Source organism: Exiguobacterium sp. s35, from assembly GCF_018617535.1.
GTDB classification, from domain to species: Bacteria; Bacillota; Bacilli; order Exiguobacteriales; family Exiguobacteriaceae; genus Exiguobacterium; species Exiguobacterium aestuarii.
In genome coordinates, this window is sequence record NZ_JACSKI010000007.1 from 1 (window position 1) to 43,828 (window position 43,828).

Genomic DNA, 43,828 nt, shown 5'->3' on the forward strand with positions numbered 1-43,828 from the left:
ACGAAGCTTGCGCTTCATTCAAAAATTGTAAAACTTATTTTTGCCTCATCGTTCAGTTTTCAAAGTTCGTCTGCCGCTCTTAGCGACTCTTAAAATAATACAAGTCATCGACACAGTTGTCAACCACTTTTTTTATTTCTTTCCGCTGCCATCAGCGGCAACGTTTATTACTTTACCGCACACCTTTCATTAACGCAAGGGTTTTTTATAAAGTTTTTTCAAAAAAGTTTTTAAGCGAGATGGTCCTTTTTTTTTAATGCCTATTCTCTAAGGCTTCATATGCAAAAAATAAAAGAGAAGCCAGTTTGCACATACGTACAAACTGGCTCCTCAACCATCATTTATTGTTGGTGACGCATCGTAGGGAAAAGAAGAACGTCGCGAATCGATGGTGCATTCGTTAATAACATGACAAGGCGGTCGATCCCGATTCCAAGTCCACCTGTTGGCGGCATCCCGTACTCAAGCGCCTCAAGGAAATCGTTATCGAGTTCATGGGCCTCGTCGTTACCTGCTTCTTTTTCAAGCAATTGCGCTTCGAAGCGTTCACGTTGGTCGATTGGATCGTTCAACTCCGTGAATGCATTCGCGTGCTCGCGACGAACGATGAACAATTCAAAACGATCTGTGAAACGCGGATCGGTTTCATTCTTCTTCGCTAACGGCGATACTTCAACCGGGTGTCCCGTCACAAATGTTGGTTGAAGCAATGTTTCTTCAACTTTTTGCTCAAAGAACTCATTGACGATATGACCGAATGTCATATGGTCCTGAACTTCTACGCCATGCTCTTTTGCAAGGGTACGTGCTTCTTCGTCGGACATTTGCTGCCAGAAGTCGACACCTGTTTCTTCTTTAACAAGGTCCACCATGTGTGCACGTTTCCATCCGATCCCGAGATGGATTGTATCTTCACCGTATTGGACATCCGTCGTACCGAGTACTTGTTGTGCGACATGAGCCACTAATTCTTCCGTCAAATCCATGATGTCGTTGTAATCTGCATACGCTTCATACAATTCAATCATTGTGAATTCAGGGTTGTGACGTGTCGAGATCCCTTCATTACGGAAGACGCGTCCGATTTCGTATACACGTTCAAGTCCACCAACGATCAAACGTTTTAAGTGAAGTTCAATCGCGATTCGCATGTAGAGTTCCATATCCAACGCATTATGATGCGTCAAGAACGGACGTGCCGCTGCTCCACCCGCAATCGTGTGCAACATCGGTGTTTCCACTTCTAAATATCCTTTTTGGTTCAAGAAGTTACGGATTTCAGAAATGATACGACTACGCAAAATGAACGTCTGACGTGAATCCTGGTTTGTAATCAAATCAAGATAACGTTGGCGATAGCGCTGTTCCACATCTTTCAATCCATGATATTTATCCGGAAGCGGGCGAAGCGCCTTCGTCAAGAGTTCAAACTCTTCCACATGAATCGAGAGTTCACCCACATTTGTTTTAAAGAGTTTCCCTTTGACACCGACGATATCACCGAGGTCTGATGATTTGAACAAGTCAAACGGCTCATCCCCGACATCATTTTTCCGAACGTAAATTTGAATCTGACCCGTCACATCTTGAATGTGGGCAAAGAATACTTTCCCTTTCCCACGCTTCGTCATGATCCGACCGGCTAACGTGACTTCTACGTCCTGTTCTGCCAAAGCCTCTTTTTCAATTGATTCATACTGTTCATGTAATTCACCTGCGTGCGCAGAACGATCAAAGCGGTGACCGAATGGGTCAAGACCGCGCTCGCGCATATCGGTCATCTTCTCAAAACGAACCTGCATTTGATCATTCATTTCTAACTCGTGGCTCACTATTCCATTCACTCCTCTATCCATATTGGGTTTATCCCTAACAAAAAACTGTCGACCCGATGGCCAACAGCACAGCCGAAGCCGTTCATTCGTTGTGGTGCACTTTTTCGCCAAACAAGCTTACCATAAATTAGTTCTTTTCTCTAGTTCACACTTCTGACAGTTGTCGTTCGAGTTGATCAACAAATCCATACAGGACCGCTGCGAAAGCCTCGCGTGATTCCGTTTCATTGATTTGTTTACGAATCGGACCACTGCCTTTCAGTCCTTTCAAATACCACGCCGCATGTTGACGCATTTCACGAACAGCCGTCAGCTCACCTTTAATTGCGCTCAATCGGTCGAGGTGCAACATGCAAATATCAATTTTTTCACGAGCTGCTGGTTCCGGTGGAAGTTCTCCTGTTTCGAGGTACTGAACCGTCTGATAGAGCATCCACGGGTTCCCAAGTGCAGCGCGCCCAATCATAACGGCATCCACACCGTATTGGTCAATGACACGCTTCGCGTCTTGTGGTGTGGCGATATCACCGTTCCCGATAATCGGTACGGTTGCTACTTTCTTCGCTTCACCAATCCAGTCCCAGTTCGCAGTTCCTTCATATTGTTGAGCTCGCGTACGTCCATGAATGGCAATGGCTGCCGCCCCACCTGTCTGAGCCGCTTTGACATTGTCCAAAATAAAGATGTGATCATCGTCCCAACCAAGGCGCATTTTCACCGTGACCGGTTTTTCGACTACATTCGTGACGGCATTGACCATCTCATACACTTTATCCGGATCAAGTAACCACTTCGCACCTGCATCACATTTCGTTACTTTTGGCACAGGACAACCCATGTTGATATCGATAATGTCCGCATTCGTATTTTGATCGACGTATTGTGCCGCTTTGACGAGTGTGTCTTTAGAGCCACCAAAAATTTGCAAGCTGAGCGGTTTTTCTCGTTCATCGACATAGAGCATGCGCATCGTCCAAGCATTCTCTAGTAAAATCCCTTTATCACTAACCATTTCGGCACACACAAGCCCCGCACCAAATTCTTTTGCAATCAATCGGAATGCCGGATTGGTCACTCCAGCCATCGGTGCCAGGACCGCACGGTTTTTAATATCTATATTTCCAATCTTAAAGCCTGTCAAGACAACACATCCTTCATTTCACCAAATTCGTGAGCAACTGTAACCGAACGACATCTTGGCGGTCTGCCATCGGTAAATCTGCAAGCCACGCTGCAACCGTCTGTCCTCGTACGACGAGTTCTGGCGCAATCTCAGCTAACGGAGCGAGTACAAACGCACGTTCCTGCATCCGTGGATGTGGAACCGTCAAGTGTTCTGATTGTATATCTTCCCCATTATAAAAGAGGATGTCAAGGTCGATGGTGCGAGGTCCGTTTTTAAAGAGACGCTCTCGACCTAGTCGTCGTTCAATTTGTTGAAGCGTATCTAACAAGTCGGTTGCGGACTGATGAGTCTCTACTTCAACCACCATATTGTAAAAAGACGGTTGATCGGTATAACCGACAGGGGCCGTCTCATACACCGAAGATTGCTTTGTGACCGCAACTCCCATTTTCCCCATTTCATCAATCGCGGCAGACAACTGCGAAGCCCGCTCACCAATATTCGCTCCTAGCGCGATATAAATCATGACGTTCGTCTCCTTGTCATCTCGATTGCCACCGAGTCGTAATGTCCTGGAATTGGTGGGTCCGGCTTAATTACTTTTACCGTAACACTTTGAATCAAATCATGATGTGCCAACACAGCCGTCGTGATTCGTTCTCCAAGTGTTTCGAGTAAATTGACCGGTTCCCCCGTCACGATTTCTTCTGTGACTTGATATAACCCCGCATAGCTGACCCCATCCTGTAAATTATCTGACTTCCCAGCAGGGGCAAGGTCCAATTCACACATTAAATCCACGTGAAACCGTTGACCGAGACGGTTCTCCTCTTCAAATACACCATGGTATCCATAAAATCGCATGCCGTTCACAAAAATCTTATCCATGTCCGTTCCCCCTCATCATCGCATCCATCATCTTCGCTGCACGCATATTCTCTTTCACGTCATGGACGCGTATCCACTCGCACCCTTTCATGATGCCTAGACATGTCGTCGCAATCGTCCCTTCAACGCGTTCTTCGGTTGGTAAATCGAGCGTTTGGCCGATAAACGATTTACGAGACGTGCCCAGTAACACCGGATAGCCAAGACGCGTAATCACATCGAGGTGATTCATGAGTTCTAGATTTTGCGCCACGTCTTTTGCAAATCCGATTCCTGGGTCTAGCCAAATATCCTCGTCTTTCACGCCCGCTGCGTGAGCAATCGCAATCGATTCCTTCAAATCATTAACCACGTCTTCCATAAAATGATGATAGTCCCGATTTTCTCGGTTATGCATCAAAATAATCGGAGCATGATATTCAGATGCGACACGCGCCATCGACCGATCTCCCCATTTTGAGCCCCACACATCATTAATGATTGCCGCGCCTGCTTGTAATGCCGCTTTCGCCACTGCCGGCTTATATGTGTCAATCGAGATAGGCACATCAATTTCTTTTACTAGTCGTTTGATGATTGGGACGACACGCTCAATTTCTTCTTCCGCAGAAACGAGCACCGCGCCGGGTCGCGTCGATTCACCACCGACATCGATCGCATCCGCACCTTCTCTTACGAGTTGTTTTGCATGGCGCACAGCTTCTTCGATTGCCGTATACCGCCCTCCATCTGAAAAAGAGTCCGGTGTCACGTTTAAAATACCCATGATTTTCGTCATGCTTCAGCCTCCTATCCAATTGAACGAACAAGTTCCGCCCACACTTCTTTAAATCGTTCCCCATCTTTACCAGGGTATCGGAGATTTCTGTAATGCGTCACCGGTGCGACTTGTTGAATCGAATTGGTCATCCAAATCTCTTTCGCATCGTTTAATTCATCAAATGTCACCGACCGCTCCACTACAGAGAAACAATCGATCAGCCATTGTCGCGTCACCCCAGCGAGGGCCCCGCTCGAAAGGGGTGTCGTATACAACACATTATCAGACCCGATCCAAAAGATATTCGACACGAGCCCTTCCACAACGCAGCCTTGTTCATCCGCAAATAACCCTTCCGCATCCGGGTCTTGTAAAGCCCGCTTCCCGAGGATATTGTTCATGTAGTGATGCGACTTTAAGCGAAATGCTGCTTCAGGACGACTTCTTGGGAAAGGGATTGGTTCGACTCGCTTCTCCTGTGGCACAACTTCTGAGGAGAGCGGTTTGGCAATCAACGTGACGTTCGGGGTTTCATAACGCCCGGCATACAGACCGAGCGGCGCGACTCCTGCCGATACATTCAATCGGATATACAAGTCAGGAGATTCATTTTGACGGCACAAGTGCTGAATCGCCATTTCGATTTCCTTTTTCGTATAGGGGAAATCAATCCACAACTCGTCTAGACTTCTCATCAATCGTTCCCAATGTGCATCGAACAAGAACGGGATGGCATGATACGTTCGAAACGTCTCGAACAAACCCATCCCATATAAGAATCCGTGATCCTCGACCGAAATGTTCACGTTATCCCGTTCCGTCAGCTGCCCGTTATGCCAATACCACATGACGGTACTCCTCGATAAAGTTTCGAATCATCTCTTTTCCATGCTCGGTCAAAATCGCCTCAGGATGATACTGCACCCCTTCAATCGGGAGCGTCTTATGTCGAAGCGCCATGATTTCCTTCGTTTCTGTCTCCGCCGTGACCACCAAACACTCAGGTAATGTAGAACGTTCCACGGACAACGAATGATAACGGGTCACGATTGTCTGTTGAGGAATATCTTTGAAAATCGATTTCCCGTCGTGTTGAATCTTCGATGTTTTTCCATGCATAAGCCGCTCCGCATGGACGACTTCTCCTCCGAACGCTTGTGCAATCGCTTGATGACCGAGGCAAACACCTAAAATCGGAATACGACCTGCGAACGCTTGAATCGCTTCGACGCTAATGCCCGCCTCGTTCGGTGTACAAGGTCCTGGCGAAATGACAAGGTAACTCGGCGACAATTCCTCAATGTCTTGAATCGTCACTTCATCGTTTCGATAAACGACTAGTTCTTCGCCGAGCTCCCCAAAATACTGCACTAAGTTGTATGTGAATGAGTCATAGTTGTCGATGAGTACAATCATGTTGTTTCCTCCGTCATTTGCTTCGCCGCCCATAGCGCCTTCGCTTTGGACAGGGATTCTTCATATTCCGAGACTGGGTCCGAATCGATGACGATACCAGCTCCCGCTTGGACGTATGCAACGCCATCTTTCACGACCATCGTTCGAATGGTGATGTTGAAGACGAGATCATCGTCCCAACTTAACCAGCCATATGAACCGGTGTATAATCCTCGGCGAACCGGTTCAAGTTCTTCGATGATTTCCATCGTTCGAATTTTCGGTGCACCAGTGATTGTACCACCAGGGAACATCGCCGCGAGCGCATCCGCTCCTGACACATCATCACGAATGGTTCCTCGCACATTCGAAACGATATGTTGTACGTGTGAATACTTTTCAATCACCATCAATTCATCCACATGAACACTACCGTACGCCGCGACTTTACCGAGATCGTTGCGTTCCAAATCGACGAGCATGACGTGTTCTGCTCGCTCCTTTTCATTTTCAAGGAGTGTGTTCGCCAATTGTAAGTCTTCGACATCGTCTTTTCCACGTGGACGCGTACCCGCGATCGGGCGCGTTGAAATGTCAGATCCATGTTTCTCAAGCAATAGTTCCGGTGAAGCGGAGACCATTGTCAATGCATCGTCTACAAAATACCCCATGTACGGAGAGGGATTCATTTGACGGAGCGTATCGTATACACGACGTGGGTCGGCGCGTAACGGTTCGGATTGGCGAACGCTCAGGTTCACTTGGAACACGTCACCTTCCACGATATAAGACTGAATTCGTTTGACCGCCTCGACAAATTCGTCCTGAGACATCGAGCGCGATCGCTCGACAGAGAATTGTTCCGTCGGTTTGAATGCGTAGTGTGATTCGACATTCCACATGGCTGCCAATCGATCGGCCTTACGTTCGGCATCGCCTTCTGCTGTGACCATCAAGTAAAGAGTCGAACTTTCTTCGTCGAACACAGCCACTTCGTCAAACAAAAGGAAAGAAACGTCCGGCGTCGATAAATCATCTTCTGCCTGTTCAGGGAGCCGCTCAATCGTCCGGGCTACATCATAACTGACATAGCCGATCATGCCACCGAAAAACGGGGGCGCTCCTTCCGGTCGTTCGGCCTCGAACCGTTGCCGCACTTCACTGACCAAATCGAGCGGCTTTCCATACAACGTTTCAGTCGTTTCTCCTACCTGTAGGAGACCGACACCATCTTTTACATGGAAGCGACCGAACGGTTCGATTCCCGCAATCGTATATCGTCCCGCCCTCCCACTTTCTAGCCATGCATGGTACGGCTGGTCTGCTGTCAACGTCATGTATGCCTCATACATCTTTTCTTTTGTCATCCGCTTCGTTCTGAACGCTGTCGATCTCACTTGTCATTCCTCCGTCTATTCATTCATGCCTTTTATTGTACACAAGAAAAGGCAGCAACCGAAAGAGAATGTCTCTCGATTACTGCCTGAAATGTTATACGCGACTCTCGTTTGATTCTTCATCAAATTGATAGAGTGGTGTGCTCAAATAGCGTTCGCCATTTGACGGGATAATCGCTAAAACGTTTTTCCCTTTGCCGAGGCGCTTCGCCGTATCAAGCGCCGCTGCAATCGCAGCCCCTGAAGAAATCCCACCGAGGACACCGTTCGTGCGCGCCGCTTGGCGAGCGTATTCAAACGCCTGATCTGTCGTGATTTGAAGGACACCCTCATAGATTTCAGTATCAAGAATAGATGGGACGAATCCAGCACCGATGCCTTGAATCTTATGAGGTCCTGGTTTCCCACCAGACAAAACTGGTGAATCAACCGGTTCAACCGCCAAAATTTTCACGTCTGGATATTTTGCCTTCACAACTTTACCGGCACCAGTGATTGTACCACCTGTACCAACGCCCGCGATGAGAGCATCCACTGAAAGTCCTGATTCCTCAAACGCCTCTACAATCTCAGGTCCCGTCGTCATTTCATGCACGTTCGGGTTCGCTGCGTTGTTGAATTGTTGTGGAAGGAAGTAACCATTTTGTTCGGCTTCTTCAGTAGCACGACGAATGGCTCCACCCATGCCTTCAGATCCCGGTGTCAAGATCAGCTCGGCGCCATATCCACGAAGAAGGTTGCGACGCTCCATGCTCATCGTCTCAGGCATAACGAGAATGGCTTTATACCCTTTCGCGGCACTGACCATAGCTAAACCAATTCCTGTGTTTCCGCTTGTTGGCTCGATGAGTGTATCACCAGGCTTTAAGATTCCGTCTTTTTCAGCGGCTTCGATCATCGCGAGGGCGATCCGGTCTTTGACGCTTGACCCTGGGTTCATATATTCAAGCTTTAGATACACATCGGCATCTTCTGGTCCAGTCATTCCGTTCAACTTCACAATCGGGGTCTTTCCAATCAAGTCTGTCACTGAGTTTACGATTCGCATTACATTTCCTCCTTCATAATTCCGACTATTCCGATATTGTTATCATACCCTATCGAATTGAAAATATGCAATTTGGAACGTTGCTTACGATTGTGCCTGTTCTTTCATTGTTTCTAACTGCTCAGCTGAGAAATGATACTTTTCACCACAGAAGTGGCAAACCGCTTCAGCTCCGCCGTCTTCTTCGATCATTTGGCGAATCTCTTCTTTGCCGAGACCGACGATGGCGCTTTCCATTCGTTCACGGCTGCATGTGCAGTTGAACTGAATCGGATTCGTGTCGAGCACATCAAGGCTATCGCCGAGGAGTAATTGAAGCATTTCTTCTGGTGTTTTTTCTTCACCAATTAATACAGATACCGGTGGGAACGTTTGAAGTGCTTTTTCGAGCGCTTGTACCGTTTCTTCAGAAGCGTTCGGCAGCAATTGAACGATGACTCCACCTGCCGCAAGAATCGATTCATCTTCTGGTAAGACGAGAACACCTGCTCCAACGACTGATGGTACTTGTTCAGACGTTGCGAAGTAGTACGTGAAGTCTTCACTGATTTCACCTGTTTGAATCTCTGAAGAACCGCCGACGTAGTCTTTTAACCCTAAGTCTTTAATGACCGAGACCGTTCCTTTACCGACCGCATCGCCGACTTTCAGCTTCGTCAGTCCTTGCTCGTTGACGAACGTCCCGCCATCGACACGAGGATAAGATACGTATCCACGGACATCTCCTGCTGTATCTGCGTCTACGATGATTTTCCCGATTGGACCATCACCTTCAACTTTAAGCGTGACGCGCGCTGCACCTTTTTGCATCGCTCCGATCATCGAACCGATTGTCATCGTCCGTCCAAGAGCTGCTGAGGCAACCGGTGTCGTCTGATGACGAAGTTGTGTTTCGTACACTGTCTTTGTCGTACGTGCTGCAAATGCGCGCACTTCTCCATTAAAGCCGAGGGCTCGAACGAGATAATCGTCTTTCATTTGATCGAGTAATACTTGTTGTTCTGAATGAATCATATGTGTTAACTCCTTTAGTTTACTTTTGATTGCGCTCGTAAATGAGACGGAGACCTTCGAGTGTCAGGAACGAATCTACATGGTCAATCGTTTCTGCATGTTCACTGATCAATCGTGCCAATCCTCCAGTCGCAATGACGGTCGCTTCACCAACTTCACGCTTCATGCGATTCACGATGCCATCTACTTGGGCCACATATCCATAATATGTTCCCGACTGCATCGCTTGAATCGTATTTTTCCCGATAACCGTTGGCGGGGTTGCCAGTTCAATCCGTGGTAATTTCGCAGCACGCTGATAGAGGGCTTCCACTGAAATCATGATACCCGGTGAGATGATGCCGCCGTGGTAGCGACGCTTCTCATCGATGTAACAATACGTCGTTGCCGTTCCAAAATCAACAATTATGAGCGGACCGTCATACTTGGCGATTCCGGCAACCGCGTTGACAATGCGGTCGGCCCCGACTTCACGTGGGTTCTCGACGTGAATGTCTAACCCCGTCTTCACACCTGGACCCACAACGATTGGACGTACATTGAAGTATCGTTGTGACATTTGTTCAAGTGGGAAAATAACAGGAGGCACGACAGAAGACAAGATGACACCTTCGACTTGATCGAATGAGACGTTCGAATGATCAAACAGCGACTTCACTAGCATGCCATATTCATCAGTCGTTTTCGTCCGATCCGTAGAGATTCGCCAATGGTGCACGAGGTTGTCACCATCGTACATCCCGAGAACAATATTTGTATTTCCAACATCAATCACTAAAATCATGATATAGTTCCTCACTTTGTTGTCAATTGCAGTTCGCTCGAATTATAACACGAAAAAAGACGAATGCCTCGTCAAGGGCATTCGTCTCATTCATTAACGTGATTCGTTATTCGGACGTTCCGTTGGAGTCGCCTCTGGCTTATCGCCTTCAGGTACGACATCCGGTTGGCTGTCTTGAACAACTTCAGGTTGATCGACGACTTGTCCGTGTTGAACGGCCGCGTCATCTTTCTTCGCCGCGTCATCCGAGTCCGTTGATGCATCCACGTCTTCTTCCGGCTCATGCGGGAGATATTCGCGTGTCTTAATCAAGTGACGAATCTGTTTCGAGTCAAGCGTTTCGACATCAAGTAATGTCTTCGCAACGAGCTCGAGGTCTTCGCGACGTTCCGTCAAGATCTGCTTCGCTTTCGCATAGCAGCGGTTGATGATTTCGCGAATCTCTAAATCAATCTCTTGGGCGATCGCATCCGAGTAGTTTTGCTCCGTCTGGAAATCGCGACCAAGGAATACTTGTCCACCATGGTTTGAACCGAGCTGGAGTGGTCCGAGCTTATCGCTCATCCCGTAATCCATGACCATCTTACGCGCAATACCTGTCGCACGCTGGAAGTCGTTGCTCGCTCCTGTCGACACTTCACCAAAGATGACATCTTCGGCGACACGTCCACCAAGAAGGCCGACAATCTTGTCTTCGAGTTCAGGTTTTGTCATGAAGTAACGATCTTCTTTTGGAAGCATGACGACGTATCCTCCTGCGTTACCGCGTGGGACAATCGTCACTTTGTGTACTTCATCCGCATTCTCGAGCTCGAGACCGATGATCGTGTGACCCGCTTCGTGATAAGCGACAATGTTACGTTCTTTTTCAGAAATGATTCGGCTCTTCTTCGAAGGTCCTGCAATGACACGGTCAATTGCTTCTTCGACATCGACAACCGAGACTGCCGTACGGTTTGAACGTGCCGCAACGAGTGCCGCTTCGTTCAAGAGGTTTTCCAAGTCAGCCCCAGAGAAACCTGGTGTACGTTGTGCGATCGACTTCAAGTCTACAGTTGAATCAAGTGGTTTGTTGCGTGCATGAACTTTCAACACTTCTTCGCGTCCTTTTACATCCGGACGGTCGACCGTGATTTGACGGTCAAAACGACCTGGGCGAAGGAGGGCTGGGTCAAGGATATCCGGACGGTTTGTCGCCGCAACCATGATAATCCCTTCGTTGTCACTGAATCCATCCATCTCAACGAGCAATTGGTTCAATGTTTGCTCACGTTCATCATGACCACCGCCGAGACCGGCACCACGTTGGCGTCCGACCGCATCGATTTCATCGATGAAGATGATACATGGAGCATTCTTTTTCGCGTTTTCGAACAAGTCACGGACACGTGACGCCCCGACCCCGACGAACATCTCAACGAAGTCCGAACCTGAGATCGAGAAGAATGGTACTCCGGCTTCCCCGGCTACTGCACGGGCCAAAAGTGTTTTACCTGTCCCTGGAGGACCAACGAGCAAGACCCCTTTTGGAATACGCGCACCGAGTTTCGAGAACTTACGAGGATCTTTCAAGAATTCAACGACTTCGATGAGTTCTTGTTTCTCTTCGTCTGCTCCGGCCACATCTTGGAATGTGACACGACGTTTTTCTTGGTCGTATAGTTTCGCCTTCGATTTCCCGAAGTTCATCACACGACCACCGCCACCGCCACCTTGCGCCTGGTTCAACAAGAAGAAGAACAAGATGAAGATGATAATGAACGGTAGAATCGCGAAGACGATGCTGAACCAGCTACTGTTCGATTCAGCCTCTTCGATTTGAATATCCGTATTCGCTCGAAGCTGCGTCAATACATCCGCATATTCAGCTTCATTCGCTGGAATGTTTGTTTCGTAACGCTGGTCGTCATCTCCTGTAAGATCGCCTGTAATCGAGATAGCCCCCGGGATTTCTTGTACGGTTGCCGTCTCAATCCGATCATCTTCCACATATTCTAGGAATTTCGAATACGAGAGCGTTTCACTCTGACTATTCGGATTCTGCAAATATTGAAGGAACAAGATCAAGGCTAGGAAAATCACACCAAAAACCAATGTGTTTTTCACTGCACGATTCATTCTCTGCCTCCTATTCCGAGAAACGATGTTCTCGCCCATTCAGTATATGCCTATACTTTGGGGATTTCTTTTATCTTACCACGACACATTTTCAAAAGAAAAACGTTAGCCCCCGTAAACGCTCGGTTTGAGCACACCGACGTAAGGAAGGTTACGATATTTCTCTTCATAATCTAAACCGTAGCCGACAACGAATTCGTGTGGAATCACGAAACCGCTATAGTCTGCTGATAAACCATTTTTACGTCCTGTCGGTTTGTCGAGAAGCGTGACAATCTTCACAGATTTCGCTTTACGGTATTTGAGAAGATCGACGAGATAGCCAAGCGTCAATCCACTATCAATAATATCTTCTACAATCAAGATGTCGCGTCCTTCTACAGATGTATTTAAATCTTTTTCGATTTTCACTTCACCTGTTGAAGAAGTACCTCCGTGATACGTCGATACGTCCATGAAATCCATTTCGAGATGGATATCCATTTCTTTGACGAGATCAGACATGAACGGCATTGCGCCTTTCAATACACATACGAGAAGCGGAAACTCTTCTTTATAGTCTTCGCTAAGTGTTCCAGCGAGTTCTTTCACCTTTTCTTGAATCTCTTCACGCGAGATTAAAATTTTCTCCATATCGTTCATTAATGACATCTTGAAATCCTCCTCTTTCTGTTTCGACACAATCATCATTTTACCATTAATCGTAGGCAAATCGCATCCGACTTGTCTAGAAATTCTGAAACTCTTACCCCGACAATCGCGAGAATTCGTCCTGACGCGTCTTCAAGTAGGGGCAACGCCGGGCGAACCATCCGCTCAATCTTTTCGTCGATTAAGATGCGGGCTACTTTTTTTGTCCCTACGGCCAATCGCATCCGATCACCTGGTGCGATCGACCGAATCCTGAGGGGATAGGTGATCTCGTGTAACGGAATGCCTTCCCTTCCCTCTTCGATGGATAAAGAGATTGTCCGTCCTCCAAATTGAACCACGGTCGGCAACGAATCAATCTGAACGGGATGAAGTGAGTCTGGCGCAGAACGCTGTACAAGGTTAAGTACCCCATTCCGCTTCGTCATGAACCACTCTCCTGTCAGGTGATAGGTTCCGGTATCCTTCTGACTCTGAAGTAGCTTCTCCATCGCCTCACTGACATTCAACTCGTAACGAGAGGATAATAATCGACCGACCGTATATCGTTCCAGACATGGTAAACGCCCAAAATCCTCGAGTTTCACATGAAACGCTTTCATTTCGAGGGCCACGTATGCTTCAATCCATTGCTCACACGACTCATAACGCGCATCCCAATCGGCACGGGCCAGTTTCGCCACTTCGCTGACCTCTTCCACAATCGACGGCCATATCTGTTTCAGGCGCGGCACGATCTCATGACGGATCCGATTCCTTAAGTAGGTACGCTCTTGATTCGTAGCGTCTTCTCGCCAATCCAGTCCATTTTGTTGTGCATACTCAATCAATTGAGCTTTCGACTCTTGTAACAATGGGCGGATGAGTGTGCCGTTACCAAATTGTCGAGTCTCGGGAATACCTTTCACTTCGATCATGTTTCGATGTAGTTGAATGAGCACCGTTTCCAACTCGTCATCTGCATGGTGTGCTGTGGCTAACGTATCATATCCGTATTTGTTCATGATATCTTCGAAAAATTGATAGCGAGCTTCCCGATACCGTGCTTGCGACCCGCCCTCTTGAAAATGGAGACGCGTCCCATGAAACGGAACATGGTAGGTTTCCGCGACACGGGTGACAAATGTGTACTCTTCGTCCGACGCTTCACGTAAGCCGTGATGTACATGTGCCACCGCGACATCCCATCCCCGCTTGACGAGACGATCTAGCAAGACGATGGAATCCACCCCACCAGACACTGCGACGAGCACTTTTTTCATGAATTCCCTCCTTAATATAACAAAAGAAGCCATCTCGTTTGAGATGGCTTCTTTTCGCTTAGGCTAAGTGACCCGTACGGGATTCGAACCCGTGTTACCGCCGTGAAAGGGCGGTGTCTTAACCGCTTGACCAACGGGCCTAAATAAAATGGTAGCGGCGGAGGGAGTCGAACCCACGACCTCACGGGTATGAACCGTACGCTCTAGCCAGCTGAGCTACACCGCCATGTTATTGTTGTGTCCTAAGCACATTTTCTATAATAACCAGTCACCATTCGAGTGTCAATTCTTTTTTGAAATTTTTTTAATAAAAAAATCGTGCATAGTGTCGTCTTCATCACTATACACGATTTCATTACGTTTTTACATCATGCTTCTGATGCAACTTGGCGATATTTTTTCTTCCATGCGATTCGGAAGTACGCCCACAGTAACGCGAAGCATCCAGCAGCCACAAACGCTAAATACATTGTCGCTGTCTGCAAGTATTGCGCACCGTCTGCCGACAAGATTTCTTTATATCCAGCAACTGTGTACGTCATTGGAAGAAGCGCATTGAACGGTTGTAACGCGCGTGGAATCAATTCGAGCGGGAACGTTCCAGCAGAAGTCGTCAATTGCAAAATCAACAAGACGATTGCGACGAAACGTCCTGGGTTCCCGAGTGTCGTCACGAGTAACTGTACGATAAAGAGGAAAGTGATACTCGTCAACCAACTGAATCCGAAGAATTTCAATGGTTCGTTCACTTCGAGCCCTAATAGTTGTACCATCGCCACATCCAAAATTAACGCTTGAAGGAATCCGACAACCATGAGCACACCAGACTTCGATAATACCCATGATAGACTACGTTTCGGACGGCCCGCCGGATCGTACAATGGATAGACAATTGATAAGAGGAGCGCCCCTACGAAAAGTCCGAGTGACATGAAGTATGGAGCGAATCCAGTACCGTAGTTCGGCACCTCATGAATCGAGTTGTCGACGAGCGACACCGGACCAGCCATCATCTCGACATTGTCATCTGTCAATCCGATGTCTGCATCTTTCGCACCTTTTACTAAAGCGTCACGAAGTTCATCGCTACCTGATGCGAGATCTTTCATTCCGTCCGCAAGCTCTCCACTACCATCTGAAAGCTCTTGTCCACCGTCCGCGAGCTGATTTGCACCATCCGTCAACTTGCTTGTTCCGGCTCCGGCACTCTTCGCACCATCGGCAAGTTCACGACTCCCGGTTTGAAGTTTCTGTCCACCGTCCGCTAATTGAGTAGCACCACTCACCAACTCACTTGTTCCAGAGCTCGCACTCTTCGCACCATCAGCAAGTTTCACACTTCCTTCAGAAAGCTGTCCGGTAGCAGCTACAAGTTTGTCACTCCCTGTTGCAAGTTCGGTTGTCCCCGCTTGAAGCTGTGTCGCACCTTGATTGAGTTGCGAACTAGCTGAGACGAGTTCCTGTGAGCGGTCGGCTGCCGTTTGCGTCCCTTGCTCGATTTGACTAGAGCCACTCGCTAACGCTCGAGCCCCTTCCGCCAACTTCGTCTGCCCCGTATTCAATTCAGAAAGTCCTGACGAAAGCTTTCCTGCACCTGCTTCTGCTTGCGAAAGACCTGCAGCTAAAGAAGTTTGTCCATCTTTCACTTGTGTCGCACCAGCAGCTAATTGATCAAATCCAGCCGCTGTCGCTTGTTTACCTTCGCTTAATTGCGCAACGATGGCCTGAAGCATCTCAGGTGACGCGGATTGACCAGATTCGGCGAGCGCCGTCAATTGTCCAATCAACTCATCTTGTTTCGTCGTCAACTCGGATTTCATTTGTCCGATTCCGTTGATCACTTCGGTTTGACCTGCGACAAGTGCCGCATTCCCGTCTTTTGCTTTCGTCAAGGCACCCGCCAGTTGGTTTGCACCGTCAGTTAAGGCAGACGCCCCTTCACTTGAGCGCTCGATGCCTGCAGCGAGGTCTTGAACACCTTGATTCAATGTTTTCGCACCTGTGTGCAATTCATCCAATTTGGACGCGAACGTTCCTGTCCCTTCGACAAGTTGGCTCGTTCCGTCTTGTAAGGCAGATGCGCCGTCATTCACGCGATGCACCCCATCCGACAGCTCGGATGACCCGTTATATACTTGCTGACTCCCATCCGCAAGTGCTGATGAACCTTCTGCCAACTGAGTCACACCGTCATTCAACTGAGCTGCCCCGTTCGCGAGTTCACGCTGTTTCGAGGCGAGGAGTCTTGTTCCGTCCGCAAGCTCAGATGAGCCATCCGCCAACTGGGTTATCCCCTCATTTAACTGGACTGCTCCATCTGCGAGTTCGCGTTGCTTCGAGGCGAGAAGTTCTGTTCCATCTGCCAATTTGACGGCACCGTCTTTCGCTGAAGTTGAGCCGTCTGCAAGTTTCGTCGCACCGTCTGCAGCCTCACCGAGTCCATCTGCCACGTCGTTCAGCCCATCTTTTAACGCGCTGACATACTGTTTCGACACCTCGGTCGACAGTTCGGCTTTCACTTGTTCCATTGCGGAACCACCGATTTGTGCGGCTAAGAAGTTATACGATTCATTTGCGATATACTTCAATTCAAGCTGCTCTGGATTTTCATCTAGCGCAGTCGTCGCCTTCTCTGAGAAGTCTTTCGGAATCTCAATTGCCATGTAGTAGTCATGATCTTTCAATCCGGACTCCGCTTCTTTCTTTGTCGTCTCGACAAATTCGAATGCCTCCGAATCTAGTAACTTGTCAATCAAATCTTCCCCGATTGCAAGTGACTCCCCTTCAAAGGTTGCCCCTTTGTCTTCATTGACGATGGCGACCGGTAAGTCTTTCATCTGTCCGTACGGATCCCAGAAAGCCCACAAGAACATACCGGCATACATTAACGGTACGAGTGCGACTGCGAGAATCGGAACCAACACACGTGGGTTCTTAAAGATACTTCGCCACTCCGCCGTCCATAGTTTCCATCCATTCATTTTTTCTCTCCACCTTCACTTATAAAACATAACTATTTTTTCATGTTCCCTATTTTGCTCTCTTCCTTTAAAAAAATCAACTATATTTAGTTATTTTTTATAAATTTTTTAAAACAAAAAAAAGCCGTGAACAAAAATGTTCACGACTTGTCTTGTTACAAGACCTATATGGTTACGAGTAGAAGCTAATTGGTATCGAAGGATTACCCGCGTTTGGCTCCACGTCCACCGCGTTTCGAATCTGTTTGACGTTTCAACGTCGAAAGACGCTCATCACTATCTTTCAAGAATTTGCTCATCAACGTATCGAATGTTTCTGGTTCACGACGTTGTTCACCACGACGAGCGCCGCCACGTGGGCCGCCACCGCGTGGACCGCCACCACCGCGCGGACCGCCTTGACCCGGGCCACCTGGACGTGGGCCACGAGAGAAACGCTCACCGGTTGGACGCTCTGGACGTTCAGGGCGTTCACTTACAGGACGATCGACTGCTTTCTTGATGGATAACCCGATTTTCCCATCATTTTCGACGTTCAACACTTTTACCGTGACTTCTTGACCGACTGTCAACACTTCGTTAATGTCTTTGACGTAAGAGTCTGCCACTTCACTGATGTGTACTAATCCTGTCTTGCCGTTTGGGAGCTCGACGAACGCTCCGAAATGCGTAATCCCTGTAACCTTACCTTGTACCTTGCTTCCTACTTCAATTGACATAAAATAATGTACTCCTTTTTTGATTGATTCTTTTCAATTATACGAGTCGTTTCCTCAACGGTCAACGAACCGACTTATTCCTCAGGGGAGAAGTAGAAAATAATCTCGCCATCTTTGGAGAAGAGGAGCTCGTTTCGCGCTAAGTTCGCGATATAATCCTCATCCTGCAAACGTTCCACTTGTTCCTTCAACTCATCTTGCTCAGCTTTCTGTTCGCTTAACTCCACTTTCGCTTGCGCATAAGCTTGTTGTTGGTCCGATACATAGCCTACCTTTGAAAAGTAACTTTGTCCAATCAATACCATGACAAATAAAAATAGGAGTGAGGCTGCCGCCAAACGACGTCGAAGATGAACTCTTCGGCGATGTGTGTCTTTTTCCAGCTGTTCTCTACGCTCATCTAGCGCTCGAATGCGCCGTTGTCGATCCATCGGGTTACGTCCGTTCATCGCCTCATCCCCCTCCTCTTAATACATTAAGTATACTTTTTTTTACGAGTCGATACTACCGTCCATCTTCTCTTCTTTAAGTAAACGATACATTTCTTTCGCATCTTCTTTGCGTGCATGTTCCGCAATGGAATCAATAACGATTGTGACTAGTTTGTTTCCGAATCGAATTTGCAACTCATCTCCGACTTTGACATCGGTGCTCGCCTTCGCAACTTGTCCATTGAGCTGAATCCGCCCTTGATCCGCTACTTCCTTTGCCAGTGTACGTCGCTTGATCAAGCGAGATACTTTCAAAAATTTATCTAATCTCATAAACCTTTCTCCTTTGCCTCGTTCCAAAGAGCATCCATCTGTTCGAGTGTCATCTGCTGAAGCTCACCATTCGCTTCCATGTACTCGAATCGACGTTTGAACTTTCGGTTCGTCTGTTCTAACGCCTGTTCGGCATTTAGCCCAACATATCGCGCGATATTGACGATGGAGAACAATACATCGCCAAGTTCTGATTCGTCACCAAGTTCCTCATGCCATTCGTTCAGCTCTTCTTCCAATTTTTCGAAGGCGCCCGATACGTCATCCCATTCGAATCCGATTTGGGCAGCTTTCTTTTGAAGTTGTTCAGCCCGCATTAATGAGGGTTGGTCGACGAGCACACCATCGAGATGCGATTGTTTCTTTTCCCCTTTTTCGGCTTGTTTAATCGTATTCCAATTTTTCACCACGTCGGAGGCATCTTCGACCGTGACATCTCCGAAGACGTGAGGGTGACGGCGTACCATCTTCTCACTGATTGCCCCGATCACATCACGAATATCAAAATAACCTTCGTCCGCACCGATTTGGGCATGTAACATGACCTGAAGTAACACGTCACCAAGTTCTTCGATGATTGCATCATCATCTTCTGCATTGATCGCTTCGATGAGTTCATACGCTTCTTCTAGTAAGTACTTGCGAAGCGACTCATGCGTTTGCTTGCGGTCCCACGGGCAACCTTCTGGTCCACGTAGTGTAGCGATGATTTGTTTGAGCGTCGCAAAATCTTTTGCCAAATAAGCTTCGTCCGTGAGTGGCGGAACATAGAGCGTCGTCAAGTTGTTCACTTCTGCCATACGGTCCATCTCGAACAAGGGGATATGTTCGATTCGCTCTTGAGTTGTCCCGGCAGCTGTCACGAGGGTAACGGGATGCTCATCCGGATAACGTTCCATCAGTTGCACTTTTACATCTCCCGCTACAAATCCATCGTACACTTGTCCAATCAAGACATGCTGTGTCACTTGAAGACGTTCAAGGTCAAGCGCAGTCGCATCCAACAACTGAAATCCATTGATTGGATCGATTTGAAGTGCCTGAAACATCGCGTCTAGAAAACTTTGCCCGCCCAGCACATGAAGATCCGCCCCGCGTTCCACCAAAAGTTCGACAGTCCGTTCGGCGACGAACGGATGACCTGGTACGGCGTACGTGATAGCCATCTCTTCACTTTTGTTCATCAACGTCTCGACAATTCGATCGTACACGTCTTCAAACGTATCACTCGATTCATAAATCGAATCAAATGACTCGAATGCGAGCCCTTCTGACTCCAATTCACTTACGACTGGATGTTCTTTCGTTCGCAACCAAACGAGCGGCTGCTGTTTCAAATGGCGGTACACACCGAGCGGCAATTGATTCAGCTCACCAGACCCAAGACCAACCACTGTGATTGTATAACCCATACTAGTTCTCCTTTTTTTCGAGCACATCGAGTAGGCGTCCTCCGAACGGGATCAATTCCCATTCCGTGAGGGACAGCATTCGAGTGCTCCATAATCTCCATATATAAAGGACGGCTCCGCTACACACCATTCCGATTAACCATCCGAAGGCTGCGATTCGTGAATCGACCCACATCTGTCCCATCCAGTTTAACACGGCAATGAGGAAGAACATGGGGACCAGCGCTTTCGAAAGCGATTTGTAATGCTTCGACCGAAACGAGCCGAGCGGAATCGAACGGTCGAGCGCTCGAAAGTTATAAAACGCCATCGCCAAAAAGCCGAGTGAGGTACCGATGGCCGCCCCTTCAATCCCATAAATGGGAACAAGCCCTACGTTTACGACACCTTTTGCTAAAATCGCGACAATCATACTGCGAGCCGCAATCCATTCTCGGTCGATTGCTTGAAGGCAGGTCATGCTTGCAATCGCTAACGATGCCGCAAATGTACTAGTCGCCAAGAGCACGAGCGCCCGCGTGCCTGATCCATCTTCAAATAAGGCCACATTTAAGAAAAACATGACTCCCATCAACCCGACGGTCGCCGCACCCGCAATGGCAGTTGTGACCCGAATCATCGAACGGAGCCCTTGCGTCGTCTTCTGTAGATGTCCTGCCCGATAATGACGGACGAGTGTCGGCACGTTAGCCATGCCGATGGTCGTTGTAAATAAGATGGCAAATTGGACAAGTGGGTACCCTCGATCGAATACACCTTTGCTCACCTTCGCCTCGTACGTCCCCCCCATTAAATTAACAATGGTAAAGGAATCCACTAGCTGCATCCATAAAATCCCGAGCGAGGCAAACCCGACCGCAAATCCCGTCGTCAACAATAGGCGCAACCCATTTTGAAAAGTGGTGCGCCGTACCTTTACAGTTCGTAAGCCACGCGCCTGATAGATTAAAAAGGCAATCGCCACAACTCCACCGACGAGCGTCGCGCCATATGCGTATTGACTGAGGACGTAGGCATCTTTCCCAAGACGTACCCCGACCCATAATAGCGATAGCATGACCGTCACGCGTACGAAATTTTCTAACACTTGCGACCATGCGCTTGGCCTTAAATCATCTCTCGATTGAAAAGCACCGCGTAACACAGCAGACGCCGGCATGAGTAAATAACTCAAGCTAATCACACGAAGCGCCGGGGCCAACTGTTCATCCCCAAGCCACTTAGCGATTGTCGGTGCAAACAGCCACACGGTTACAACAAGTGTTATCGATAGAAGAAGCAACGCATAAAAACTGCCCCATAACACTTCTAATTTCTGGTTCGACCCCTTCGCGCCCACACCGATTTTCGCAATGACGACCGGCATCGCATAAATTCCGAGTGATGCTACGATCGCAGCGAACGGATAGACGGTTTGATACGCATAGAGTCCGAAGTCACCCGCCAAGTTTTGATACGGGACACGATAAGCGAAACTGATCAGCTTCGATACGTAACCGGCAAGAGCGAACAGGACGACACCTTGCGCAAACTTACTTGGCGACCGCATCGCCCACCAACCGCTTCATCAGTTCTTCTAATACAGTATCGGCATCATTCAAGAGCTCTGTTAATGGCATTCGACCACTGAGGGACAATTTCAGGGCACCGTCTTCTTGACCAATTCCTAGTTTACGACCGAGCGGCATCGTCCATTCCATAAAGGATGGTACATCAAGGGAAGTCGTCGAGTCTTTCGATAAGACAATTTCAATGCGCCCAGATGTTTGCTTGATTCGACTCACTTTCGCCAGTTCTCCGTAAATCCGTAGACGCGTCAGTTGAATGAGAAGCGCGACCGGCTCTGGGAATTCGCCGAACCGCTCAATCAATTCGTCTTGTAAGGCGAACAGCGCATTTGGTGTATCTACATATTTGAAACGCTTGTACATCTCAATCTTCAATTCGCTATCCGACAAATAGTCATCCGGGATATAGGCATCCGCTTGGAAGGAGATTTCTGGCTTGAAGACAACTTGTTTCGCTTGTCCACGCATCCGATCTTTCCGTTCTTCAATCGCTTCGGAGAGCATTTGTGAGTAGAGATCGAAACCGACCGAATCGATGAATCCAGATTGTTGCGCACCTAGCAAGTTACCAGCACCTCGAATTGACAAGTCACGCATCGCGATCTTGAAGCCGCTCCCGAGTTCCGTGAACTCTTTAATGGCTTGAAGACGACTTTCTGCCACTTCGGTCAAGCGCTTATCTTTCCGATATGTGAAGTAAGCATAAGCGATGCGATTCGAACGTCCGACGCGACCCCGGAGTTGATACAGTTGGGATAGCCCCATCTTGTCAGCATCATGAACGATGAGCGTGTTGACGTTTGGAATATCAATCCCTGTCTCGATAATCGTGGTCGACACTAAAATATCTGCCTCCCCTTCTAGGAAGCTGATCAACTGGCTCTCGAGTTCACTCTCGGTCATACGTCCGTGTGCTGTCGCGATACGTGCTTCCGGTAACAAGGCCCGAATCTCCTCCGCTTTCCGTTCGATACCTTCGACACGGTTGTAAAGGAAGAAAGCCTGTCCTCCACGAGCGAGTTCGCGCTCTAATGCTTCACGTAGGACAATGCCGTCATATTCCATGACATACGTCTGGACCGGGTATCGGTTCTCTGGCGGGGTTTCCAACACAGACAAATCGCGGATTCCAATCATCGACATATGAAGTGTTCGCGGAATCGGTGTGGCCGTCAACGTGAGCACGTCGATATTCGTCTTCAGCTGTTTTAGACGTTCTTTATGTTTGACGCCAAATCGTTGCTCTTCATCGATGATGACGAGGCCGAGATTTGCGAATGCCACGTCTTTTGACAACACTCGGTGTGTTCCGACAACAATATCAATCGTGCCTTCCTTCAAACCTTTCTTCGTCGCCGCCATTTCACTCTTCGAGCGGAAGCGACTCATGACAGACACGTTGATTGGAAATTCACTGAACCGCTCGAGCATCGTTTCATAATGCTGTTGAGCGAGGACGGTCGTCGGGACGAGAAACGCGACTTGTTTCCCAGCGAGCACTGCTTTGAATGCCGCCCGAATCGCCACTTCTGTTTTTCCATACCCGACATCTCCACATAAAAGACGATCCATCGGACGCGAGCGTTCCATGTCTGCTTTAATCTCAGCAATCGAGCGGACCTGGTCCTCTGTCTCAGCATAAGGGAATGAGGATTCAAACTGACCCATCTCCTCATCATCCGGCGGAAACGCAAAACCGACTGAAGCTTCTCGTGCCGCGTACAATTTAATGAGTTCATCGGCAATGTCTTCAACCGACTTGGCGACTTTCGATTTAACTTTCTTCCACTCGGTGCCCCCAAGTTTATAAATCTTCGGTTCTTTGCCTTCAGCACCGACATATTTTTGGACGAGGTCGATTTGATCGACCGGTACGTAGAGTGCATCATCTCCGGCATAAACAAGGTGAAGATAGTCCTGGTGAATGCCTCCGACCTCGATCGTCTTAATGCCTAAGTACTTCCCGATTCCATGATGTACATGGACGACATAGTCGTTCGGCTTCAACTCTTGATAGCTCTTAATTCGTTCTGCGTTCGTTAAATTCTTCGTCTGACGCTTCCGTTTCGTCACACGTTTGAACAATTCTTCTTCCGATACGACGACGAGACGACTCGTCGACAATTCGAACCCACCCTCGATTTGACCGATGATGACCGATACACGTCTCGGCTCTAGTTCACCGTCTACATTCGTGAACGTTGAATGAATGCCGTAGTCTGAAAGGAGTGCCTCAATCTTGTCAGCACGCGATTTGTCTCCCGCAAGCACGACAATGCGTTGGTCCCCTTGTTGCCATCGCTCTACTTCCTGCTTTAACAGGTGCATCTGTCCATGAAACGCCGGTAATGGACGACAGCTCAAATGGACCGTCGCGGTTTCTGGAATCCCAGAGCGACGAGATGGAAGTAGCGAGAACGCCACTTGTTTCAAGTCACGAAACACTTTGTGCATCGGGACAGCAAGCGTGTAATTGCTGACGGCCTCCCCTTTTTCGATGAGTGAAGAGAACCATTCTGCCTCTTCTCGGTCTTGCACGTCCGCAGCATCATCGATTCGTGCCACTTCGTCTAGAATGAGTACGGCGTCTTTGCCTACGTAGTCTAAGAGAGTGGATGTATAGAGTAATGGTGAATACTTTCCAACCTTGTTCGGGAAATCGCCACGTTCTAAGCGCTCGATGTCGGTTACGACGCCCTCCTCAAGTGCTTGACGAATCACTTCGTTCTCAATCAACTCCACAGTTCGGTCATATTGTTTCCGGAGTGAACGTCCGGCTTGTTTCAACTGATCTTCGGTGGCGATGAACTCGGTAGCAGGCGTAATACACACTTCCCCTACCACACCGAGCGAACGTTGCGTTTCGGCATCGAATGTAAAAATCGAATCGATTTCGGTATCAAATAAATCAATCCGATACGGACGCGCTTCCGTGAGCGGGTAGACGTCTAAAATACTGCCTCGTACCGAAAATTCGCCAGGTGTCGTCACGGTCGCGGTTCGCTCATATCCCATGTCCGTCAATTGCTTCGCAAAGTCTGCCAATTCAAGGTCACTTCCCGGCTTCAACATGACGCGACTATGTTGCCATGCTTCCGGACTCGGCATATAGCGTCGTAAGCCACCGAGCGGCACGACAACGACGCCTCCTGTTTGGTCAAGGAGACGAGTACGGGCATCGATTCGAGCGGCCAACAGCTCAGGACTAGATGTCAGCGACAGTTCACCGGCCAGCGTTTCATCAATCGGATAAAGTAATGTTTTTTCCGGTCCGATGAGTGATTCGAGTTGATCGAACATTTTTTGTGCTTGATACATATTATGCGTCACGACGACGAGACGTCTCGATGACGATTTAACAAGTCCTGCGAGGACGAGAGCTTTCGCACTTGTCGTCAGTCCTGTTACTAGTTGACGGTCTACTTTTTGTAGCCGCTCACGAATCACGTTCGTCTCCGGGAGCGCCACCATAAATCTCTCTAAAGCATTCATTTGTTTTCCTCCAACTCATACGACAAAAAAGGGTGCTATGACCCTTTAGTTGTATCGATTCATCAGCGCTAGCCAATCTGTGTCTACAAAATCAGTGGCTGCGGTTACGGCTTTGTCGAGTGTTTCGTTCAATTCCAGCAAGTCCTCTTTCCGATAGTTCATCAACACCCAGTCGACGACTTTAATCGGATGAGGAGGACGACCAATTCCAAGCTTCAAGCGCTTGAATTCGGCGGTCCCTAAGTGCTGAATGAGCGATTTGATTCCGTTGTGACCACCCGCACTCCCTTTTGGACGGAAACGGAGTTTTCCTGGCACCATATCCAAATCGTCATAAATCACAAGTAAATCGTCAATCTCAATTTTATAATAATCTAAAATTGGACGAACGGCTTCACCCGACAAATTCATATACGTAAGGGGTTTAACAAGTACAACGCGTTCACCATTGATTCTTCCCGTTCCCATAAGGGCATTAAACTTCGCTTCATTCAACGAGATCCCATGTTTTTCAGCAAGACGATCAATCGCCAAAAAACCAACGTTATGTCGGGTCATCTCAAACTTTTTCCCAGGGTTTCCAAGACCGACGATGCATTTCATATTCTTTCCTCCTGAACAAAAAAGCCCAAAGGCGAATGCCTCCGGGCCTCGTTTTTTAATCGAATAGGGTACTGACCGATTTGTGCTCGTGGACACGCATGATCGCTTCCCCAAGCAAATGGGCAACCGACATCTGCTTGATCTTGCTCGAGCAAGGACGACCCGTCAAATCGATTGTATTTAAGACAACCAACTCTTTGATCGATGAGTTGTCGATACGCTCCATCGCTGGACCAGAAAGGACTGGGTGCGTACAAGACGCATACACTTCTTTCGCGCCCGCTTCGACGATTGCATCCGCTGCAAGTGTGATCGTTCCAGCTGTATCGATGATATCATCAATCAAAATTGCTGTTTTCCCTTCAACGCTTCCGACGATGTTCATCACTTCAGCAACGTTCGCTTTCGGACGACGCTTATCGATGATGGCGATCGGAGCTTTCAAACGTTCTGCCAATTTACGTGCACGTGTCACGCCACCGTGATCCGGAGAGACAACCACGATATCTTTCGCTTGAAACTCTTCAGTTTCAAAGTAAGTCGAGATGAGCGGTACACCGAGTAATTGGTCCACCGGAATATTGAAGAATCCTTGGATTTGCGCTGCATGCAAGTCCATTGTGATGACGCGTGTCGCACCTGCTACCGTCAAAAGGTCAGCGACAAGCTTCGCTGTGATCGGCTCACGTGAGCGCGCTTTACGGTCTTGACGTGCATACCCGTAATAAGGCATCACGATGTTGATTGTCCGGACAGAAGCACGTTTGAGTGCATCGATCATGACGAGCAATTCCATGAGCGTTTCGTTTACAGGTGAGCTTGTTGATTGGATGACATACACATCATCTCCACGAACACTTTCCTCGATGTTGATATAGAGTTCACCGTCGCTGAAACGTTTGACTTGGCAATCACTGAGCGGGACACCGATTTCTTTCGCGATTTCTTCAGCAAGCGGGCGGTTCGAGTTTAAGCTAAATAGACGAATTTCTCGTTCGTATACAGTAGACATGTTTAGGATTCTCCTCCATCGTTTTCCATAATGATTGGCAGCTAGTTATCGTTTTGTGTAACCTTCTTTATTCGTTTGGCGTTCACGTGCAATCGCGAGCGCCTCTTCCGGTACGTCATTCGTAATCGTCGAACCAGCTGCGACAATCGCACCTTTTCCGACTTTTACCGGGGCAATCAAGTTTACGTTGCAGCCGACGAACGCATCGTCCTCTACAACTGTCTCAAACTTGTTCTTGCCGTCATAGTTTACCGTGATTGATCCACAACCTAAGTTGACACGTTCACCGATTGACGCATCCCCAATGTAGCTCAAGTGCGAAGCTTTCGCACCGTCACCGAACGACGATTTTTTAATCTCAACGAAGTTTCCGACGCGTGTATTCGCACCAAGTACAGCTTGTTGACGCAAGTGAGCGAACGGTCCGACCTGAGCCGCTTCACCGATTTTGCTATCTGTCACAACAGACTGGCGCACGACAGCATGATCTTCAATCACACTATTGCGGATGTCTGAGTTCGGTCCGATGACACATTCTGAACCAATCGTAGTCTTCCCGAGGATGACCGTACCCGGATAAATGACCGTATCCGAACCAATCACCACATCTGGAGAAATGTACGTTGATGCAGGATCCATGAACGTGACTCCTTCACGCATGAGACGTTCGTTCGTGCGTTTACGCATGATTGCTTCTGCCTGTGACAAGGCAACGCGATCATTGACTCCGATTGTCTCATCGAACGTAGGTGCCGTATGTGCCGCGACGACTTCGCCAGCTTCTTTTGCAATCGAGATGACGTCAGGCAAATAGTATTCGCCTTGTGCGTTATTGTTTCCGACTTGTTTGAGCGCGTCGAACAATAACTCGTTATCGAACACGTACGTTCCCGTATTGATTTCGTTGATGGCAAGTTCGGTCTCGGAAGCATCTTTATGCTCAACGACTTTCGTCACGTTCCCATCTTCGCCACGAATGACACGACCGTATCCTGTCGCATCGTCTGCAATCGCAGTCAGTACAGTAACTTTCGCTTGTTGCGCTTCATGATGAGCGAGAAGGGCTTCTAACGTCTCTGCCGTCAGTAACGGTGTATCTCCACAGACGACAAGTGTCGCTCCTGATTTACCCGCAAGCTCTGCTTCTGCCATTTGAACAGCATGCCCTGTGCCAAGTTGTTGTTCTTGGACTGCATACTCTACCCGTGTGCCGAGCGTATCTTGTACCGCTTCCGCCCCATGGCCAACGATTACGATTTGACGACTGACACCGATTTGGTCTAATTGATCGACAACATGCTCGACCATTGGTTTTCCTAGAACCGGATGAAGTACTTTATAAAGCTTCGACTTCATTCGCGTTCCTTTTCCTGCTGCCAAAATGACTGCAAAACGCTCCATTCTTGATTCGCTCCTATCTCACAACAGCTGTGATTGGTCTGTATAGTTCGGCTTTTCTGCAACTAAATCCTATTTACACCGTTTCTACTATATCGAAACCATGCCTTCGTTTCAATAGTTGTACCATTCCTTAACCATTGAAACGCAAAAAAACAGCGGTAGGCAACCTAACCGCTGTTTGCTGTCATTCATTCGTGCCGTAAGACACGTGCTGGGGATCCAGCACATCCACTTCCATATTGGAATAGGTTTCCAATACAGCCGCTTCAACTTTCTGTCGCATCTCCCCATTGATTGGATGCGCAATATCCCGAAAGATCCCTTCTGGTGTCCGTTTGCTCGGCATGGCGACAAATAGACCGCTACTTCCTTCGATGATTCGAAGGTCATGTACAACGAATTCATGGTCAAGTGTGATTGAGGCCAACGCTTTCATTCTGCCTTCTGTCGCGACTTTGCGAATTTTTACGTCTGTGATCTGCATGTTTCGCATCCCCTTTTTCATCGTTGTCTATGCCATGGTGTGGTCTTCTGTAAGGTTCAGTTGGTTTCGAACGAACGTCATGACTCGATATTGATAACTCTATACCCTCTAATCATAAAACGAAATCAAAATTTTGCCAATCATTTTAGGAACTGTTCCACATTCCCCCGTGAAATGGTGACGAGACCTTCATCCGGGTCAACGTTCGTCAATTTCATTAAGCTAACATATTCGCTGACCATCTTCTTCTCGGCACCTTCTGCTTCCATCAAGACACCGACACCTGCAAGATTCGCCTCGAATTCGTTCAAGAGACTCATCATCCCCCGAATCGTTCCCCCCGCTTTCATGAAGTCATCGATTAAGAGCACATTCGCCCCACGTGGCAGACTACGACGTGCGAGCGCCATTGTGCGAATCGCTTTCGAAGAACCTGACACATAATTGATACTGACGGTTGACCCTTCTGTTACACGACTATCTGAACGGACGATGACAAATGGAACGCCTAATTGTTCTGCGACAGCATAGGCAATAGGAATCCCTTTCGTCGCAATCGTCATGACCACATCCACTTTACGGTCAGCGAACACGGACGCAAAGACTTGGCCCATCGGTTTTACCTGACTCGGATTGCCGAGTACATCCGTTAGGTAGAGGTACCCTCCTGGTAAGAGACGTTCAGGCTTTGATAGTTGCTCACAGAGCGTATCAATCATCTCAAGCGATTTTTCTTTACTCCATCCTGGAATAAACATCACACCACCCGCTGCACCAGGGACGGTAACAAGCTTTCCAATCCCATCATGAGACAGCATCTCACTCACAATGACTAAGTCCTCACTAATGGACGACTTGGCAGCTTTATAGCGACTTGAAAACATCGACAACGAGACAAGCTGATGCGGATGGTCAAGCAAATAACGGGTCATATCAACGAGACGACCACTTCTACGAATTTTCATACGGATTCTCCTTCACATCTTCAATAATAAACGAATGTTCTAATGAGAATATATCACTTTCATTCGTTTTTGTTCAATGTCTTTTGCCGAGAATCCGAACGACGAATACTTCTGGGCAAAATCCTTTTAGACCGTTATAGATTCGATGCGCCTTTTGCTCATGTTCAATGAGTGCAAAGACAGTCGGTCCACTACCGCTCATCAGTACACCTTCTGCCCCACAATGTTGCATCGTTTCTTTGATTTGGTTCACTTCTGGGTGAAGCTTGAGTGTCACACTCTCGAGTGAGTTTCCAAGATTTTCGCAAATTCCATGAAAGTCTTTTTGACGGATTGCCTCGACCATCGCACTTGTGTTCGGATGATGAACTTCATCCATACGCACGGCGCGATACACATCGGCGGTCGATACCCCTAGTTTCGGTTTTCCAAGTACGACATAGCATGGAGGCGGTGCCGGAATCATCTCTAACTGCTCACCGCGCCCTCTAGCAATGGCTGTTCCGCCGATGACGCAGAATGAAACGTCCGATCCGATTTCCGCACCGAGCTCTGCTAGCTCCTCTAGCGACAAGTTTAACGAGAATAATTCGTTCATCCCGCGAAGCGTTGCAGCCGCATCACTCGAGCCACCAGCAAGTCCAGCTGCTACCGGAATTTGTTTATCGAGTACAATCTCAACGCCTTGTTGAATATTAAACCGTTCACGCAACAACTCTGCAGCCCGATACGCCAAGTTCCGATGATCATTTGGCACATAGGCGTGCTCCGATTGAATCCGAATTTCATCCGAATCTAAAACCGTTAACTCTAAGCGGTCTGCTAAATCGACTGTCGTCATTACCATTTCTACTTCATGATAGCCGTCCGGACGCTTCCCGAGGACATCGAGCGTCAAATTAATTTTTGCCGGCGCTTTCACACTAATCGTGCGCATCACGTTCACCCTTCCCATTTGTCTCCTGTTCGACATTGTACCGTAAACAGGCGCACAAAAAAAGAAGCAGCTGCCAATGCATCCGCCCCTCATTTATAAATCAATTGCCGAATTCAATTTTAACTGTATCCGTTAGGACATCAGCGTAGCTATACGAGACACGTTCCACATTGTGCAGGTCTTCATCCAATTTCACAACGAACACCGCAGGATATGTCTCAACGAGCGTTCCAAACCGAGTAACGACTTTCTTACGACCGCCGTTTGCTTTCAACGTCAATCGTTCACCAACATGCGATTCGAGTTTCTGTCTGATTTCTTGTAACGTCTTTGGCATACGCTTCACCTCACTGTTACAAGTATAGCATAATTGAATATGAAAATAAAGTTTAATATTATAACGACTCGTTTTAAGGTCGTCAACTATTTTTAAGTGGTAAAATTGTGTCAGACAATCGTGCGAATTCTTCTAGGCTTAGCGTCTCTCCTCGACGTTTCGGGTCAATTCCTGCCTCGTGAAGCGCACGCTCAAGCTCGACTTTGTGTTCTTTTCCAATATAATTTGTTAAGTTGTTTAGGATGGTTTTACGGCGTTGCGCGAAGCTTGCGCGTGCAACATCAAAGAAAAAGCCCTCATCTTTCACTTGTACGGCAGGTTCTTTGCGCATCCGAAGTGTAATGACTGCCGAATCGACGTTCGGAGCTGGAATAAACACATTTTTAGGTACGACAAAGCTGACTTGCGCCTCGGCATAATACTGAATCGCAATCGATAGCGAACCGTATGCTTTCGTTCCCGGTTTTGCCCCGATGCGCTCTGCCACTTCTTTTTGAATCATCATGACGAGCGAACGGAATTTCACACCACTCTCAAGCAATCGCATGATAATCGGTGTTGTGACATAGTATGGTAAGTTGGCGACAACCGAGATGTCTTCAATGCCTTCTTTTAAAAATTCTTGTTCGACAATCTCGCGTAAATTCATTTCTAAAGCGTCACCGTGGATGACTTTAACATGAGGATATGGGGACATCGTATCTTCAAGAATCGGTAAAAGACGCTGATCAATCTCAAGTGCTACGACTTTCTTGGCGCGCTTGGCTGATTGCTCAGTCAACGACCCGATTCCTGGTCCGATTTCGAGGACACCACTCGATTCACTAAGTTCTGCCGCTCCGACAATCTTACTTAAAATATTTAAATCGATTAAAAAGTTTTGACCGAGCGATTTTTTGAATGAAAAACCATGTCGCTCTAAAATCGCTTTTGTTCGTTGAATTGTTGCAATATCTTTCAACCCTGTTCCTCCTCTAATTGAGCAAGTGCTTGCTCCCACTCTTCGACCGTGACACCGAGCGCCTCGACTCGTTTCACAAATTGTTTCGCATTCGGCTCGCCGATGCGAAGCAATACACCGAGTCGTTTCCGACGTATCGCCGCTGCGGCCCCACCGATTAAATCCGCATCTAATACCATTTTTCGCGTGACGATCGGTTGATTCGTTTCAACACGTGGTTCAAATACGGCGCGCAAGACGCGACGAAGCGATTCCGGGCTCGCATGTTCTACCCCAATCTTCCCACGTTTGCCTTTTGCCTCGGCCCGTGGCAGGTGAGCATGTTTACACCCTTTGACCCGCTCTTCGACGATTGATCGAATACGATCTCCCGGATAATCCGGATCGGTTAAAATGATAACTCCACGCTTCTCTTGCGCACGGCGAATCCGTTCGATTGTCTGATCAGATACGGCAGAGCCGTTCGTCTCAATCGTATCGACCTCAAACACTTCCTGAAGTCGTGCCGTATCGTCACGTCCTTCTACGACAATAATTTCTTGTATTTTCTCACGCATTGTCTGTTCCTTCTTTCTCTTCTTCCTGCTTCGGAATGACCCAGATGGTAAGTGGTTTGCGACCAAACGTCACAGCCTCCTCCAACTCATCCATCATGATGTCGATTTTTTGACCTTTGATTGCGCTACCCGTATCTAGAGCAATCGCCATGCCAATTCCTTCAACATACACGCGAGTACCGAGAGGAATGATGGCCGGGTCGACGGCGATGATGCGCATGCCTTCAAAGAGAATCGTGTCCGTTACATCATAACCGCTTCTTGTCAGCACGCGTCCGTCATACGTCACCGTATCTTCTGGATTGTTCGTATAAGCCGTCGCTTCCACGAGTAACTGCTTCGCGGATGAGAAATCTAATACGTCGTCCGTTTTCGGTGGTTCCGCAATCTCGACTTCAGCTTCTGGAATGAACGGGCTCGATTCGTCCGCTGTCGTAGGTTCTGTAACGGGTTCTGTGACTTTCTTCGTACCTACTTTGATCACCTGTGGTATCGCTTTACGTAACGTCTCGACATCCGTTTTCGTACGATTCGTAATTGTACCATTTTCCACCGTAAGTGCATACCTTGTTCGTTCGAGTCCAGGAACTCCGACCTGCACGGTTTGCTTCACACCTTCTTCAAGCGTGTCATCCTCTTCCTCGACCATATCGTATGGAATCAACTGACTTTCATATTGGACGACATCACGATTCGTATTGACTGTAACCGTCATGCCTTCTCGTATCGGGGTCGATGCGTCTGGTAATACGGTATCACGCTCTGTCACATCAATTTTCTCTTCTCTTAGTAATTGCTCCACATTCGTTGCCATCGTATAGATGGTCGACGCATCTTCCCCGACAATGAGATTGACTGCAACAACGGGTTGATAGCGAATCGTCATTCCATTCGTCACGGGTGTGCGTACAGACGGATAGATCGTGTCTCCATCCCGTACGGTCACCCCATACCGTAATAACACGTCTTCCACGGTCCGTTCTCTCGTTTGAATCGATTCGGTTTGTCCGTACCCGATTTGGAGTGAGACCTCATGTGAACGTTCGATTCGAATGAGACGATCTTCCGGAACGTCCTCACTCAGTGCCGGTGTGACGTAATCCGTTTCATCCAATGTGATATTCAATTCCTCGAGTACCTCGAGAACGGAATCGGCTCGTGTCTCATGCTCAATCATCACACCATCATCGATGACCTGAATCGTTTCAGGTTGCAACATCACGTATGCGACAGACGCAGTTACAATCACGCCTATACTGGCGAATACGCGCTTGATCATGGGAGACGGAACAGCTTCTTCGCATTGGCCGTCGTTGCTTCTTCTAGTTCCTCGTATGGCATATCTCGAAGTGACGCAATTTCTTCCGCGACGTATTTCACATATGCCGGTTCGTTGCGTTTTCCGCGGAACGGAGTCGGCGTCAAGTAAGGGCAGTCCGTTTCGACAAGAAGACGATCTAACGGTACTTCTTGTGCGACTTGTTTTGGAACTTTTGCATTTTTGAACGTGACCGGTCCTCCTAAGGAAATATAGAAGTTCAAGTCTAGGCAGCGAGGGAGAAGTTCTACAGACATGCTGTAACTATGGAACACCCCACCGACTTCCTCCGCATGTTCCTCTTCTAAAATATCGAGCACATCTGCCGTCGCTTCGCGGTTATGGATAACGATTGGCATGTTTGTCCGCTTCGCGATGGCAATTTGTTGACGGAATAAACGCTGTTGCACGTCTTTCGGTGACTTGTCCCAGTGATAGTCGAGACCAATTTCACCGAGTGCCATCACTTTCGGATGACTCATGAGCGTCTCGATTCGCTCTAAATCAGCATCCGTACAATCGATCGCATCGACAGGGTGCCATCCTACGATGGCATAGATGTCTTCATGTGCCTCGGCTAGCTCGATGGCTCGGTCAATCGTCGGCGTATCAAATCCGACGACAAGTAGCGGAGAAACGCCTGCTTCTCTCGCCCGCTCAATCGTCTCTTCCACATCTTCATTGAACTGTTCCGCGTTAATATGCGTGTGTGTATCAATCAACATCTTGTTTCCTCCTTAGAAAAAGAGAGGGAGACCGTGGTCTCCCCCATTTCATTATTTGACGATGGCACCGTTCGGCATCTGATCAGAGACTGTCGCGAGTTCTAGCTTCCCATCACGGTCCGCAGCTAAAATCATCCCTTGTGACAATTCTCCACGAAGCTTGACTGGTTTCAAGTTTGCGACAACGATGACTTTTTTGCCAACTAAATCTTCAGGCGCATACCATTCAGCGATGCCCGACACAATTTGACGTGTCTCTTTTCCGAGATCGACTTGAAGTTTCAACAGTTTCTTCGCTTTTTTGATCTTATCGGCTTCTACGATTTGACCGACACGGAATTCGACTTGGTCAAAAACGTCGATTGTGATTTCAGGACGAACATCTTCATCGACTTCCTCAGTCGTTGTTTCTGTTTCTTCAATACGTGCTTTCGACGCTTGACGCATCATTTCTTGAATCGCATCCACTTCTTCCTTCACATCGCGACGTGGGAAGATTGGTGTACCATCCGTTACGACAGCGTCATTGAAGTCGGCGAACGTATCTAGTGCCTCCCACGACATGTCTTCCCCTTCTAGTCCGAGTTGACGGAACATCTCTTTCGGGGCACGTGTCATGAACGGTTGAATCATAATCGCAACATGACGAAGTACGCCCGCAAGGTGTGTCATGACAGATGCTAACTCTTCCCGTTTCGATTCATCTTTCACGAGAACCCATGGTTGTGTCTCATCGATATATTTATTCGCGCGACTGACGAGTTGCCAGATGTTTGTGAGGGCGACCGAAAACTCCATGTGCTCCATGGCTTCTTCTGTTTTGCGAGTCGTTTCCTTCACCATGCTCAACAAGGCATCGTCAAACGCTGTGACATTTCCGTTATAAGCCGGAATATTCCCGTCGAAATACTTTTTAATCATTGCGATCGTACGATTCAATAAGTTTCCGAGATCGTTCGCTAAATCAAAGTTCAAGCGATCGACGAACGCTTCTGGTGTGAATGTACCGTCTGCTCCGAACGGCACTTCACGAAGAAGGTAGTAACGAACAGAATCGAGTCCGTAGCGGTCAATCAATGGAATTGGATCTACTACGTTTCCTTTTGATTTGGACATCTTCCCGTCCTTCATGAGCAACCAACCGTGCGCAAATACTTGTTTTGGTAACGGAAGGTCAAGCGCCATTAAGAGCGCTGGCCAAATAATCGTGTGGAAACGAACGATCTCCTTCCCGACTAAATGGACATCAGCTGGCCAGTAGCGATTGAAGAGCTCGTCGTTGTCTGTCCCATACCCGAGTGACGAGATGTAGTTCGTGAGGGCGTCGACCCACACATAAACAACGTGCTTCGGATTCGACGGGACTTGTACGCCCCAATCAAACGTCGTACGCGACACCGCCAAATCTTGGAGACCTGGCTTCAAGAAGTTGTTAATCATCTCGGTCTTACGAGATTCCGGCAAGATGAATTCAGGATGTGACTCGAAATATTCAATCAAGCGATCCGCGTATTTGCTGAGGCGGAAGAAATAACACTCTTCACGCACGAGCTCGACCGGATGTCCGCTGTCAGGACTTTTTCCATCAACGAGTTGTGATTCCGTATAGTACGTCTCATCAGGTACGGAATACCATCCTTCGTATTCACCAAGATAGATATCTCCATTTTTAAGTAACGTCTCAAAGACGTGTTCGACAACCTTCTTATGACGATCTTCTGTCGTACGGATGTAGTCATCGTATGAGATTTCAAGGCGGTCCCATAAAACTTTGATTTCTTCCACGACTTCATCGACGAAGGCTTGTGGCGTCACGCCTGCTTCTTTTGCCTTTTCTTGAATCTTTTGACCATGCTCATCCGTCCCTGTTAAATAACGGACATCAAATCCTTTTAAACGTTTGTAGCGAGCAACCGCATCACCTGCTACCGTGGTATATGCGTGACCGATGTGCAATTTCGCACTCGGATAATAAATTGGGGTTGTAATATAAAAAGTCGGCTTCGCCATGATTTATTCTCCATCCTTTCGACATATGCAATTCTCATTATACACGGTTCGACAAAAGAATTTCCAAAACTAATTGTTTGGAATTTTCTTGCGTTTTATACGTCATAAATGTTCCAAAAATACCCTTTCTTTGTTTCAAGTTCAAACTATCGGGGAAATTTAGGTATATATCGCTCTTGATTCGACAAATTTCGAAAAATTGCTTTTCCAGATAGTAAGCAGTTGACTGCAATTGGAAAGTTTAGTATGCTTTTTGCTGTAGTCACATTGTCGAATTTTGACGATTCATGTCACCATGAGATTTCGACATCATTGGAGGAGGAAACACAAATGAAATCTACAGGTATTGTTCGTAAGGTTGATGAGCTTGGTCGTGTCGTTATTCCAATCGAATTGCGCCGTACACTTGGGATCGCAGAGAAAGATGCTCTCGAGATTTACGTCGACAACGATCAAATCGTTTTGAAAAAATATAAGCCAAACATGACTTGCCAAGTTACAGGTGAAGTATCAGACGATAACTTCAAATTGGCTGACGGCAAACTCATCTTGTCGCCAGAAGGTGCACAACGTGTTCTCGTTGAGTTGAAGAACATGCTCGAAAACTACTACAGCGAAGAGTAAGCAAGGATTTCCTTGCTTACTCTTTTTTGTGGAGTTGATGGTACGCATCATACACATCGTTTCGAGACTCACCACGGTCTTTCGCCGTCTGTTTGATAGCCGCATTCGGCTTCAATCCTTCTTCTATATAGTGAGCAACGTGTTCATAGACAGAGAGTGCCTCCCACCACGTCGTCGTAGGAGCCGTTTCTGTCGCACCGCTCACCAGGACGACAAACTCCCCACGTACTTCACCTTCGCACCAATGTAACGCTTCATCAACGGTCCCTCTCAAAAACTCTTCAAACGTTTTTGTTAACTCTCGGCCCAAAACAATTTGCCGATTCCCGAACACTTGTCGAATCGCCGTTAACATCTCTTTCAATCGATGAGGAGCTTCATAAAAAACAATCGTGCCCGGCTCATATTGAATGGATTCGAGAACATCGACACGATCTTTCTTTTTACGTGGCAAAAAACCGTAATAGAGAAAACGCTCTGTCGGAAGACCTGAGGCAACCAACGCCGTAAGGGCGGCATTGGCACCAGGTAAAACGACCACCGGAATATTCGCCTTGATGGCTAACCGAACGAGATCACTCCCGGGGTCTGAAATACCAGGCATTCCAGCATCTGAAACGATGGCAATCGACTTTCCGGCAAGAAGATCTTCAATCAGTCTCGGTCCACTCACTTCTTTATTATGTTCATGATAGCTAATCAGCTTGGTCGGAATCTCAAAGTGACGACAAAGCTTCATCGTTTGGCGAGTATCTTCCGCTGCAATTAAATCCACTTCTTGAAGCGTTCGCACCGCTCGATATGTCATGTCTTCCAAGTTTCCGATTGGCGTCGGTACGACATACAACGTCGGTTGTTCAGTTTGATAACTCTTCTGTGAATTCATTAGTCGTCCCCTCCATCAACTTCTCTTTTTGCCCACGGGTCAATTGTTTGATTGACCATTCATACTGCATGGCCTCACGCTTCGTATCAAACGATTGCACATACCGAAGTCGTACGGGCAGTCGCGCTTTCGTATACTTCGCCCCTTTTCCGGCATTATGTGCAAGAACCCGTTTTTCCACGTCCGTTGTATAGCCTGTATAATACGTCCCGTCCTTACATTCTACGATATACGTATAATGTTTAGGCATCGAGAATGACTCGCATCTCTTCCGTATACGTATCGTCTTCTTCATATACAACAAATGGTGGTAAAATTTTAAGACCTGCTTTTCCATCTTTCGATCCCTCGATTAATAACGTATTCGCTTCGCGTCCAGCTTTCGGATATACAAGCTGCATTCGCTTCGGTTCAATTCGGTAGGTACGCATCAATGTCAGGATATCGAGTAAACGTTCTGGCCGATGCACGAACGCCACTTTCCCTCCCGGTTTGACGAGTTGACTTGCCGTTTTAATACAATCTTCTAGCGTGCACAATACTTCATGGCGGGCAATCGTATGATGTTCGTTTTGATTCCGCAGTGATGTTTCATTCGCTAGAAAATATGGCGGATTGCATGTGACCACATCATAACGTGCATGTCCGAGTTGGGTTGCTGCCGTTTTGACGTCCCCTTCTACAACTTGAATTCGCTCCTCGAGACGATTGACCGCCATGCTTCGATTCGCCATATCGACGAGTTTCGATTGAATCTCTACACCCGTAATCGTTCCTTTTGTACGATATGACAAGAAAAGCGGAATTGCTCCCGTACCTGCACACAAGTCGACCAACTGACCTTTTTGAATCGGTACCCATACAAACTCTGCAAGTAGCACCGCATCTAATGAAAATGAGAACACATCGTCACTTTGAATAATCTTGCCTGGGCGTCCTAGCAAATCATCGAGGCGTTCTCCATCCTTTACCGTTACCATTGTTTCCTCCTTGTATAAAAGAAAGGCGACGGATAGGGAGTCCCTATCTATCGCCCCGTATTAATGTTTATTGAGCATCGACAAACAGAAGAGACAATCCCCATCTTTTCGTACCTGTCCGTAATGGAGGTTACAAATATGGAATCCTTCTTGATACAGCGCAGCTAAATTATTCTGCCCTTTTCCAGACAATGCGATTTGTGAATCACCATTTGTCGTATCAACTTCTGCCAATTGTTCGACTTTTTCACGCAAGTGATGATTCTCTAGATACATATGCTGGTTCTCTTCAAGCAAATAGGCAAGCTGCTCTTTTAGCACGCCCAAATGCTCCGTTAAAAGTTGCATCTGTTGCTCGATTGCATCTACACGCATCATCACTTCTTTTTTGTCCATTCTTTCCACTGCTCAGCACCCCATCACTGTTTTGACGGTTTTCGTTTAATCGCACCCACTTCAACAAGTTCATCAATCGTATATGTGACGACACGCGTCCGATCGTGGAGCTCAACTTGAATAAGTTGGTCCAAAATGTTGAGACCGATTACACGACCATCACCTTCTGGAATTTTGATTCGCTTGCCGACGTCTGGTAAATCGCGTTTTAGTTCTTCGTACGTGTCATTCTCATATTTCAAACAGCACATCAGACGGCCACAAACGCCAGAAATCTTATTCGGATTTAACGAAAGGTTCTGGTCTTTTGCCATTTTGATGGAGACTGGTTCAAACTCCCCAAGAAATGACGAACAACAAAGAACTCGACCACATGGTCCAATCCCACTTAGTAGCTTTGCTTCGTCACGAACACCGATTTGTCGGAGTTCAATTCGCGTCCGAAACACACTAGCTAAGTCCTTTACCAATTCTCGAAAGTCGACGCGACCCTCGGCAGTAAAATAAAAGATCACTTTATTGCGATCAAATGTATACTCAACATCGACTAACTTCATGTCTAATTGATGTTCTCGAATTTTTTCTTCACAGACGGCGTGAGCATCAACGGCTGCCAGTCGATTATCGCGTACGATATCCGCATCCTTTTGGTCCGCGACGCGAAGGATCGTCTTCAACGGCATGACGACTTCATCTTCGCCGAGTTGTTTATCGACTTGGACGACTTCACCATACTCAATGCCACGTACTGTTTCAACGATGACATGATCCCCACGTTTAAGTGTTGCATCGCCTGGTGAAAAGTAATAGATTTTTCCCGCTTCTTTAAAGCGGACTCCAACTACTTCAAGCACGCGCTTCTATCCTTTCTGCAAATCGAACGAAAGTCGTTCGAAAGTTAATTGAGGATTGACGTTTGCCTCGAGTCGTCGAATCGCCGCATGCACACTTTCAATTGCATGTGTGAGCTTAGAAACAGATCGGTTTTGGATAAATGCGTGATATAAAGCAGCCTCATTCTTAAACAGTTTCGGAGTATACGTATCGCGCACTTTTAAATGAAGTGCCTCCTCTAACCAATGTTCGAATAATTCAAGGCCAACTCGCAATTCATTCCGTCCTTTGAAATGCCCTAACCATTTTTCTTGCGCGAACAAGAGCAACTCTTGAGGTCGTTTCGTCAATACTTCAATTAATTGTACCACTAGCCCGTACGCCTGTACAAACCACTCCTGCTCAAGCGCTTCTTTCGCATCATCCCATTTCGGATAAACGGTCAAGGCGAGGTACGCCAAATCATACGTACATGATCGTTCTTCTGACATCGTCTGTGCCAACTTCGCACGGTCAATCGGTCGGAACGCAAGTTGTTGAGCACGTGAACGAATCGTCGGAAGAAGCAACTGTGGCTGTGTTGTCACTAAAATAGCGAGCTTCCCAACACCTGGTTCTTCAAAGAACTTCAATAAACTATTTGCCGCTTGAGTCGTCATCTTATGGGCTTGATGAATGACATATACTTGACGGTCTCCTTCAGCTCCTCGCAATGATAGGTCACTGAGTAATTGTTGAATCTGTTCTTTTTTAATACTAGCTCCATCCGGTTCCACTTCGATGTAGTCGACGAGATTTTTTGAATCTATGCGTCGACAGTTTCGACACACTCCACAAGGCTCTGCCCCTTGTGGTGATTCACAAAATAAGGCTTTCGCAAACAATGTGGCTGTTTCAATCAAGTATGGCTCATAATCTCCTGAGAAAATGTACGCATGTCCTACTTTATTCGAAACGATTGAATTTTGGATGATTCGAGCGACCACTGTTTGAGACTCATTTAACTCCTGAAAACGCATATGCCCAACTCCCATTAAAACTGATGGAATCCTTCAATCGGCAAGACAAATACAGTCGCGCCTCCGACTTGTACTTCGACCGGATAAGGAATGTAAGAGTCAGCATGTCCTCCCATTGGTGAGATTGGCGTAATCATTTGATCGCGACTCGAACAGTTTGATTGAATCACATCCATTAAATCATCGAGACGCTCTTGTGGAATACCCATCATAAACGTCGTATTCCCCTCTTTTAAAAAGCCACCTGTTGTAGCTAATTTCGTCGCACGAAAATCTTGTTCGACTAATGCGTCAGACAAACGTGCGCTATCCTTATCGTGTACGATTGCAATCACCATTTTCATCATCGTTGTACGCCTCCTTGTTGTAATCGTTCTATCGTATAATCGAGTACCTCGTCTTGAATGCATTCAATTGGTTGATCGGCATCAATCCGGATGATTCGTTCTGGGTACTGTTTGAGTAATGTTTGGAATCCTTCGTAGACCCGCTCATGAAATGCTTGGTCACGACTTTCGATCCGATCGAGTTGTCCTCGATCTTTCATGCGCGCACTCGCTCTTTCGGGACTCAAATCAAATAAAAAGGTTAAATCGGGTGTCAAACCGTTCGTTGCCCATTCATTTAGCGACTGAATTTGATCAAGGTCATATTGTAGACCGTAGCCCTGATAGGCGATGGATGCATCAATGAATCGATCACAAAGGACAATTGCTCCTCGCTCTAATGCCGGACGAATCACTTGTTCCACATTCTGTGCTCGTGAAGCAGCGTAGAGCATCATTTCCACTCGCGGTGTCATCTCATGATGATCTGGGGACAATAAGACTTCGCGGATTTGATTGCCCACAGTTGTTCCTCCAGGTTCGCGTGTTACCACGATGTCATATCCTTTTTGCGTTAGACTTTCAACTAATAGCTGAAGTTGCGTGGACTTACCTGATCCATCCGGTCCTTCAACCGTAATAAACATTCCGCTCACTTTTTAAAACTCCTCTACAATAACATCAATTTGCTCTATCATAACATGCTTACTTGCTTGAAGCTTCCTCCCTAAAGAAATCCACTCTAGGAGCACACGTATTTTTTCCTCAGTGATCCGCTCTCCTTTTAGAATCCACGGAATGCCTGGTGGATACGGAATCACGGTTTCTGCTGAGACAGATCCTATTGCCTGTTTGAAGGATACACGTTGTACTTGCTCATCACCTATCAACGTATATAGTTCAGATACGCGTTGTGTTTGAGGGAACGGAAAAATTGTTTCGTCCTCATCAATAATTGGAACGTGCGTAGCGGCTTTTTTGATTAATTTGATCCAGTGCTCAATTTCCTGTTTCTTTATTTCCCTTAATGGTAAACAGAATAACACATGATCCACAGCCGCTAATTCAATATCGATTCCGATTGATGCAAGATGTTCACTAAAAACCAACCCATTTTTCGGATAAGTCATGACCGTTACTTTCGTAAAGTCATCCCCAACTTTGACAGTAAAACCGGCACGTTTCAGCTCTAGAACAAAGTGGGCATGACTTTTTTGAATAGAAGACCATGCTTCATCGGTTAAGCTTTCTAAATAGGATCGTGCATAATCTAATGAAGCCATAATAAGATAAGAAGGACTCGATGTCTGAAAGGAAGACAATGCGTGTTTTAACCGAACTTCATCGATATCTTCTTTATAATGAATCCAAGCTCCCATCGTCAATGCAGGTAGTGTTTTATGTGCAGACTGTACGACTGCACTCGCTCCCTCAAAAATTGCAGAACGCTGAAGTAATTTAGGATGAATCAAATGCGCACCATGTGCTTCATCGACGAGTAAGGGGATTTTCAAAGACAACAAAAAATTTGATATCGAACGAATATCCGCCATATCTCCATAGTACGTAGGAGATGTTAACATAACGGCTCGTCCTCCCGGAAATTTTTGAACAGCCTGCTCAATTGTTTCTAATGTCACCACTGTCGGAATTCCTGTACCTCGTTCAATTGTAGGTGTTAATAGGATAGGTTTTAATCCTAGCCATTCAATTGCATTCCATACAGATTTATGTGAATTTCGTTGAACATATACTCGTTCCCCACGTTTTACTGTGGCTGCGAGCATACTCCAGTTTCCAACAGTTGAACCGTTGACAAGCCACTTACTTTTACTCGCATACAGATTCCCTAATGCTTTTTCAGCTTGATCAATAATTCCAGAAGCATCATGCAAATCATCTAAATGTGCTAGTTCTGTAAGATCATATGGCATTACTTTAGCAAATGCATTCGGTAACGTATTATCAATCACGGTGCCATTATGATGTCCTGGGACGTGAAAAGATACGCGATGTTCACTCACATGCTGTTCTAGAGTCTCTAGAAATGTAAAAGGATTTTTCCGAGAAGGAGCCATCTGTTATCCCTCCTAAACTATTGACTATTAAAAAAAGACGATCAAGCATATGCTTGATCGTCTTCTGCGTTGGCCTGGCAACGTCCTATCCTCACAGGGGGAGATCCCCCAACTACTTTCGGCGCTGAGACGCTTAACTTCCGTGTTCGGCATGGGAACGG

At 47.3% G+C, this 43,828-nt stretch carries 43 protein-coding genes, 2 tRNA genes and 1 rRNA gene; 1 reads left to right on the top strand and 45 read right to left on the bottom strand.

Annotated features, from left to right (window positions below; genetic code table 11):
* Positions 1 to 341: 341 nt before the first annotated feature.
* From lysS to metG, 35 genes are all read right to left on the bottom strand, one after another.
* Positions 342 to 1,832, bottom strand: a complete 1,491-nt coding sequence (gene lysS / locus KNO75_RS14385; RefSeq protein WP_214822442.1) for a lysine--tRNA ligase — start codon at positions 1,830 to 1,832, stop codon at positions 342 to 344.
* A 148-nt stretch (positions 1,833 to 1,980) separates the two neighbouring features.
* Positions 1,981 to 2,919 carry a tRNA dihydrouridine synthase DusB gene (gene dusB / locus KNO75_RS14390; protein WP_251126223.1) on the bottom strand — a complete coding sequence of 313 codons (939 nt, stop codon included), beginning with the start codon at positions 2,917 to 2,919 and terminating at the stop codon, positions 1,981 to 1,983.
* A gap of 70 nt (positions 2,920 to 2,989) precedes the next feature.
* Entirely contained in the window at positions 2,990 to 3,487 is a 498-nt protein-coding gene (folK, locus tag KNO75_RS14395) for a 2-amino-4-hydroxy-6-hydroxymethyldihydropteridine diphosphokinase (RefSeq protein ID WP_214822447.1), read from the bottom strand.
* Positions 3,484 to 3,849, bottom strand: a complete 366-nt coding sequence (gene folB / locus KNO75_RS14400; RefSeq protein WP_214796680.1) for a dihydroneopterin aldolase — start codon at positions 3,847 to 3,849, stop codon at positions 3,484 to 3,486. Before folB ends, folK begins: the two co-directional genes overlap by 4 nt.
* Positions 3,842 to 4,627 (bottom strand): dihydropteroate synthase, encoded by a 786-nt coding sequence (gene folP / locus KNO75_RS14405; RefSeq protein ID WP_214822449.1) that lies wholly within the window; start codon positions 4,625 to 4,627, stop codon positions 3,842 to 3,844. Before folP ends, folB begins: the two co-directional genes overlap by 8 nt.
* Positions 4,628 to 4,638: 11 nt before the next feature.
* Complete coding sequence (locus KNO75_RS14410) at positions 4,639 to 5,457, bottom strand: aminotransferase class IV (protein ID WP_214822451.1); 819 nt, start codon at positions 5,455 to 5,457, stop codon at positions 4,639 to 4,641.
* Positions 5,441 to 6,025: an aminodeoxychorismate/anthranilate synthase component II gene (pabA, locus tag KNO75_RS14415; RefSeq protein WP_214822452.1), complete on the bottom strand. Its 585-nt coding sequence runs from the start codon at positions 6,023 to 6,025 to the stop codon at positions 5,441 to 5,443. Before pabA ends, KNO75_RS14410 begins: the two co-directional genes overlap by 17 nt.
* A complete protein-coding gene (locus KNO75_RS14420; RefSeq protein WP_353047467.1) occupies positions 6,022 to 7,401 on the bottom strand; it encodes an anthranilate synthase component I family protein in 1,380 nt (459 codons plus the stop codon). The genes pabA and KNO75_RS14420 overlap by 4 nt, the downstream gene beginning before the upstream one ends.
* A gap of 94 nt (positions 7,402 to 7,495) precedes the next feature.
* Positions 7,496 to 8,449 carry a cysteine synthase A gene (cysK, locus tag KNO75_RS14425; protein ID WP_214791126.1) on the bottom strand — a complete coding sequence of 318 codons (954 nt, stop codon included), beginning with the start codon at positions 8,447 to 8,449 and terminating at the stop codon, positions 7,496 to 7,498.
* 84 nt (positions 8,450 to 8,533) lie between these two features.
* Positions 8,534 to 9,463 (bottom strand): Hsp33 family molecular chaperone HslO, encoded by a 930-nt coding sequence (gene hslO / locus KNO75_RS14430; RefSeq protein ID WP_285800819.1) that lies wholly within the window; start codon positions 9,461 to 9,463, stop codon positions 8,534 to 8,536.
* 19 nt (positions 9,464 to 9,482) lie between these two features.
* Positions 9,483 to 10,247: a type III pantothenate kinase gene (locus tag KNO75_RS14435; protein ID WP_214738347.1), complete on the bottom strand. Its 765-nt coding sequence runs from the start codon at positions 10,245 to 10,247 to the stop codon at positions 9,483 to 9,485.
* Positions 10,248 to 10,340: 93 nt separating this feature from the next.
* Positions 10,341 to 12,365, bottom strand: coding sequence for an ATP-dependent zinc metalloprotease FtsH (ftsH, locus tag KNO75_RS14440; RefSeq protein ID WP_214791134.1), 2,025 nt, complete (start codon positions 12,363 to 12,365; stop codon positions 10,341 to 10,343).
* A gap of 105 nt (positions 12,366 to 12,470) precedes the next feature.
* Positions 12,471 to 13,016, bottom strand: a complete 546-nt coding sequence (hpt, locus tag KNO75_RS14445) for a hypoxanthine phosphoribosyltransferase (RefSeq protein ID WP_012727721.1) — start codon at positions 13,014 to 13,016, stop codon at positions 12,471 to 12,473.
* Between the two features lie 35 nt (positions 13,017 to 13,051).
* Positions 13,052 to 14,278, bottom strand: a complete 1,227-nt coding sequence (gene tilS, locus KNO75_RS14450; protein ID WP_214822450.1) for a tRNA lysidine(34) synthetase TilS — start codon at positions 14,276 to 14,278, stop codon at positions 13,052 to 13,054.
* A gap of 68 nt (positions 14,279 to 14,346) precedes the next feature.
* A tRNA-Glu gene (locus tag KNO75_RS14455) sits at positions 14,347 to 14,418 on the bottom strand.
* 9 nt (positions 14,419 to 14,427) lie between these two features.
* A tRNA-Met gene (locus KNO75_RS14460) sits at positions 14,428 to 14,504 on the bottom strand.
* Between the two features lie 142 nt (positions 14,505 to 14,646).
* On the bottom strand, positions 14,647 to 17,259 hold the full coding sequence (locus KNO75_RS14465; RefSeq protein WP_214822448.1) for a YhgE/Pip domain-containing protein: 2,613 nt from the start codon (positions 17,257 to 17,259) through the stop codon (positions 14,647 to 14,649).
* A 203-nt stretch (positions 17,260 to 17,462) separates the two neighbouring features.
* Positions 17,463 to 17,978, bottom strand: a complete 516-nt coding sequence (locus KNO75_RS14470) for a S1 domain-containing RNA-binding protein (RefSeq protein WP_214822446.1) — start codon at positions 17,976 to 17,978, stop codon at positions 17,463 to 17,465.
* Positions 17,979 to 18,052: 74 nt separating this feature from the next.
* On the bottom strand, positions 18,053 to 18,427 hold the full coding sequence (locus KNO75_RS14475; RefSeq protein ID WP_214791143.1) for an FtsB family cell division protein: 375 nt from the start codon (positions 18,425 to 18,427) through the stop codon (positions 18,053 to 18,055).
* 42 nt (positions 18,428 to 18,469) lie between these two features.
* Positions 18,470 to 18,742 carry an RNA-binding S4 domain-containing protein gene (locus tag KNO75_RS14480; protein ID WP_214791145.1) on the bottom strand — a complete coding sequence of 91 codons (273 nt, stop codon included), beginning with the start codon at positions 18,740 to 18,742 and terminating at the stop codon, positions 18,470 to 18,472.
* On the bottom strand, positions 18,739 to 20,154 hold the full coding sequence (gene yabN / locus KNO75_RS14485) for a bifunctional methyltransferase/pyrophosphohydrolase YabN (protein WP_214822444.1): 1,416 nt from the start codon (positions 20,152 to 20,154) through the stop codon (positions 18,739 to 18,741). Before yabN ends, KNO75_RS14480 begins: the two co-directional genes overlap by 4 nt.
* Before the next feature lies 1 nt (position 20,155).
* Positions 20,156 to 21,703, bottom strand: coding sequence for a polysaccharide biosynthesis protein (locus tag KNO75_RS14490; RefSeq protein ID WP_214822443.1), 1,548 nt, complete (start codon positions 21,701 to 21,703; stop codon positions 20,156 to 20,158).
* On the bottom strand, positions 21,687 to 25,214 hold the full coding sequence (gene mfd / locus KNO75_RS14495; RefSeq protein ID WP_214822440.1) for a transcription-repair coupling factor: 3,528 nt from the start codon (positions 25,212 to 25,214) through the stop codon (positions 21,687 to 21,689). Before mfd ends, KNO75_RS14490 begins: the two co-directional genes overlap by 17 nt.
* Positions 25,215 to 25,259: 45 nt before the next feature.
* On the bottom strand, positions 25,260 to 25,817 hold the full coding sequence (pth, locus tag KNO75_RS14500) for an aminoacyl-tRNA hydrolase (RefSeq protein ID WP_214796662.1): 558 nt from the start codon (positions 25,815 to 25,817) through the stop codon (positions 25,260 to 25,262).
* Positions 25,818 to 25,872: 55 nt separating this feature from the next.
* On the bottom strand, positions 25,873 to 26,829 hold the full coding sequence (locus tag KNO75_RS14505) for a ribose-phosphate diphosphokinase (protein ID WP_012727731.1): 957 nt from the start codon (positions 26,827 to 26,829) through the stop codon (positions 25,873 to 25,875).
* Between the two features lie 45 nt (positions 26,830 to 26,874).
* The gene (gene glmU / locus KNO75_RS14510; RefSeq protein ID WP_214791155.1) at positions 26,875 to 28,230 is read right to left on the bottom strand and encodes a bifunctional UDP-N-acetylglucosamine diphosphorylase/glucosamine-1-phosphate N-acetyltransferase GlmU; all 1,356 of its coding nucleotides are present in this window, start codon (positions 28,228 to 28,230) and stop codon (positions 26,875 to 26,877) included.
* 184 nt (positions 28,231 to 28,414) lie between these two features.
* On the bottom strand, positions 28,415 to 28,714 hold the full coding sequence (spoVG, locus tag KNO75_RS14515) for a septation regulator SpoVG (RefSeq protein ID WP_214761672.1): 300 nt from the start codon (positions 28,712 to 28,714) through the stop codon (positions 28,415 to 28,417).
* Positions 28,715 to 28,854: 140 nt separating this feature from the next.
* Complete coding sequence (gene purR, locus KNO75_RS14520) at positions 28,855 to 29,679, bottom strand: pur operon repressor (protein ID WP_214791159.1); 825 nt, start codon at positions 29,677 to 29,679, stop codon at positions 28,855 to 28,857.
* Positions 29,680 to 29,752: 73 nt separating this feature from the next.
* Entirely contained in the window at positions 29,753 to 30,616 is an 864-nt protein-coding gene (gene ispE, locus KNO75_RS14525) for a 4-(cytidine 5'-diphospho)-2-C-methyl-D-erythritol kinase (protein WP_214818641.1), read from the bottom strand.
* Positions 30,617 to 30,716: 100 nt separating this feature from the next.
* Positions 30,717 to 30,953, bottom strand: a complete 237-nt coding sequence (locus KNO75_RS14530; protein WP_012727736.1) for a Veg family protein — start codon at positions 30,951 to 30,953, stop codon at positions 30,717 to 30,719.
* Between the two features lie 82 nt (positions 30,954 to 31,035).
* Complete coding sequence (gene rsmA, locus KNO75_RS14535) at positions 31,036 to 31,914, bottom strand: 16S rRNA (adenine(1518)-N(6)/adenine(1519)-N(6))-dimethyltransferase RsmA (RefSeq protein WP_214791163.1); 879 nt, start codon at positions 31,912 to 31,914, stop codon at positions 31,036 to 31,038.
* Positions 31,911 to 32,471, bottom strand: coding sequence for a ribonuclease M5 (rnmV, locus tag KNO75_RS14540; RefSeq protein ID WP_214791164.1), 561 nt, complete (start codon positions 32,469 to 32,471; stop codon positions 31,911 to 31,913). Before rnmV ends, rsmA begins: the two co-directional genes overlap by 4 nt.
* On the bottom strand, positions 32,464 to 33,750 hold the full coding sequence (locus tag KNO75_RS14545; protein WP_214822438.1) for a 3D domain-containing protein: 1,287 nt from the start codon (positions 33,748 to 33,750) through the stop codon (positions 32,464 to 32,466). Before KNO75_RS14545 ends, rnmV begins: the two co-directional genes overlap by 8 nt.
* On the bottom strand, positions 33,747 to 34,514 hold the full coding sequence (locus KNO75_RS14550) for a TatD family hydrolase (protein WP_214791168.1): 768 nt from the start codon (positions 34,512 to 34,514) through the stop codon (positions 33,747 to 33,749). Before KNO75_RS14550 ends, KNO75_RS14545 begins: the two co-directional genes overlap by 4 nt.
* 51 nt (positions 34,515 to 34,565) lie before the next feature.
* The gene (metG, locus tag KNO75_RS14555; RefSeq protein ID WP_214791170.1) at positions 34,566 to 36,524 is read right to left on the bottom strand and encodes a methionine--tRNA ligase; all 1,959 of its coding nucleotides are present in this window, start codon (positions 36,522 to 36,524) and stop codon (positions 34,566 to 34,568) included.
* Between the two features lie 330 nt (positions 36,525 to 36,854).
* Between metG and KNO75_RS14560 the strand changes: the two genes are divergently transcribed.
* Positions 36,855 to 37,148, top strand: coding sequence for a transition state genes transcriptional regulator AbrB (locus tag KNO75_RS14560; protein WP_012727742.1), 294 nt, complete (start codon positions 36,855 to 36,857; stop codon positions 37,146 to 37,148).
* 16 nt (positions 37,149 to 37,164) lie between these two features.
* Here the strand turns inward: KNO75_RS14560 and rsmI are convergent, their stop codons facing one another.
* From rsmI to rrf, 10 genes are all read right to left on the bottom strand, one after another.
* On the bottom strand, positions 37,165 to 38,034 hold the full coding sequence (rsmI, locus tag KNO75_RS14565) for a 16S rRNA (cytidine(1402)-2'-O)-methyltransferase (protein WP_214822436.1): 870 nt from the start codon (positions 38,032 to 38,034) through the stop codon (positions 37,165 to 37,167).
* Positions 38,006 to 38,284, bottom strand: coding sequence for a GIY-YIG nuclease family protein (locus KNO75_RS14570; protein WP_214796653.1), 279 nt, complete (start codon positions 38,282 to 38,284; stop codon positions 38,006 to 38,008). The genes rsmI and KNO75_RS14570 overlap by 29 nt, the downstream gene beginning before the upstream one ends.
* Entirely contained in the window at positions 38,277 to 39,014 is a 738-nt protein-coding gene (locus tag KNO75_RS14575) for a tRNA1(Val) (adenine(37)-N6)-methyltransferase (RefSeq protein ID WP_214822434.1), read from the bottom strand. The genes KNO75_RS14570 and KNO75_RS14575 overlap by 8 nt, the downstream gene beginning before the upstream one ends.
* Positions 39,015 to 39,074: 60 nt before the next feature.
* The gene (yabA, locus tag KNO75_RS14580) at positions 39,075 to 39,410 is read right to left on the bottom strand and encodes a DNA replication initiation control protein YabA (protein ID WP_012727746.1); all 336 of its coding nucleotides are present in this window, start codon (positions 39,408 to 39,410) and stop codon (positions 39,075 to 39,077) included.
* Positions 39,411 to 39,433: 23 nt separating this feature from the next.
* On the bottom strand, positions 39,434 to 40,264 hold the full coding sequence (locus KNO75_RS14585) for a PSP1 domain-containing protein (RefSeq protein ID WP_214791178.1): 831 nt from the start codon (positions 40,262 to 40,264) through the stop codon (positions 39,434 to 39,436).
* A 6-nt stretch (positions 40,265 to 40,270) separates the two neighbouring features.
* On the bottom strand, positions 40,271 to 41,263 hold the full coding sequence (locus KNO75_RS14590) for a DNA polymerase III subunit delta' (protein ID WP_214818644.1): 993 nt from the start codon (positions 41,261 to 41,263) through the stop codon (positions 40,271 to 40,273).
* Between the two features lie 14 nt (positions 41,264 to 41,277).
* A complete protein-coding gene (locus KNO75_RS14595; protein WP_031421800.1) occupies positions 41,278 to 41,607 on the bottom strand; it encodes a cyclic-di-AMP receptor in 330 nt (109 codons plus the stop codon).
* Positions 41,607 to 42,245, bottom strand: coding sequence for a dTMP kinase (gene tmk, locus KNO75_RS14600; RefSeq protein ID WP_214791182.1), 639 nt, complete (start codon positions 42,243 to 42,245; stop codon positions 41,607 to 41,609). The genes KNO75_RS14595 and tmk overlap by 1 nt, the downstream gene beginning before the upstream one ends.
* 3 nt (positions 42,246 to 42,248) lie before the next feature.
* Positions 42,249 to 43,667, bottom strand: coding sequence for an aminotransferase class I/II-fold pyridoxal phosphate-dependent enzyme (locus tag KNO75_RS14605; protein WP_214818645.1), 1,419 nt, complete (start codon positions 43,665 to 43,667; stop codon positions 42,249 to 42,251).
* A 72-nt stretch (positions 43,668 to 43,739) separates the two neighbouring features.
* Positions 43,740 to 43,828: ribosomal RNA gene (gene rrf, locus KNO75_RS14610) — 5S ribosomal RNA — on the bottom strand; the annotation flags it as partial.

Coding starts and splice junctions, on each gene's coding strand:
- cysK (WP_214791126.1), bottom strand. CDS start 8,449: ATGCGAATCGTAAACTCAGTGACAGACTTGATTGGAAAGACCCCGATT.
- KNO75_RS14435 (WP_214738347.1), bottom strand. CDS start 10,247: ATGATTTTAGTGATTGATGTTGGAAATACAAATATTGTTCTCGGGATG.
- mfd (WP_214822440.1), bottom strand. CDS start 25,214: ATGAATGCTTTAGAGAGATTTATGGTGGCGCTCCCGGAGACGAACGTG.
- KNO75_RS14550 (WP_214791168.1), bottom strand. CDS start 34,514: ATGTTGATTGATACACACACGCATATTAACGCGGAACAGTTCAATGAA.
- KNO75_RS14470 (WP_214822446.1), bottom strand. CDS start 17,978: ATGTCAATTGAAGTAGGAAGCAAGGTACAAGGTAAGGTTACAGGGATT.
- KNO75_RS14475 (WP_214791143.1), bottom strand. CDS start 18,427: ATGAACGGACGTAACCCGATGGATCGACAACGGCGCATTCGAGCGCTA.
- ispE (WP_214818641.1), bottom strand. CDS start 30,616: ATGCGCACGATTAGTGTGAAAGCGCCGGCAAAAATTAATTTGACGCTC.
- purR (WP_214791159.1), bottom strand. CDS start 29,679: ATGAAAATTCGTAGAAGTGGTCGTCTCGTTGATATGACCCGTTATTTG.
- folP (WP_214822449.1), bottom strand. CDS start 4,627: ATGACGAAAATCATGGGTATTTTAAACGTGACACCGGACTCTTTTTCA.
- KNO75_RS14465 (WP_214822448.1), bottom strand. CDS start 17,259: ATGAATGGATGGAAACTATGGACGGCGGAGTGGCGAAGTATCTTTAAG.
- folB (WP_214796680.1), bottom strand. CDS start 3,849: ATGGATAAGATTTTTGTGAACGGCATGCGATTTTATGGATACCATGGT.
- glmU (WP_214791155.1), bottom strand. CDS start 28,230: ATGGAGCGTTTTGCAGTCATTTTGGCAGCAGGAAAAGGAACGCGAATG.
- KNO75_RS14505 (WP_012727731.1), bottom strand. CDS start 26,829: ATGTCTACTGTATACGAACGAGAAATTCGTCTATTTAGCTTAAACTCG.
- ftsH (WP_214791134.1), bottom strand. CDS start 12,365: ATGAATCGTGCAGTGAAAAACACATTGGTTTTTGGTGTGATTTTCCTA.
- KNO75_RS14570 (WP_214796653.1), bottom strand. CDS start 38,284: ATGCCTAAACATTATACGTATATCGTAGAATGTAAGGACGGGACGTAT.
- KNO75_RS14605 (WP_214818645.1), bottom strand. CDS start 43,667: ATGGCTCCTTCTCGGAAAAATCCTTTTACATTTCTAGAGACTCTAGAA.
- rsmI (WP_214822436.1), bottom strand. CDS start 38,034: ATGAATTCACAGAAGAGTTATCAAACTGAACAACCGACGTTGTATGTC.
- tilS (WP_214822450.1), bottom strand. CDS start 14,278: ATGAAAAAAGTGCTCGTCGCAGTGTCTGGTGGGGTGGATTCCATCGTC.
- hslO (WP_285800819.1), bottom strand. CDS start 9,463: ATGATTCATTCAGAACAACAAGTATTACTCGATCAAATGAAAGACGAT.
- hpt (WP_012727721.1), bottom strand. CDS start 13,016: ATGTCATTAATGAACGATATGGAGAAAATTTTAATCTCGCGTGAAGAG.
- spoVG (WP_214761672.1), bottom strand. CDS start 28,714: ATGCAGATCACAGACGTAAAAATTCGCAAAGTCGCGACAGAAGGCAGA.
- pth (WP_214796662.1), bottom strand. CDS start 25,817: ATGAAATGCATCGTCGGTCTTGGAAACCCTGGGAAAAAGTTTGAGATG.
- yabN (WP_214822444.1), bottom strand. CDS start 20,154: ATGGGTTATACAATCACAGTGGTTGGTCTTGGGTCTGGTGAGCTGAAT.
- KNO75_RS14480 (WP_214791145.1), bottom strand. CDS start 18,742: ATGAGATTAGATAAATTTTTGAAAGTATCTCGCTTGATCAAGCGACGT.
- KNO75_RS14530 (WP_012727736.1), bottom strand. CDS start 30,953: ATGCCAAAGACGTTACAAGAAATCAGACAGAAACTCGAATCGCATGTT.
- yabA (WP_012727746.1), bottom strand. CDS start 39,410: ATGGACAAAAAAGAAGTGATGATGCGTGTAGATGCAATCGAGCAACAG.
- pabA (WP_214822452.1), bottom strand. CDS start 6,025: ATGATTGTACTCATCGACAACTATGACTCATTCACATACAACTTAGTG.
- dusB (WP_251126223.1), bottom strand. CDS start 2,919: ATGGCTGGAGTGACCAATCCGGCATTCCGATTGATTGCAAAAGAATTT.
- rnmV (WP_214791164.1), bottom strand. CDS start 32,471: ATGCGTGAGAAAATACAAGAAATTATTGTCGTAGAAGGACGTGACGAT.
- KNO75_RS14560 (WP_012727742.1), top strand. CDS start 36,855: ATGAAATCTACAGGTATTGTTCGTAAGGTTGATGAGCTTGGTCGTGTC.
- KNO75_RS14545 (WP_214822438.1), bottom strand. CDS start 33,750: ATGATCAAGCGCGTATTCGCCAGTATAGGCGTGATTGTAACTGCGTCT.
- KNO75_RS14410 (WP_214822451.1), bottom strand. CDS start 5,457: ATGTGGTATTGGCATAACGGGCAGCTGACGGAACGGGATAACGTGAAC.
- KNO75_RS14575 (WP_214822434.1), bottom strand. CDS start 39,014: ATGGTAACGGTAAAGGATGGAGAACGCCTCGATGATTTGCTAGGACGC.
- KNO75_RS14490 (WP_214822443.1), bottom strand. CDS start 21,703: ATGCGGTCGCCAAGTAAGTTTGCGCAAGGTGTCGTCCTGTTCGCTCTT.
- KNO75_RS14590 (WP_214818644.1), bottom strand. CDS start 41,263: ATGCGTTTTCAGGAGTTAAATGAGTCTCAAACAGTGGTCGCTCGAATC.
- KNO75_RS14595 (WP_031421800.1), bottom strand. CDS start 41,607: ATGAAAATGGTGATTGCAATCGTACACGATAAGGATAGCGCACGTTTG.
- metG (WP_214791170.1), bottom strand. CDS start 36,524: ATGGCGAAGCCGACTTTTTATATTACAACCCCAATTTATTATCCGAGT.
- folK (WP_214822447.1), bottom strand. CDS start 3,487: ATGATTTATATCGCGCTAGGAGCGAATATTGGTGAGCGGGCTTCGCAG.